Genomic DNA, 57,671 nt, shown 5'->3' with positions numbered 1-57,671 from the left:
TTGACAACGTTGAGTGAATTCCAGACAAACGTCTGGATATCTTTTCTTTAAATTCATCCAACTTGCCCAGACGAGCTATCGCCAGATGGAGCATGGGACGTGGGGACCATGCTTATCTCGATTATTGCTGCATTCGTTCCAGCCTATCCTCCTCCGATAATCGTCACGTTTCTGCTGTCAACGCTCGGTAGGCTGGATATCAGGATTCCCTTTCTTCTCCAGGTACCTGATGTCGATTTGAGTTTCCGTCCGTCCAATGTTTGTCCAGCCGTGCACCAATCGATTCAGACCTTATTCCATAATTTGATTGAGTTATGAGTTACACATGTACCTTATTTTGATTCATAAACATTTCTAAATCGTTTCTGAGTTGAGTAGAGCACGGACATCCAACAGTTATCTTCCTAGTCTGCTCAATTCATTCCATCATCGAACTCTTCGGATATTAATTCTCCGATATACTCCCTATCAATCCAAAAACACTGTTTAGCAATCATTCTCCCATCTGGTAGTGGCACTTTATCTGAACCATCACGGCCCTTAGGTCTAATATGACAAAGGTGATTAGATTTGGCTTTAGGCAGGTTGTTCTTTACGACAGTTCTTGTCTTTTGCTGAGTAGGAGTCAATTCAATTCCATAATTAATTAAGTTCTGTACATCATGGAAAAACACTTTGAGTCTACCTTCTATTTCAGATAACGGCATATTCCATAATTTGATTCCTTTGAAATATAGCTCCCTTAATTCATTTTCTTTTTCATTCTCTTTATATTCAAAGACAACAAACAATAGCTTTGTTTCAAGAAAATACTCGTTCAGCCAACTATTTTCCCACTCATCATTCGCCCATTCTCGAAAATCTACATTCTTAAAAGACATATTCTCCTTAGGAATTCCGTTCGGTTCTAATCTCACAGTTTTCAATTGAATGTTAGCTTTTGCAAATTCATCGATATTATCCAATTTTGTTCCTCGGATGCCAAGAAGACTGCTTACGAACATCTGGAGAAAGTTTTTTGAATTCGAATTCGGTTTAATTCCAACCAATTCTGAAACTTCATCCAAAGATTTACCTTTAAATGGCTCAAACTTTTTATTAAGAATGTCTAACAAGCTCATATTTCTAAGATCGTCAGATGTGGCAATAGGTGTCAAGTCTTCTTTCGAAATAATTTTACGTATTAAGGTAGTCATATAGCTTTGTTTCAATGAATATGCACGTTGCATCGCTTGTACTGGACTATTCGGTTGAATTCTAAGAGAATTGCTAGTGGCCCCTTTGGTACTAGCTGCAAGGTAATTCGTATCTGCTTCCGATAGTTCATGTGCCAATCCTTCTCTGATTTTCTCGTTAATTAATTCCCAATCGTGCTTGATAATTTCAAGATCTTCAGTAGCATATTCGTGCAAGTACGATTTGATAATCCGGTAGTCTGAACGTTTCACCTGAGGCAACCATTCATAAAACATTATTAACAATTCCTTATTTTTTTTCCAAAAGCTAGAGTCCTCAAAAGTCTTATTAGCCTCTTCCATATAATTGATGATATTCAATACTAATCGTTCTTTTGCGGATAGTGTACCGTTTTTATTAGTCTTCACAGGAGTAACTTTGAGCTCAATCCCTAAATTTGCAAAGTCCGCTTCACTAGTGGAATTAACCTTATATTCAAAGAAACTCTCTTCCACAATTTGCCCCAATTGACCTTTTGAACGTTCGTTGCTAATCCTACCACTTTTGTCGATTTCTCCAAATGTGAGACCATCTGCTTGGCTAGCTTTATGCATAAGTTCCACTCTACTATTGTAAATCATCTGCAACATCCCCCAAAATTCTTTACCAGAATTCTACCATACACACAAAAAAACCGATACATTGGTATCGGCTAAATCGAAAAATTCATCTGTATTCCACTAGATTGCTCAATTGCTGTTTTCTCTATTTCTTCAATTCTCTTGCCCATAATTTCAATCAAACTTACAACTAAAGCGTTTCCCATACAGAAATACCTCATGCGATCTGTCATCCCTGCAGTCCAATTATCAGGGAATCCATTCAGTCGTTCACATTCAATTGGAGAAAGCAATCTTTTTCTCCCATTCACTTCAACAATGTGTGTACTCCTATTAATTGAACCTTCACTCGTTAGCATTGTGCGACCGGGTTTGTCCAGCTCATCAAAAGGAGACATTCCTCCTTCTGAGAATTGATATTTATGACCATCAACTGATGTACGTTCAATTTTCTTTGGTCCACGTAAATACTTGAACTTCGCTTCCGCTTCGGGAGTTAGATAAAATTTTTCGTCAATCAACTCTTCATCTAAAAGGATTTCAGACAGAGTGGTTGTTTTTTTAAATTTAGGCACAAGATGTGCAGTATACAGTCGGCCGTCCCTCATAACCCCTGATGTATGGAAATTAAATGAAAAGCTATCTGATATTTCAACGATATCTTTAGGAAGCTCCCCCTCTTCAATCCGATTTTTATACGGCTCTTTCTCAACCGGGAACGGTTTTGCGAAAAATCCTTCTTTAAAAAGGATACAGGATTCATCCAGTTCTCTCTGTATCTTATCAAAGGATAAGTCATTCTTATACGCGAATATGAACACCCGTCTTCGTCTTTGAGCAAAACCATATTCTGCAGCATTTATGACACGCCATTCTACGGTATAATTCAAGTCACGAAATGTAGCTAGCATAACTGCGAAATCACGGCCCCGTTGTTTTGAAGGCGATTTAAGCAATCTATCAACATTCTCCAATAAAACATATTTAGGATTACCATTTTCAAGAGCCCTTTTAATTTCCCAAAATAGGACTCCTTTTTTACCTTGGATTCCTTTTCCTCCTGACAAAGATCTCGCCACTGAATAGTCTTGACATGGAAACCCACCAACAACCATATCCGGCGCAAGTTCCTGGAACGTCCCATCAGGAACGGAGGCAATGTCATCATTGCTATGAATTCCTGTACCAAAATTACGGGTATAGCACTCAAAAGCATCTTGGGCCTTACGAGAAGGTTCCCATTGATTGCCCCAGACCACTTCGAAAAGGTCGGCATTGGCTTGTTCCAATCCCCGACGAAACCCGCCGACTCCAGCGAATAGCTCAATTACTGATAGTTTGTTGCTGTCTGACATTTCCGAACACCCTTTCGGTCTATTTATTCTATTATACACTTTCAATAAAAAAATCCAAGGGGAAAAGATTGCTTATAATAGCAAAATCATTCCTTCTTGGACATTGTTATAAACTTAATTGTCTCTTCAACTTCTTTATTTAGGTCGCCTCTGATTTAATTTTCCCAGCCAGATTTCACACTCCTTCTTTTCAAAAAGGTATAGATATCCTTGTCTCACTCCACATTCATTTCACAATTCTCGTTCTAGTATTCTTGATTACTCTTAGGTGGTTTGAAATGTTTAGGGCGATTATGCAATAAACAGGAATTCCTTCGAAACTTTTATTTCATTTTTTATTGTATGATTCGTTGTGCCCTTTAGAGATTAATTATGTCGGCGTTAACGTAGACTCTATCTCTATAGCGCACTAGCGAATAATCTTTGGGTTTTAACTAAGTCCTAATTTTACTCATGGGCTTTCTAAGTTGATTTTTGACATAATATTAGGCATGGCAATCACCCTTTTTGTTAGGTTTTCCCGTTTAACAGTCAATCAAACTTTAAAGTAAAGCTTTTAGATAGTTCAATTCCTAAGCAAATTTTCTTAATGATATAATTTGGGCACCAAACAACTTTGATGCGATTCATTTTTGTATCGGAGTTGTTTGACAACATGTATCCTTCTCTATCCGTGATGTCATGCTTCAATAGTTATTTGTTGTTTCCCTGTGCTCCACTCAATTTGAAAACAATAACGGCTTGTTTCTGTGTTGTGTAATAAAACATTCCACACAGGACTTAATATACGAAGCGAACAGGAAGTCATTAGGGCTTACGACTGCTATGTTCTTGTTTAACTGCTATTTTGATGTCCTAACTTTGTTTGACCTACCACCTCACGGCTCCTTCTCAAGAATATATCGGGATATCTAACTTTCCAATACACAGCAATATGAAATATATATATATATTGAATCATTCTGATAATTGTGTATAATTGAATTTATTATTCTAGTTGAGATGGAATTTGTTACAGATATTCGTCGAGTCAATTATTTCAAAAAAGAATCATTCGAAGGGAGCCGATTACATCTTCTCAGAGAGAGCAATGGTCTGCTTTTTTTATCAATGTCAAAAGGATTTCAAGGGGGGGATTTGAAAATGAAAGTTTTAGAGTCAATCAGTTCATTTGCAGGAAAATATTTTGCTGTATGGGTTATCATCGCTGCACTCATGGCCTTCCTATTTCCCACACCGTTCCTAGGGTTAGGAGCGTACATTTCCATTTTACTCGGGGTTGTCATGTTTGGAATGGGACTAACGTTAAAAGCGGTGGACTTCAAGATTATCGCGACGAAACCGTTGCCGGTCATTGTGGGTGTTGCTGCTCAGTTTGTGATTATGCCGCTTGTTGCGTTCGCAATTGCGTATGTACTTAAGCTCCCACCAGAATTGGCTGCTGGTTTGGTCCTTCTCGGATGTGTTCCAGGTGGGACTTCTTCCAATGTGATGGTGTATTTAGCGAAAGGGAACTTGGCATTGTCTGTTGCGATGACTTCCCTTTCCACACTTCTTGCACCGGTTGTCACGCCGCTTTTGCTGTTGTGGCTTGCGGGACAGTGGATGCCGGTTGACCCGATGTCGATGTTTAAGTCAATCGTCCAAGTCATCATTGTTCCGATTGTATTAGGTCTGTTAATTCGAAAGTTTTTCCCGAAAGCTGTGGAGAAGAGTGTCTCTGTCGTTCCGCTTATTTCGGTTTTGGCGATCCTAATCATCGTGGCTGCTGTTACATCTGCCAATGCAGGCAATGTCATTTCTTCCGGCTTTGTCGTGTTTGCAGCCGTTTTCCTTCATAACGGCTTTGGATTATTGCTTGGCTATTTGACTGCTTTGATGCTCGGATTAAATGAGTCTGATCGACGAGCTATCTCTATTGAAGTTGGTATGCAGAATTCGGGTCTTGGCGTTGCACTGGCAACTGCACACTTTGGTCCGCTCGCTGCTCTTCCAAGCGTCTGGGGGGCAATCTGGCATAATATTTCTGGCCCGATTCTCGCTACCATTTGGTCGAAAAAGCCTGCAGTTGTCGAGAATTCAGATGATGATCCCGGCGCTATTCCGGTTCAAACGAGTCAGGTTCAATAGCGTGAAACCTCACGTGCAAACTATATCTGTATAACCTAAAGGCGAAGGGACCCTCCCTTCGCCTTTAGGTACGTTTGTGAAAGTGTGCTTTCTTATTTTAATCAAGAACTTCATCAGTCAGATATCCATCCCTTCTTCAAAACGAAGCGGCGGATGCAGCGGACTGGTCGGCTTTCACGCAATCGATTGCGACAACGAGTGCGATGATGAGCTTTTCCAAGTCTTCATTGTAAATCTGCACTTGGTAGCTATCTCCCCATTGGAACCACTTCTTGTCTACGGTGCCCGCCACTTCCCCATCCTTCAGCACGTCAAAGCTCATTTCCCACCAAGTTCCGAGCACTTCGATGCCGGCTGCATCGATCGTATATTTAGGTTTTAGAAAAGAGAACTCCTTCTGGATTGTCACGGTCTCCTGTCCCTGTACCTCTACATAGAACGTCGGCAGGAAGCTGAATGACTTTTTGGTAATCCGTGCCACTTCGTTCGCCTCAAGGTCCTGGATAGTGTAGGTTTTCGGTATTTTCAGGAAGCTGCCCTCTACTTCGTAGACATCGTTACCCTCTAAATCTTTCACGTTGAACTGTCCGTTCATTCTCAACATTTTTTGCTTGATGATGAATTCTTTCATCTCCGTTCCCTCCCTCGTTTTTCTCATCCTGGCAATGCGTTACTATGTTTACGGCTTGAGTGTGAAGAAAGTTTCGTGCCCAATGTTGCCGACTCCTTTGTATCGATTTCCTTCAGTTTCATCCAGTGCAGTTGTCCGCCTGGTTCAGGCTCCTATGAGGAATCTTGCTCGAAACATCAGCAGATTCATACTCATATAGCACACTCGAATTGTCTTAAGAAAAACTTCATAATTCAACTATGCTTTTCTTCAGGGTTGTCCGTTATACTTAACATTATAAGAATAGAATTGTGCGGAATCACTGCAGGATGAAAGGTAGATGCAAGATGAGGAAGTTGTGGACAGTTTTAAAGGGATTTGTCCTTTTCATTGTCGTTCTAGTAATTGCTATGAACGTTACCGGTTGGAACGGACTGGATAGTAATAGTATTGAGTTAGCTGGCACCAACCAAACTGATGAATATGTGAGCCCGTACATCTATATGGTGGATCGGAATACTGGAAAAGCAGTTTATGAGAAGAATGCGGACGAGAAAGCATATCCAGCATCACTTACCAAAATGATGACAACGATCGTCGCGCTTGAGCATATTGACGATCTCTCTGCGAGTGCACCGGTAGATACTGCTACGTATCAGGAAATGGTAGCGCAAAATGCTTCAATGGCGGGGTTCTATGGTAGAGAGAAGGTCACATACCGCGATTTGCTGTATGGCACAATTTTACCTTCCGGCGGTGAAGCTTCTAACTCTTTGGCGATCCATGTGGCAGGGAGTACGAAGCAGTTTGTGAAACTCATGAATGATAAAGCCTCTGAGTTAGGCATGACCCGAACCCATTTTACAAATCCGGAGGGGCTGCATGATGCAAAGCAATATACAACCGCTTCTGATATGGCCAAGCTGCTAGATTACGCACTTGATAACCAAAATTTCAGAGCGATTTTTACTAAAGGGACGTTTCAAACAACATCGACTGCAGATCATCCCCAAGGCATTACTTTATCATCGACCGTCCTTTCTTCCTTAAGTGCAGAAGTACAGGACGGATTCCAGATTCTCGGCGGAAAATCCGGGACTACGTATGAAGCGGGACAATGTTGGGCTACGCTCGGTACTGCTGGAAATGGGGAGTACATTAGCATCGTCATGGGAGCCCCACTGGAAGACATCAGCCATCCCGACCATGCACAGAAAAAAGATACACTCGAACTGTTTGCAAACTTGAGCACAAATCAGTAGTACTAGATGAGTTTATATGTACACCTGTTTACAAAATTGTTTAAAAACCACTTGGAATACGAGTGACCCGAATCGGTTGAAACTATCTACCATGGCAACCTAGATGGACCCTGTTAGTTCTCGTAGCTTAGGTTACCAAACTAGCTATCCACCGATTTCAGGACTCCCTAAAAACTAGAAAACAAAAACTGCCCCAAAAAGTCATTTCTCATGACCTATTGGGGCAGTTTTTAAATCTATTAGTTGTTTTCCTTGTCGCGTACATATTTCATAATTGCTCCGGCACCTGCACGTACGAGCACACCGCCATCACAGTTAATTTCTTGTCCTGTAATATAACGTGACTCTTCAGATGCGAGGAATGATACCAACGCAGCGATGTCTTCAGGTCCGCCTACGTATGGTGTTAAGTTTCCTTCTTCCATGAGTTCCATTAATTCAGTAGAGAACTTTCTACGAGTCGCAGGTGTAACGATCAGACCTGGCAGGACTGTGTTACAGCGAATTCCTTCTTTACCGTGCTGAGTCGCAACAGAGCGAGTGAGTGACATGAGTCCAGCTTTTGAAGCGGAGTATGCTGTACGCTCATAATCGCCTACTTTTCCGTTTGCGGATGCGGTGTTGATGATCGAGCCGCCGCCTACTTTTCTCATTTCAGGGATTGCGTATTTACAGCCCATCATTGGGCCGCGCAAGTTAATGCCCATCACAGCATCCCACATGTCTACGTCCATTTCTGGAATTCCTTTATCGTTCATCGGTCCCCATGCTGCGTTGTTATGCAGGATGTCTAGTCGACCGAATGCTTCTACTGTTTTGTCGATCATTGCTTTTACTTCTTCTTCTTTCGCAACGTCGACTGTAATGGCAATCGCTTTTCCGCCATTTTTGTTAATGTCATCTGCAACTTGCTGTGCACCTTCTGCGTTTACGTCTGCAACGGCAACTGCTGCTCCGTCTTCAGCCAATCTCTGCACGGCACCTAAACCAATTCCTGATGCGCCTCCAGTTACAATCGCTACTTTTCCTTCTAGTTTCTTCATAGCCATTCTTCCTTTCGTTACTACTTGAATTATGCAGAGTTTCGTTCTACTAAATAATTTTAACACTAACTTTAGCACCAAACAATTTGAATGCATTGTAGTTACGGGTAACATGTTATTATTAGAATACTCAGAGTCCCTAAAGACCTGAGTATAGTGATTGTTCGGCAAAACTACAATTATGAGGGGGCAATTATGGGTAGAGTAATTCATTTTGAAATTCATGTGGATGATATGGATCGTGCTAAGAAGTTTTATGGGGATGTATTTGAATGGACGTTTGAAGATTGGAGTGACTACGCCGGTACCCCTTACTTTGGTGTTGTGACTGGAGATGAGGAATCGCCAGGCATCAATGGTGCTCTCATGAAACGTAAAAGTTTACCTCCCGAGCTTAACCAAGCACTAAACGGATATGCGTGTACGATAGGTGTTGGCGATTACGATGTGAGCGAGGAAAAGATCCTTCAGAACGGTGGTAAAGTAGCTTTATCCAAGTATGCTTTACCAGGTATGGCGTGGCAGGGATATTATTTGGATACAGAGGGGAATATCTTTGGGATCCATCAACCTGATAAAAACGCACAATAACCTTTGAATCATTGAAGGCTAGAGGTTTCTGTGTGACATACAGGTCGCAATACTTCTCACTTGTATGTCACTCAGGCTTGTTAAATTCGTATTCAGGAGTTCAGGATGACCCCTGAAAAATTCCCTTGTAAGACTTCTTTTCCATTCTGATTTTCACATAAAAAGGATGCCGTGATTCCTGATCTATTTTTCTCTTGTCTTTCGTATTTTTCAATTTTCACTTCACACCTTATCGTATCCCCAGTAAATACGGGTCTAAAAAATTCAAAATTCATCGTACGAGCCAATACGTTATGATCTCCACCTACTTTTGTTGGTAAAGTTGCGGTTAATAGTCCTTGTATTACACGTCTTCCTTGTTCGTCAGGAGTAACGTGATGAATTCCTTCGTCCCCTGAAATCTCTATAAATAATTCAACATCTCTCTTTGTGAAAGTCCGCTCAAATGTTATGAGGTCTCCTACTTTTAATGACATATTTCTCTTCCTTTCAAAAGATTTTCATAGATTCCTCGAATTACTGCTTCGTAATACGAATCAGGGTGAGGTACTAAATCAGATTTGCTTATCATTTTCTCGTTGAATAACTGCTCGCCATATTCAGAATGCGTAAACCCTAAGCACGGGATATTTTCCAGTTCACTACTCCACACCTTCGAAAAGTCCTGTAAAGCCACTTTGTAAATTCCCGCCACTTCTTCCGGTTGCACGTGGAAATCATTCATCTTGTGCTCTGTGTGATAGACATACACATGCGCCAGCTCATTATCAATCATATCGGAGTTTCTCATGCTGTATGGGATAATACCAAGTGAATGCAAGTCTTCAAACGCGACCGCGATTCCCGTTTCTTCTTGAATCTCTCTCACACCGTCCTCCACACTTTCAGTTGTGAGTAAATGTCCCGCTGCAGTGATGTCGAGTAAGTTCGGATAGTCTTTTTTCATCGGGCTACGTAACTGCAAGTAAAGCATGTCTTGACCATTTTCTCGTGCAACAAACCAACAGTGAAACGTTTCATGCCAGTGACCGAGACGATGTACCTCTTCGCGCGTTGCTGTCCCTATCGGCTTTTGGTGCTCATTGAAGATAGTGAGTATTTCGGTTTCCATGGTTTCGCTCCTTTACTTGTAAAGTCATATGTGGGTTGTACTTAGAATGGGGACAACCTCTTTTCATCCCATTGCTAAATTCATTGATTAGCTATATAATAGAACAAATGTTCTTTCGGATGAATATAGGTAGTACTAGGGGGATAGTGATGAATGACTTTCAAACAGCTTTTACATATGTAACTAATCTCGTATATCAGCCTAATCACTTCACGATTAGAGAAGTTCAAGAAGAGTGTCAAAACTCGGAATACGGAGCTGGCATCTTTCAGTTAGACGGTAAATCCGTTCGATTTAGAGTTGCCAAAATCACTCCTACGAAGATAGGTCAATTTGTAGCACTCTGGGAAAAAGATGAAAACAATAAAAACCGACCTTTTTTATACGATGCGTCTCCTGATTTAGTAGTCATCAATACGTTTACTGAACATCATTTTGGGCAGTTCATCTTTCCGAAAAAAATCCTCGCAAGCAAAAATATACTTAAAACAACTAGGGCAAACGGAAAAATGGCATTTAGAGTTTATCCTAGTTGGGATACGCCCACTAGTCAGCAAGCTGTTGCAACACAAAAATGGCAATTGAACTTTTTTATAGACCTGAGCGACGCACGTGTGGCAACCTCGCAAGAACTGTTAACTTTGTATACACACTAACTTCTTGAACCAAAGTCATAATGCCCCTATTAAAGGGTCATCAAGTGCTGATGCTTAGCGAGGTAGTCTTCTTTCTCTTTATATTCGGGCATGATACTTCCGACACGTCGCCAGAAGGAACGATCGTGGTTCATGTGCGTAATATGGCACAGTTCGTGAATAATGACGTAGTCGATGACCTCTACAGGAGCCATGGCGAGACGGTAGTTGAATGCGAGTTTTTTGTTCGAGTTACAGCTACCCCATTTTCCGAACGACTCGATAATTGAAATCTCTTTTGCAGAGACTTTCAGTTCCTTCTGATAGCTTTTGATGCGCGATTCAATGAGATTTTTGCATTGGTTGAAATAGAACTTCTTCAAATTGTGTTTCAGTTGGTCTTCACTGAGTCCTTGCGTTTCAATGAGTTCCTGAAGTTGGCGTTCTTCTCCTAGATAACAAAACGTCCCTTCAGGCTCGTACTGTCTGGCTAGTGGATCTACCTTTTTAGACTCTCTCTCCTTCACCCTATCGCTAATCCAGCTTCCCCAATTGTGAAGTTCCTGCTGGATGACCTGTTCACTTGTGCCATTCGGAGCTTTCACGGTGATGAATCCGAATGAGTCGATGTGCAAGGAGAGCTTCTTCCCTTTTCCATATTGCACGTTGTAATGGAAGACTTCGTTTTCGATTGTAATTTTCATATGGATTCCTCTTTCACTAACTATAGGTTTCGTTATGGTTTGTGTATAACTGTGAATTGACTTTCTTAAATTCTATCATAGGAATCCGATCCTATCAGAAACCACTCCTCTTTTATCTACACAAAAAGAGAGCTACACTCGGTAGCTCCACCAATTTCTTACATTGCGTGCTTAATGCCTTTTTTGATTAGCCAAGCATTCGCTGGATAACTCGTTAAGAATCCAAGAATCATTGCAATTTGCATCATGAACCAGTAGACAGGACTTGTCGGCTCCGGAGGGCTCTGAAAGAGTACATAATGCACAATCGCCATCCAGCCAAACATGCCGATTTCGAACGCGATCAGTGAGATTGTATCTGCTTTTAACGATTCAATAAGTGCATGCATTTTTCCTTTTTCTTTATTCATGGGATAGATCGATGCAAATTGGAACAGGATGCCGAATAGGTAGGCGAGTACAAATTCAACTATGTAGTGTGCAAACAACATCGAGCCCGCGACGGTAAGTCCGGTCAGTGCAACAATCGGTACACCCACTGCATCTCCGAATGAACAACCTGATGAACAATGCGATGTGGATGTGAAGACTTTTGCTCCTTTTCCTCTCGTGTCCTCTATCTCTGAATCCTTTGCTTGGATACGTCCCCATTTAAAGTACGTAATCAGAGCAACAGGTCCCAAGAACCATCCATTCAATGGCCAGACAACATTCATGATTGCCATGTTTTGAGGATGCCTGATGACATCTATAATCATGATCACACTGCTGAGCAATCCGATTCCAAGTGCTATCCAAGATATGATTTCGAGCATTTTAATCACCTCTACTGATTATATAGCCTGTGTTTTCGTAGATAAAACTGCATAGTTTCTGCATAACTGTCTGGGTTTACTAAAACTAGACTGATTTGATTTCAAAAAAAAAGAGCTACGCTCAGCAGCTCTCAGTTGACTATTATTTTCCCGATAATTCATCTTCCACGACCCATTTGTGGTTCTTCACTTCATCTCCACCCGTTGTCGGCACGTAATCGATCATGTAAACAGTTGTCTGCTCGGCAGATTCGATTTCTGCTTTCGCTCCTTCCATTCCTTTCATATGATCGGCAAGGGTTGTCACTTCAGTTCCTTTTTCCAAAGGAGCGGCCGATGGGTCTTTGAGTTCTTCATGGATGACCCATTTATGGTCCATCACTTTTTCACCGCCATCCGTTGGTGTGTAATTAATGGAATATGCTGTCGTATCATAAGCCCCGACAATTGTTGCAGTCGCCCCCTTCATCCCTTCCATATGATCCGTTTCAATAATCGCTTCAGTTCCGACAGGGAATGTTGGATTTTCCGCTTCTTTTAAGCCTTCAGGTATGCTGCCGTCACTTGAATGATCCATACCTTCCATATCATCGTGGGAAACTTCTTCACTTGTAGCAGGTTGGTCTTCTTTCGTTGTTGTCGCTCCACAGCCTGCCAGTACAACGGCGAATGCAGCACTCACTGCGAGTAGTTGTTTCTTCATAAATAAATCGCTCCTTTTTTTCATTTCTGTAGAGGTGTTCCCGATAATCATCACGAGATAACCAAAATACAGAAACTCCTTAAAATCTCCTTATTTCGTATACGTTTCAGTTGTTTGTGAAGACTGCACATCTTTTGCACAATTGGTGGGTATAGCTATCTTGCATAACAAAATTAGCGAAAGGAGTTTTACTATGAAGAATCGTCACAACCATATAAATCAGCATGCGAACCACTCGGACGCACAGCATTCCGAAGGTGGTCATTCAGGTCATGATCATGACAACCACCATGCTCACATGGTTCAAGATTTTAAGAAGAGGTTTTACGTGTCACTCGTTGTTACGATTCCTATCCTGATACTTTCACCTATGATTCAACAGTTTCTGAGCGTCGACTGGCGATTTACAGGAGATTTGTATATCCTGTTCGCGCTCTCTACATTTGTTTTCTTTTACGGAGGACTTCCGTTTCTAAAGGGTGCGAAAGACGAACTTAAAGACCGTACACCAGCGATGATGACGCTCATTTCTCTCGCAATTACTGTTGCATATGTTTACAGTACGGCTTCTGTATTTGGATTGGCAGAAGATAATTTCTTTTGGGAATTAGCGACGCTCGTGGATATCATGTTACTTGGCCATTGGATTGAAATGCGGTCTATCATGGGGGCTTCAAAGGCCCTTGAAGAACTTGCTAAACTCATGCCCTCTGAAGCTCACCTACTGAACGAGGATGGTTCGACAACGGAAGTAGAAGTATCGGAATTGCAGCCTGGTCAACACGTACTCGTCAAACCTGGGGAGAAAGTTCCAGTAGATGGACGTATTGTGGAAGGTAAATCTTCTGTGGATGAATCTATGCTAACAGGCGAATCTCTTCCAGTTGAAAAATCAGTGGATGAAGAAGCCATTGGCGGATCCATCAATGGAGAGGGCTCTCTTGTGCTATCCGTTACAAAAACGGGTGAAGATACATACCTATCACAAGTGATTACACTTGTAAAAGAAGCACAGGAATCCAAATCACGTGCACAAGATCTTGCAAACCGTGCAGCTAAATGGTTATTTTATGGCGCACTTGCTGCCGGACTCGTCACATTCATCATTTGGCTGGCGCTTGGTTATCCTTTGTTGTTTGCAATGGAGCGCATGGTAACGGTTCTCATTATTGCTTGTCCACACGCACTAGGGCTAGCGGCACCATTAGTCGTTGCCGTTTCCACTTCCATTGCAGCCAAAAGTGGCCTGCTCATCCGTAATCGTCCTGCGTTTGAAGAAGCACGGAAAATCGAAGCGGTAGTTTTCGACAAAACAGGTACCTTGACAAAAGGTGAATTTGGAGTAACAGATATCCTTCCATCCGATGGATATAAAGACGAAGAAGTGATTTCATATGCAGCGGCAGTCGAGTCCCAATCACAACACCCGCTGGCTCAAGGAATCGCAAAAAAAGCAGAGCAATCTGACATCAAAATACCGAAAGTCCATGATTTCCAATCGCTTACAGGAAAAGGATTACAAGGAACGGTCAATGACAAGCATGTACTAGTCGTCAGCCCCGGATATATGAAAGACACACAGCTCTCTTATCGTGAAGACATCTTCAGCAAATGGTCAGCAGAAGGGAAAACTGTTGTCTTCCTACTCGTTAATGATCAGCTCGCTGGAATGATCGCCCTTGCAGATATTGTTCGTGAGACGGCTGTTGAAGCAGTAAGCGAGCTAAAAAAATTGAACGTGAAATCGATTATGTTGACAGGAGATCATACACAAGTCGCGGAATACGTGGGCAAGGAGCTCGGACTTGAAGAAATTTTTGCCGAAGTACTCCCTCATGAAAAATCAGAAAAAATTGTCCACATTCAAGAAAAAGAAGGACTTCGAACTGCGATGACGGGAGATGGTGTCAACGACGCCCCTGCACTCGCAAAAGCAGACCTTGGGATCGCGGTTGGTGCCGGAACTGATGTCGCGATTGAAACGGCAGATGTCGTACTTGTAAAAAGTAATCCACAAGACGTCGTCACCATCATTAAGCTTTCTTCTGCTACGTACCGTAAGATGAAGCAAAACTTATGGTGGGCCGCTGGCTACAATATTGCAGCGATACCTCTTGCGGCAGGTGTCCTCTATCCTTTCGGGATTGTGATGAGCCCTGCAGTCGGTGCTATATTGATGTCTCTCAGTACCGTCATTGTGGCGATTAATGCCCGTTTACTAAAAATTTAATACGAGTAACATAACAGACTATCCAGAAGTTCAGTACACACTGAATTCTGGATAGTTTTTCATGGGGTACGTAATCCGTGCTTTCTGCATAATTTTTCGATACGTTTAACTTATACTGCTCAGTAGAGCAAAAAGGAGCGTCTGCTGTGAACAAGATTTCAACGAAGTTAGCGGCTTCATTTATCATTTCATTTCTCATCATGGATACATTACTCATGGTGTACTTGCATCAGACCATCACGAATGCACGGGTTGACGAAGAACTCGACCGACTTTTGAAAACCGGTAGCAATCATCGCAATGTTTTAGAAGATAATTACACAGAGACGACATTGAATCATATTATTCTCATGGAAAGTGGTGGTGAACGGAACGCCGTAATCCTCGATGATGCGGGAAATGTTCTTCGACATTCATTGAAAAAGGAGGAAATCCTCGCTCCTTATTTGGTCAAAATAAAAGAGGAACGACCGACAGAAGATATGATTATACCGGTCAATTGGAAAGAATCCCCCTATCTCGTCAGTGTCCATCCATATGAGGTTCAAGGGAATTCAGGTTTCCTCGTCATGTTGCAAAGTACAGCGCCTATTCGTCAGCTCGTGGGTCAGCTCAATGTCCACTTCCTGCTCGCTGGTGGCGGAAGTATCGTCATCTTGTTAGTAGTTTACATGTTGTTGTCCAAATGGCTGACGCGTCCACTCATTCGTATGAAAGAAGCCACTGAACAAATAAGCAAAGGGTTCTTCAATGTCGACTTACCAAAGCTTTCGAATGATGAGTTAGGTGAGCTGGCAGCCTCGATTCGTAAATTATCTAATGATTTAAGTCGTGTCAAACGGGAGCGCAACGAGTTCTTAGCGTCTGTTTCACACGAAATGGGGACACCTCTCACGTATTTAATTGGCTATGCAAAAGTGGCTCAACGCACAGAACTAAACAATACAGAGCGATTCAAGTACTTATCGATTATCGAAGAAGAGGCCGAGCGTTTGAAAACACTTGTGAAAAACTTGATGGATCTCGCTCAAATGGATGAAATGACGTTCACTGTGATGAAAACAGAGTTTTCTTCTGCTCAGTTTATGCGTGATATTGTCCAACTTGTACAACCAGCGTTTGATATGAAAGGAATTGTACTCCTACATGAATCCATCGAAGATTTCCCTTTAGTGGCAGATCGAATGCGTCTGGAACAAATTATCCTTAATCTACTGGACAACGCCCTTCATTATTCAGAAAGTGGTACGTCTGTAACCGTTCGTGCCTTTCAGGAAAAAAAGCAAGCCATTTTGCAAGTTGAAGATAACGGATGCGGCATACCAATTGAAAATCAGCAACAGATTTTCGAAAAACTGTATCGTGTCGAGAAATCCCGTTCGCGCTCGTTTGGAGGTGCAGGTCTAGGTCTAGCGATTGTGAAGGAATTGACAGAAGCGCACGGCGGCACAATTGACATTCAAAGTGAACCCGGGAAAGGCAGCACGTTCACGATACGACTATGACTGGAAGTGACGATGAATATGAAAACAATCCTACTAATTGATGACGAACAACGGATGCTCGATCTGCTCGAACTGTTCCTCGCACCACACGGGTATCGTTGTTTACAAGCGACAAACGGTCAAGCAGCTCTCGAACTGTTTCATGAAGAAAACATCCATCTCGTGCTGCTCGATGTCATGATGCCTGAAATAGATGGATGGGAAGTTTGCCGCAGGATCCGGGAAACTTCCGATATACCTGTGATTTTACTAACCGCCCGATCCGACAAGTCCGATGTTGTAAAAGGGCTTGAACAAGGTGCGGATGATTATATTACAAAACCATTTGACGAACGTGAACTTATAGCGAGGGTGCGAGTTGCGCTACGCCGCGTCCCTGAAAAAGACCAGGTTAAGCAGCTCCGTGAAGGGCTCTTTACACTGGACTTGGAGTCGTATTCACTCCTATATAGAGATGAAGAAGTTCGCCTTACCTTAAAAGAATTTTATATCATCGAAGCGATGATGGCCCGACCTAACCGGACGTTTACACGAGAAGACTTGCTCCAATTGGCATGGGAATACGATACCTATACCGAAGTTCGGACAGTCGATTCCCATATCCGAAACTTACGAGACAAGTTACGGAAATCGAATTTCCCGATTGACGACATCCTCCAAACGGTTTGGGGAATCGGCTACAAATGGAAATGAGGAGATTTTAAGATGAAGAAACCATTGTTGGGTATGTTGCTCGGTGGGCTTCTAATTTTAAGCGCATGCTCAAACAAAGACGAATCATTTTCGTATGAGAAAGTAACAAATCCAGAGGTTAATCATATTCACGGTACGGGCTATAGCAATGAGGGTGCTGAATTTTTTATCGCATCACATGCCGGCCTATATGCTTATGGAAAAGATGGTTGGAAAGAATCCAATCGTGAGAAAAACGACTACATGGGCTTCCTACCTACAGAAGACGGCTTTTTTGCAAGTGGTCATCCTGCAGTGAATTCCGATTTAAAGAATCCATTCGGGCTTATGAAAAGCACAGATAAAGGTGCAACGTTCGAGCAACTTGCGTTTTACGGAGAAATCGATTTTCACTATCTGGGCGCGGGATACAATTCAAATGCAGTTTATGTGTTCAATGAAACCCCTACTGCTGACCTAAAAACAGGGTTGAACTATACGCTCGATGAAGGACAATCATGGACGGCTTCAAAAATGGATGGATTTTCAGCAACTACGCTTTCTAACCTAGCGGTACATCCTTCAAGTGAAGAAATACTTGCGATTGGCAGCCAAGAAGGTCTGTTTGTGTCCACAGATTATGGCGCAACGTTCAAGAAATTGAATGACGCAACGAGTGTTACATATGTCACGCTAACTGAATATGGTGGCTATTATTCGACTATCAATAAACAGGAAGAGCCGGTGCTACAGAAATTCACAGTTGGCGAAACTGAAGAGTCCGACATTCCACTCCCCGAAGAAGTACGAAGCCCTGTGCAATTCATCGCAACGAGCCCAGAGAATCCAGAAGAACTAGTTGTGACGACATTCGATAACTCGATTTACAAGACGAGTGATGCTGGAGCAACTTGGAATCAGCTAGCGAATGCCGGAAAGTTGAATACGTCTGACTGAGATTATTAGAGAGGGAGTGGGATATGATGAAAATAATGATGAAGTGGCTTACATTAACCCTCATCAGTTCACTGATTGCAGGCTGTTCAATGGGTGGTGTCACGGAAGAATCCAAAGAGTCCTCTCCAGAGAATGTTATGAATCATGACATGAGTGGGATGGAAGGCATGATGGACGGTCATATGGGTCACAACAATCCTTTGGCATTGAAAGGTTCAAAAGGGGTAAATGAGTTGTCCATCCCTCCCTTGCTCGCAGCGAGTACGTCCGAAAACGTCGACTACACACTCACCGCACAGAAAGGCAAACGCATGCTATTGGAAGGTCAAGAAACGGAAACTTATGGCTACAATGGCGATTTCCTCGGTCCAGTTCTAAAACTCCGAAAAGGAGAATCCGTTCGTATTAAAACCGTGAATGATCTGGATGAAGATACGACGTTTCACTGGCATGGTTTGGATGTACCTGGTGATGTCGATGGTGGACCCCATAATCCCTTGAAACCTGGAGAAGAACGAATTATTCAATTCAAGGTCACACAGGAAGCCGCCACTCTTTGGTTCCATCCACATCCTCATGGAAAAACGGCTGAGCAAGTATACAAAGGACTCGCTGGTCTTCTTTATATCGAAGACGAACATTCGGACAGGTTAAACTTACCTGATGACTATGGTGTCAACGACTTCCCGGTTCTCATGCAGGATCGCGCATTCACCCCAATTGGCGAACTTGACTACGAGGCAGCATATAATTCAGACGGAACGCTTGGTGACCGCTTGCTTGTTAACGGCACGCTCGATCCGAAGCTATCCGTCCCTCAAGGTAAAGTTCGGTTGCGATTGTTGAACGGTTCGAATGCCCGAAATTATACGATATCTCTTAGTTCCGGAGATACGTTCCAGCAAATCGCCACAGATGGTGGGTTACTAAATGATCCGTTAGAAATGGATTCATTGCTGTTGACTCCTGCAGAACGTGCGGAAATCATCATCGACTTTGACCAGTTACAAGATGTGAAAGATCTTGCGCTAGTGGATGATCAGGGAACGATTCTTTTGCCATTTGAAGTCAATGAAAAGAAAACTTCCAACAAACTACCTGCTGATTTAAACTCATTTGCTGTAACGGAAGAAGAAAGAAATTTGCCCGTGACGAAGCGATTAGAATTGTTCGGCATGATGGACATGGTGACAATCAACGGAAAGAAATTCGATAAAGACCGCATTGACATGACCCAAAAAGTCGGCGAAACTGAAGTTTGGGAACTGTCCAACAAACCCGATCCGATGGGTGGTATGATCCACCCGTTCCACATTCACGGTACGCAGTTTAAGGTGTTATCGGTGAATGGTGAAGAGCCGGACGACAACTTAAAAGGCTGGAAAGATACGATTGCGTTACATCCTGGAGATCGTGTGAAGATCGCAATTTCCTTTGCAAACAAAGGGGTGTATATGTACCATTGCCACATTTTAGAGCATGAAGATAACGGCATGATGGGACAAATTGAAGTGAACTAAAAACTTGAAAAATCCGCCCTGCTCAGTTTGAGTGTGGCGGATTTTTTAGTAGCTGTATATAACCTTGTTCATTGCAGCCCACTATTCGAGGACACTTCTAATTCTAGCTCTTCTTCCGCAATGTCAGTGTTCACTCCACCACTTTGTCCTCTTCAACAATAGACGTCACCATTTATTACGATAGAAGTCATGGCGAAAAGTAACGACAGTTCTTGTAGGGACTTGCTGCGACCCTATGAAAGCATTTTTTTCAATAAATGAAATCGCCGTATTCACTAATATATTTCCTCATATGACTGGGAAGCTACTAAAGTTGGTTATGAGTTTTAATCATTACATATAAAACCGTCTCAACCCCAATACAGGATTGAGACGGTTTTAGTATGCTTTGGTCATTATACGTACAAGATTCCACGGAATCCTCTAGCTGCATAATAAGACTCGACCCCATTGTGATAGACGAACACGGTGTCGAAGCGGAAATCGCAAAAAAGTCCGCCTCCAAGTTTACGGATAGTTGACGGTGTTTGAATCCAAGTGGATGTTTTCTTATCGAACGTCTCTATTTGCTGCAACGCTCGGTATTGTTCTTCATCCAATAATTCAATTCCCATTTCTGTTGCCATCCCGACAGCGCTATGTGCTGGTTTGTTCTTTTTTCGTGATTCGAGTGATTCTGGGTCGTAACAAACACTTCTGCGACCTGATGGGCTTTCTGCTGAACAATCGCAGAACATAAACGTATTTGTTTCTTTGTCATAGCCGATAACATCAGGTTCTCCACCGGTTCGTTCCATTTCGTTCAAGGACCACAGTTTTTCCGTATTTGCATCGAGCTTTGCTTGAACCGTCGCCCATTCCAGTTCTGAATGACGGTGCATATTGTCTTCAAAACGAGATTTCAATATGCTAAGTAGTTCTTCACACTGTTCAACCGGTACCTCTTTCTTGGCAATGCTTTCACTTGGATTTGTCATAGTTACTCCCCCTTAATCAGTTCCGTTGTGTTAGTTCAAATGATACCATGCTTTGTTCAATTACGACCTTATTATTTCATCGACGGTGGATTTCTTCATTAACTTGATGGGTGTTAACTTTTTGGACGGGCGTGTCGTCAAAGTTATTTTCACATTTCTTCATTGAAGTCAATTCTCTACAGTATGCTATAATCAGCATACATTTTATAATTTAGTGGCTAGTGAACTAGATTTCTTATCTTCTTTAAGATGATTCGAGGTGATTGATATTCTGAAATTAGTAACTGTTCAACGAGTGATAGATTACATAGAACCGCATATTCAAGATGAACTAACACCTGATCTATTAGCTGACATCGCTGGGTATTCTCCATTTCACTTTAACCGGATTTTCGAAAAGCAAACAGGGTATACGTTGATGGATTACGTAGTGAAGCGTAAATTACAATATGCGTTGTACGATTTAGCTCAAGGGAAAAAGGTCATTGAGATTGCACTAACGTATGGATTTGAGACGCATGCTGGATTCACGAAGGCGTTCAAGAAGTGCTTTGGAAGTCCCCCTCGATTATATCGACAGCATTGTCCTAGCTCACTCCCTCAAAAAATCGATTTGAGTCGCCTGGAACAGAATCAGGTAGGTGGCATTGTGATGCAGCCTAAGCTAGTGCGTAGAAGTCCTTTTACCATCGCCGGGAAAACAGTTGAACGATCCACACGTAATATTTCTTATACACGCGACTCTCCAGCACTTTGGCACCAAAATCTTTTCCCTGACGAATCCATTGAACGCACTTTATACGAGACACTGACTCCTGAAACACACGGGGAGTACTGTCTCAATTTGAGAAGCGATGAACTGCTGGATGGATTCACCTATTTGTTTGCAGTGAATTATGATATGGGCACTTCTGTTCCAGACGGTTGGACTATAATGACAATCCCTTCCTCAACTTATGCCATTTTCCGCACCCCACTCGTTCCCGTAGAAGACTTTGCTAGTTCGATAGCGGGTACCTGGCAGTATATTTTAGATGATTGGCTTCCTCAATCTTCTTATGAAGTCGATGAGACCCGTTATGACTTTGAGTACTACGATGAGCACTGTCATGACTGGGAATATGAAAAAGTCTATATGGAAATTCATCTTCCAATTAAAGAAAGAAAGCAAGGAAGTTAACTATTCTTGCTTTCTTTTTAGTAGAATCCGATACAAAAACAATACAGGTGTTAATAGGATTGCACTTACAATCAGTGCTGTCTTGATGGTATAGCGGGTAGCGACCACTCCGATGATAGGCGCCCCGCCTATTTGACCGATGGCATCTGCTTGGCCTTTTACCGAAAAGAACGTCGCTCGAGTTGAAGAATCCGGAATAATTTTGTTTAGCCAAATGTCTTCTAACGGGTACATGATGGTTCGTGTAACTTGTATAATTACAAAAAAACCTAACAAGGCAATCACAGATGTGGAAGTTGCAAATCCTATCAATGAAAGGATGATTGAAACACTCGCCATGAAAAGGACAAGGTAGATTTGAGTAAGTTTTTGGTAGACCGAACTGCGATTTATTACGTGCAATGCAGCAAAGGAAACAAGAACGACAACAAATTGAATCCCCCCTGTGAGAATCACTAATTTTTCTGGAGTTACCGAAGACATATTCACCACTTCTGATAAGTGTGATACCCATAAGCGATCAAATCCTTCGCTATAGAAACCGACAAACAAGGCAATTAAGAAAAGAATTCTCATGACCGCACTAACTTTGACTTGAATGACGAGTTGTTCTAGGCTCTCCTTCATACTTCCCCAGGCTGTTAGGTGTTTCTTTCTCTTTATCGGTTTGAAATTCTCTTCAGTCATGTTTTTCATCAAATATATAGCTAGACCCACCGTGCAAACCCCACCGATAATTATCGGTAGTCTAACCATGAAATAGCCAATTGCTATACTTAAAGGAATCGCAATAACTTGCGCCATGTTTTCAATTTTTGCGCCACGAACGAATGCTTCTGAAGCACGTTCTTCTCCTATCTCATCTGCAATCCATGCTTGACGTGCTCCGCTAGTGAATGTATACCCAATCCCCCAAACGATCTGTGCCAATATAACTGCTGAAAAGTAAGGAAATAAACCTTCGATTAAAAAGCCGACGCCAATGAGGACATACCCAATGACAATCGAGAGTTTTCGGCTCTTCAAATCCGAAACAACACCTGTTGGAATTTCAAAAAGAAAGACCGTCAGTTCCAAGACTGTACCAACAAGAACCAGTTGTAATGGATCGAGTTTGACTGTATACACTTGGTACAGCAAATTCACCGTCACGATTAAGGTGAAAAATAATTGCGAAAGAAAAGCTGTATTAAGATAGACTTTATATGGATCTCTTGTGAGTGATTTTATAATATTTCCCCTCCTTACTCATGATTATATGAGGGAAGGAACGTCATTTCTTATCCAAATTTGCGATGATTTTTAAAAGTCGTCCATCTTTCTAGCTTGTAATTGAACTTTGTCTGTCTGTTCTTAACAGGAATCCATATTTCACTGTAATACTCTTCTGAATACGGATCTGCATCACTCAGGTATACTTCCATTTCAGGTCCGCCTGAATGCTCGTACTCATTATCAAGAAACATTCAGAGAAAATTCTTTGCCATACGTTTGGCATGGCTCCGTGCACTGGATATACCATCCAAGTTGCTGATGGTATTTGGACTTCATCCCACTCTTTCAGGATGTTATCACTAGTTTTTTCTATTTTAAAAATTTCCTGTAGCCTATACCTTCTGAAGATAGTTCGGTTTTTTCGCTTCAGAAATACGGAGTCCATATTCTGTTGCTGTGCGCAATACTATCCAACATTCTTTGGAGCCCTTAGATCTACTCCCGATTCTTTTCAACTTCAGTTTATCCCTTCCTTATTGGACGTTCCCATTCAATCGTGCTCAGCTGTGACTGTTCTTTTTAGTGACTTCTAGAATTTCTTTATTGAGCTTTTGGATGTCTACAAACGGAGTCGTTTCATTGTCCAGCTTATACTTCTCTTTCAGTTTGATAATCCGCATGACACTTTCGTCAATACGTTGTTCGGAAATTTCGTTGGATGCGACTGCTGCTTTCAGTGCCTCTATAACGGAGATTGCTTCCGCTGGATCATGTGCAATGAGAATAATATCACTTCCGGCTTTGACGGATTGGACAGCAGCCTGGGCAATGCCGTAGTAATTGGTGATTGCTTTCATCGTCATATCATCGGTCATGATGAGTCCATTAAAATTCATCTGTTTGCGCAACAAGTCTGTGATAATGGGTGCTGACATCGAAGCTGGATAGGTTTTATCCAACTGTGGGAGTAGGATATGGGCAATCATGACGACGTCTGCCTCTGCTTCGATTGCTTTTTTGAACGGAATCAGTTCAAGTTGTTTGAGCTGCTGTAATGTTTTGTTCACCTTGGGCAGTTCCAGATGGGAGTCGACGGATGTATCCCCGTGTCCGGGAAAGTGCTTGACGACAGGAATGACGTTTTCTTTCTCAATACCTTTCATCGTTTGGATTCCGTGCGTGCTGACAACGTTTGGGTCCGAACTGAACGAGCGGTCTCCGATGACGGGATTGTTCGGATTGCTATTCACGTCAAGGACAGGTGCAAAATCCATGTTGAAGCCAAATTGTGTGAGTTGCTTTCCGAGTATTCTACCAATACTAAAGGAATGATTTGGAGCATTCCTTTTGCCGATACTTGCATTCGTTGGTAGCTTTGCGACTTGTTTTGGCAAACGGTCGACATGCCCTCCCTCTTGGTCGATGCTTGTGAACAGGGGAAGCAGATTGTTTTGGTTGGCGATTTTCAGGCTGTTGACGAATTGAATGGTTTGATCAGGAGTACCGATGTTGTTTGCATAGAAAATGACGCCACCAATCTGGTAGTCTTCAATAAGCTGCTGAGACGTTTTGTTGATGACCTTACCATCGATTCCTGCAATTATGAGCTGACCGATTTTTTCATCGAGAGTCATGTCTGACAGCATCTTTTCCTCCTTCTTTTCGGCTGTTGACCAAACAGGCATATGATCCAAGGTTGGATTTGGTGTGTCAGCTGTCGGTTTCGTGGTCTGCTCATTTGAAGTAGATTTCCTTCCAGAATTAGTTTTAAGTGTGAAGCTCAGGAGCACGATAGCGGCAATCATTAGAACGGACACTATATAAAATACTTTTTTCATGAGGTTTCCCTTCTTTTCTAAAGGCTGTATTGGATTGGGCGGCTTGAATTTTTGAGACTCCATCTAGTATGGACAAACGCACTACTTGCTAATACGGTTCATGGATGAGACTTAGTGTTTCATCGGTGAATAGGAAAAGCAACCAAACCTGTATAGAGTGCAGGTGGTTGCTTCGTTAAGGAGATGTTATGAATGTAAGATTGGATTCCAAAATACAACTATACTTATTGTGGACTGCTCAGCTGCTGTTTCAAAAGTAGCATTTTGCAACCAATTGTAATTTTTATCATACCGTCAATCACTGCGAACACAAGGAAAGGAACACTGATTAAATATATGCCGAGGATTGAGTTTACGAGTGTTAAGGTGCCTAACAGGAGCATGATTTTTCCTTGAGAAAAGTAAAAACCATAAAAGTGAATTCCGATAACGATCAATATACATAACCAGAGTAATCTTAAGTCCTCAAAGCCGATAAGCAAACCAACAAGTGTGCATAAGATTATAGTGAATAGGATCGAAAAGTTATCCATCCGATTTTGGAATTTGGAATTTTCACCATATGAAAGTTTCTTATTTACATAAGGCAAACCAAATATCAGGAAATACCCAAAAAAATAACCAAATCCCATAATAACGGGCTGTATGAATAAGTCACCACCTAAATACGCTGAAAGAATAATAATAACACCAATATAAGTTAGCCATACTCCTACGGTTCTTTGATTATTATAGTGTCTATTACTTTTTCCTTCTTCCATCTTCCTCCCCCTGTCTTTGAAATTATATTTCCTTCCTCCATTACGGCGGATACAAGTGCTTGCCTGATTAGATTCTTTCAAGTCATTCACTTTATTCATTTTCACTATATATATTCCTTATGAATTAGATAGTATTACTCTATCCCTAAAACTTCTCTATACCAACGTTGTTGAACAACTATAATTTGCGGATATCTAAGAGAAATCCCCAATAACAAATGATCCAATTCACTTATAGAGTTCTCTTTGGATCACTCTTTCCATTTCTTAAATTCTATCTTGCTTTGTAAGAGAAATCATATCATAATTAAACTTTATTTACAGAAAATATAGATAGTTAAAAAGATCGTTACGTACGAAAATAAGAAGATGAGGTGAATTATGTACAGTACTGTGGAAAGAGAGGATTATTTCAAAAATGCCATTAGAAAAATAGAAGAGATTGAATTAGTAGAGGGAATCGTACAACTGGGATCTGGGGTGACTGGGTATAAGGATGCGTATTCTGATATCGACTTAATGGTATGCACTTCAAAAGAAGAGAATACACAGGCAACCAAAGATCAGATACACCAAGCGCTTGCTGACTTTGCCCCTATGTATATAAAGGAGAAAAAGTTCAGCGAAACGATTTTTTTACTAATTATTCTCTTGGAAAACGGATTGGAGTTTAATATTTCAATTGCCCCACGTGACTTGCTACCTGTCCGGTCCCCTCTGTGGAGGGTAGTTGTAGATAAAACTGGAGAGGTATTAAAGAAAATGAACAATGAGAACGAAAAGTTTGAAAGGAATCCCGTAAAATATGATATCTACAGTGACATTGCTTTCGAGTTTTTCTACTGCACAATCGGGCTGGTAAAGGAATTGAAACGTAACAATTTCATCTATGCGCTGAAATTATTAAATACGATGCGGGACTACATTTTACATGTCCAAGCCATGAATGAAAGTAAGAAATGTCACCAATTTAAAGCGTATGAGACCTTGGATTCGAGTTTCATTGAAAGATACCTATCTACTTTTCCTACGATGATGACGATAGAGGCGATTGCAGAATCCGCCCTTCAGGTAAAAGAATTGTTTATGACAGTTATGGAAGACAGTTCTGTGTATCACATGGATGATGCGATACGACATCTTTTGGGATAAAACAGTCGTGTAGGTGTTAATTGCGGTTCTTAAGGTGACCTCCTTCATACAAGTAAAACCGCCTGGATCCTGGTTGGATCACTGGCGGTTTAGCCGAGAGTGCGAGAATTGATCGTTCCTAAAATTATTGACCGTAGAGGGCGAACCACTGTTGCCAAATTGAAAACTTTTGCCCGTCCCATTTCAGTGTGTTAATGATATATCCAAAAGAGTCCGCATGATAAAGCCCACTAATTTGTTGATATGCCTGTATTTCATATACGCCATCCCGATCCAAATCTACTGGATAAAATCCACTAACCCCATCCGCCATCCCAGTAACCGGCTGTTCCAACTTCCCATTTTGATAATAGATTTGCGATAGATACTCTGCACCACGACCACTGATATCTAACAAATAAGATTTACCCGTTGCAGGGCTATGAACGTTAACTTTAAAGAAGTCCATATAGGTGACGGTGTACTGGTTCTGCTCATTATATTGGTCAAAATCAAATAATTTCTTCGCTTCATTGTTTACGAACGAATAGACATAGTCGAATGTAAAAGCTCCCGACCCACCTGAGTCTATGCTAATTAAAATGTCCAAAATGCCATCACCCGTAAAGTCCCCCAGAAATACAGTCGGGTTGTAACCGGAATTTCCATTTTCGTTGAGCGAAACCGTGTGTACCTTGTTCGTTGCCCCATCTTGAACGTGTAACATAATCTGACGTAAATAGGGGCTAGATGGGTCCATTGACTTGACTCCCGTCAAATACACGACATCTACTATTCCATCTCCATTGACATCTCCATATGAACTCGTAAGAATCTCCGGCTGCCTGTGCTGATCTACATGATTCCAATTCATTCTTCCTATCACTCCTACTTAAGTAAACGTTTGACTCAGTATATTCATATGCCTAGAAAAGTGACCCAAGTTTTTGGAGATTAAAGAAATAGAATTTTAAATCCCCGATTTCAAGTTTTCGTTGAATCCGCCTAATCTTACAGATGAATACCATAGTATTTTGCAGTAGTACGACCACGGTTCAAAAAACCCCTAAATTTTTAAGTCAGGGGTTTTCGGGGATATGATTTTATTACACATCAAGCGACCGCTTCAACGTGTGATGAGTGTTGATGGTGGACAAACTATAATTCAATTAGATGTAATAGAGTACACTCTGCTACTTATTAATTCGATACATTTACTACATTAAATCCTTGCTTATTAAAAAATCTAAACTCTTCTCTTATATCCGGGTGCACTGCGTTTATTGTTTGAAAACCCTTGATACCAAAGGGTTTAGAATTACTAAAATAACTCATACTATTGTCAATTTCTATTTCACTTACCAAGAACCATTCTTTTATATTTTTCATAAATAACAAACAAATTGACTTGAGATGAATTTTCTTATATTCTAAGGTTTATTTCATAAGATGAATTTGTTGTTTTTCATAATTATTGTAGGATGGGTATGATGATTGCTACGCAATGAAAAAGTAGATATCATTATCAACCCTATAACAATTTTCTCGAAAAATAAAATGCACTCTAGCATATCCGGTGCCTCTTCTTATTAATTTTAGAAGGGGCCTTTATTTGTATGTTAACGGATGCGCACTACTTAAAGGAGAGAGAAATGCGAAAAGGAAATCCATGGGCATTAATTCCGTTTGTTGTATTTTTAATTTTGTTTATAGGCTCAGGAATTGTATTAGATGATTTTTATGCATTTCCTGTAATAGTTGCCATTTCAATTGCAAGCGCTGTTGCCCTTTTCATGAACCGTAAAGAAACGATCACAAAAAAAATTGAAATCTTTACGACCGGCGCTGGGAATTCGAACGTTATGTTAATGGTGATTATTTTCTTACTCGCCGGCGCGTTCTCGGAAACCGCAAAAGGAATGGGCGCTATTGAAGCTACTGTAAACTTCGCACTATCCATTTTGCCACAAAACTTATTAGTGGTTGGCTTGTTCATAATTGCATGTTTTATATCTTTAGCAATGGGTACTTCAGTTGGAACGATTGTTGCCCTCGCCCCAATAGGTTTAGCGATTGGCGAGCAAACAGGACTTTCCATACCGCTATTAATGGCAACGGTTATTGGTGGGGCTATGTTTGGCGATAATTTATCATTTATTTCGGATACAACCATCGCATCGGTACGCTCACAAGGGGCAAAAATGAATGACAAATTTAAAGTTAACTTTTTCATCGTGTTACCAGCAGCCATTGTCACATGTGTTATTTTAGCCTTTTTGACGTTGAATTCCACAGCCCAAGTGACACATGCTAGCTTTGATTGGTACAAATTGATTCCTTATTTATTCGTCATTGTTTTTTCTTTGATAGGAATAAATGTCTTTACGGTATTAGCAAGTGGAATCATTCTCGCTGGAACTATCGGCTTACTTGATGGTAGTTATGAGGTGATGACAGTTATCGGTGCAATTGGTGACGGTATGAGCAATATGTTTGAAATGGCGTTTTTAGCGATGTTAATTGCCGGTATGGTCGAGATCATTAAGCATAATGGTGGCATTGATTTTCTCGTACATATTGCAACGCGTAAAATTAAGTCGCAAAAGGATGCCAAATTTGCAATAGCAGGTTTAGTTGGTTTAACTGATCTTTCAACTGCCAATAATACGATTGCGATTATGATTGCTGGTCCATTGTCCAAAAAAATTGCCGATCAATACGATATCGAGCCACGTAATTCAGCAAGCATCATCGATATTTTTTCATGTGTCGTTCAAGGTATAATTCCGTACGGTGCACAATTTTTAGCAGCTGCCAGTATCGCTGGCATTTCCCCGATTTTAATCATGCAATACTCGTATTACTCCATTTTAGTGGGGGTCTGCGGAGTCATTGCCATCCTCATCGGGTATCCGAAAACTAAAAATAATCCTATTCAAAAATCGTAAATGTACAATTCACATTTGCGATTTTCCACATTACTTACACTGGAAGCAAAACCAATTCCTGCAATTCAAAAAGCCGTGCTGAAAAGCCAACAAGAATCGTTTTTTCAGCACGGCAATATTTTAATTAATCATACTGATTCCAACCACGCAACAGCCTCACAATGTGTCGAATGAGGGAACATGTCCACTGGCTGTATTTCTTGTGTTTTGTAGCCACCATCTTCTAAAATTCTAAGATCGCGAGCTAATGTTGCCGGGTTGCAGGAGACATAAACGACCCGACCTGGTTTGTGCGTAAGAATCGTCTGGAGCAACTTTTCGTCGCAGCCTTTTCGTGGTGGATCGACTACTAAGACATCGAACGTTTTTCCTTCGCTGTACCATTTCGGAATGACATCCTCTGAGGCACCTGTTTCGAAATGTGCATTGTCAATTCCGTTTAGCGCAGCATTCCGTTTTGCATCTTCGATAGCTTGTGGCACGATTTCGACGCCGTATACTTCTTTTGCCTGCTTCGCAAGGAAGAGCGATATTGTACCAATGCCACAGTAAGCATCGATCACAGTTTCAGTTCCTGTTAGCTGTGCATAGTTGAGCGCTTGGTTGTATAACGTTTCGGTTTGCACAGGATTTACTTGATAGAACGAGCGTGCAGAGATTTCAAAGTCTACCCCGCCGATTGAGTCGATGATGACGTCTTTGCCGTATAGATTTAAGGTTTCATTGCCAAAAATGACGTTTGTCTTTTGTGAATTAACGTTTTGCATGATGGATGTGACGCCTGGGACAACGCGCTTGATGGCTTGGATGACTTGGTCAGCTTCCGGGAATTTGCGTCGTGCTGTGACGAGTACGACCATAAGTTCTCCAGTCGCGCGGGCTTTCCTGACGACTAAGTGGCGTAGGAAGCCTTTGTGTTTGTGTTCATCATACGCGTCGATTCCAAGAATTTGAAGTTCGCGTTTCAGCATGGCCATGAGTTCGTCGGCTTCCTCACTTTGGATGATGCAGACGTCGGTATCGACGATGTGGTGCGTTTTCGAGCGATAAAATCCGGAGACGACTTGGCCATTACGTTCGCTAAAAGGAATCTGGGATTTGTTTCGATAGCGCCATGGGTCTTCCATTCCGAGTACAGGATGCACCGGGACGTCTGGAAGTTTTGCAATACGGTCGATTGCGTCGCGGACGGTTTTCTGTTTCTGCTTCAATTGTGCTTCGTATGTTAGATGCTGGATTTGACATCCACCGCATTCCGGGTATACGTGACATGGTCCTTCAATTCGTTCAGGTGAAGGCGTGACGATGTTAAGTAACTTTGCGAATCCGTAGTTTTTCAGTGTTTTTCCTACTTTAACTTCGACTTCTTCTCCTGGCAGTGCGCCGGGGATGAAAAGCGGATAGCCTTGGACTTTTCCGACGCCTGAGCCGTCGTGTGTGAGATCTTCTATGTGAACGACGAGTCGGTCGTTTTGGTGTACTGCATAGGTCATGTGTTCGTGCCCTCCAGTTTTCGGTCTGTACTGTAGTTTACCATAGGTCGAGGCGAGTTGCTTGGGTTGATTTTGTGGAAGATGAGGAAGGATTGGTCTCTTGATTGAGCGGATTTGAGGCTTGCTTGATCACTTTTTTGATTGCTTGAGCGGATTCGTTGGTTGCTTGATCACTTTTCGGATTGCTTGAGCGGAACCACGGCTTGGTTGATCACTTTCTGAGTGACTTGATCAGATTACGTACACACTTGAGCGGAATTCAGGAAGCCTTGATCAGAATAGAGCATTTAACCAATACTTTCCACTTACAAAAAAAGAGCTGCCATCGCAGCCCCTTTTCTTATTTCTTCTTTTCCTCTTTGACCTTTTTTATGACCCAACCGTCCATTGGTGCAACGATAAAAGCGATGATGATTAATCCGATTAGTACAATGAATGGTGCATAAAACATGATGAAGTGTTCCAAACAATCGCCCCCTTATGCATGATAATCACCTTTGCCACGCACGTAGTCTTTATCAAACAAGAATAGGCGCATGACTAGAATCAGTGATGGAATGAGTAGGCAGAGTCCAAGTATGAATACGACGACGAGCGAGATTGCCATTGCTGGATTTGTGAAACTGTCGTAAATCGTCAAGTACGGATAGAGCAAGTATGGATAATGTGATGCCCCGTATCCATAGAAAGCAAATGCGAATTGACCAGCGAGCAATGTGAACGCCCAACCATATTGGCGCTTTGTATAGAGCAAAAATACTGTCCCCACAAACAGTAGGAAGGAAATTAGGAACATTGGCCAGAAGTTTTGGATGTTGCTGTAGTGTTCTGGCTGATACTTTTTAAGTTCATAAATGATTCCTCCTGCAGCAATCATCGTTGGGAATGACCAAGTGAGTGCATACCTTCGCAGTAAACTTGCTGCTTCTAGGTCACGTGCCTTGTTGGCATACCAAGTGAGAAATACTGCTGAAATATATAGCGTCGCTGAAATACTGAGCACAACGATGGACCAAGTCAGTGGGCTCGTGAACAGTTTCCAATAGTCGAGTACTGGATTGCCGTCAACGAGTTCGATGAATCCACCTTCGGAAATCGTCAACACAATGGACAGCGAGGCTGGAATAAGCAAACCTGCTAAGCCATACATGAAGGAATACCCCTTGTGCCCGCGGGATCCGTATGTTTCAAATGCGTAATAGGACCCACGAATAGCTAGCAGTATCAAACCAAAACTAACTGGAACGAGTAACGTTGTCCCGTAGTAGAACGCTGTCTTCGGAAAGAACCCGATGATGCCGACAAAGAAAAACACGAGAAAGACGTTCGTGATCTCCCATACTGGGGACAAATAACGCTGAATGACTTTCGTAAGGACGCGCTGTTTTCCAGTGATCAGACTGTATGCATTGAAAAATCCTGCACCGAAATCGATTGCTCCGACCATAATGTAGCCAAACAGAAACGTCCATAATACGGTGATTCCGAGTATCTCAAGGTTCATCGTACATCACGTCCTTTCATTGCATGACGGTCTTCCAGTTCTTTCTCTACTGGATTACGACGGAACATTCGGCGAAGCACAACCACACTTCCGACACCAAGTACGAGATAGAGCAAGCAGAACAGGATGAGCATCATGTCCACTTGACCACTTGTCGTTGCGGCTTCTGACACTTTCATGATATCTCGCAAAATCCACGGTTGCCGACCTACTTCTGCAAACCACCAACCAAATTCAATCGCGAGAATCGAAAGTGGTCCTCCAAGAACAATGAGCCAGCGGAACCATTTCGATGCGATGAACTTCCATTCTCTCCACTTCCCTAGCAGGAATATGGCAGACAAAAGTGCCATCCACATGCCAATGAAGACCATTAAGTTGAATAAGTAGTGAATGTAAAGTGGCGGCACTTCATCTTCCGGGAACTGATCAAGTCCAGTTACTTCTGCAAACGGATTGTTTGCTGCGAGAATCGAAAGTCCGTATGGAATTTTAAGTGCGTATTTGACTTCATTGTCCTCTGTAAGAACTCCCATTAAAATGAGCTCCGCTTTGTCTGTGGTTTCAAAATGCCATTCGGCTGCAGCTAACTTTTCTGGCTGATACTCCGCTAAATACTTGCCGGAAAAATCCCCGATAATTGCGGCACCAATCGAAAAGATGAACCCAAGTTTCATGGTTAGAAAAAGAGCTTTTTTGTGATATACATGGTCAGATCCCCGAAGTAATCGGAATGCTGCGATTGCCGCTAACACGAATGCTGCCGTCATGAATGCGGTCACAACAACGTGTGCTACTTTTGTTGGCATCGCCGGGTTGAACATTGCTAGCAACGGGCTGATGTTGACGAGTTCACCGTTGACGATGTCAAAACCACGTGGTGCGTTCATAAATGCATTGACAATTGTTATGAAAACAGCTGAGAACGCTGCACCGAGTGCTACTGGAATAAGTAGGAGCAAATGTTTTTTCTGGTTTTCGAATCGATCCCACGTGTATAAATATATGCCAAGGAAGATCGCTTCGAAAAAGAACGCGAACGTCTCCATAAATAGCGGTAACGCGATGACATTGCCGGCTAATTCCATGAAATTCGGCCATAATAACGATAGCTGTAACCCTATGGCAGTACCGGTTACGACACCGACAGCTACGGTAATTACGAATCCGCGTGCCCACCTTCTGGCGAGTAAAATATAATGCTCGTCATTTTTCCGAATTCCGACCCACTGAGCTATCATAATCATGAGTGGTACACCGACTCCAATGGTGGCATAAATGATATGGAAAGATAAGGTCGTTTCGGTTAAGACGCGTGAGAAAAATACAGCTTCTTCATTTCCCATGTGCGTTGCCTCCTTCACTGATTAAGTATCCCGCTAATTATTGGTTTTTATCCAAATAATCTTCCAACAATCGAGAGAAGCATTACGCCCGCGACGCCAAACGCTAACCACATGAGAACTTTTTCCTGCTTTTTGTACATCGGGACACATCCTTTCAATAAGTTTATTTTGAGTGATTCAACATGACGTACTAAGTACTTTCCCCACTTTGGATTAAAATACGCATAATTGGGTAAATAAAAGTGATAGTGTTGTGACAGCTTGTTACTTGAATACTTGAATTATTGTCAATTGTAGTGTATACTAGTACAATTAAGCGAGGTGAACGCAATGAAACTTAAACGGAAAGTACTTGCCTATATAACCAAAGGCGAAGAAGAAGACCGCCAACTTCTTGTGTTCAAGCATAGGGACTTCCCTGAAGCTGGACTCCAAGTTCCAGGTGGCACGATCGAGAGGGACGAACTACTGATCGATGCTTTATATCGTGAGATTGAGGAAGAATCCGGAATTCAACGCGATGAACTTGTATTATGTGGTAAACTTCATAAAACGAACTTTTTCCCAAAAGATAAAGATGAAGTACTCGAACGAAACGTTTTCCATTTCGACTATGTCGGAGATCACGAACGTGAATGGGATTATAAGGTGCATGGTGATGGCAAGGATGAAGGACTGGTGTTCCAATTCAAATGGATTCCTGTTGAAGATCTCCCAAAGCTTGCATCAAAGCAAGACCAGGCATTGGAGTTTATCGAATAAGATTGGGTGGTTGGCAACGAGCCTTGAGCTCGTTGCTTTTTTTGTGGAGTGTAGAGTGAATGAAGAGGCTTGCGGATGATTGGTATATTCTTGGAAACGAGCGGGTTGTCTCGAGGAACGAGCGGGTCAATCGCGGAAACGAGCGGGTTCTCTCCAGGAAACGGGCGGGTCAATCGCGGGATCGGGCGGGTTCTTTCACGGAACGGGCGGGTCAACCGTGGAAACGAGCGGGTCAATCGCGGAAACGGGCGGGTTCTCTCCTGGAACGGGCGGGTCAATCGCGGGATCGGGTGGGTTCTCTTCTGGAACGAGCGGGTCAATCGTGGAAACGAGCGGGTTCTTTCACGGAACGGGCGGGTCAATCGCGGAAACGGGCGGGTTCTTTCACGAAACGGGCAGGTCAACCGTGGAAACGAGCGGGTTCTTTCGCGGAACGGGCGGGTCAACCGCGGAAACGAGCGGGTTCTCTCCTGGAACGAGCGGGTCAACCTTGGAAACGGGCGGGTCAACCGTGGAAACGAGCGGGTTCTCTCCTGGAACGGGCGGGTCAACCGCGGAAACGAGCGGGTTCTCTCCTGGAACGAGCGGGTCGCACTCCAGAACGGGCGATTCCACTCCCGAAACGAGCAGGTTGGGTTCGTAATAGGATTTCACCCCACAAAAAAAACCCCGCACAGATCAGCGGAGTTTCAGTGGATTACCATGTACGATCTTGTTCGCGAAGCTTATCGAAGGGAACGTACATTTCGATGTGGCATGAAAGGTTTTCGAAGACAGCGGGTGCTTTCCCGCCATATTCCCCGTCCAAATTCACGAGGACTTCTTCTTCAGACGTCACTTTCACCGTCTGGGCTTTGCAAGAAATCACGAGAGGATCGTTTAAGTGCTCGCCTCGTACTGCAAGCGTCACGACGCGAATAAATTCTGCAATGTTACACTTTTTCAAGATAAGCAGCGTGAATTTCCCGTCGTTGATGCTCGATTGAGGTGCGAGTTTTTCAAAGCCCCCCACAGAATTCGTCAAGCCTACTAAAAAAAGCATGGCTTCATCGTCAAACACCTGATCATCATATTCGATCTTCACACGACTTGCATGAATGGATGGAAGCATTTCAATCCCTTTCAAGTAGTACGCGAGTTGACCGAGCATTGTCTTCAAACGACTTGGGACTTCATACGTCAGTTCCGTCATTCGACCGCCACCTGCAATGTTGATAAAGAATCGATCGTTCATCTTACCAACATCCACTGGAATTTTCTTGTCTTCTAAAATGATATCAAGTGCTTTGTGGATATCGCGTGGTATACGAAGTGCACGGGCGAAATCATTTGTCGTTCCCATGGGGATGAGACCAATCGGTGGACGCTCGTCGAACTCTGAAACACCCGCAACGACTTCGTTCAACGTTCCGTCTCCTCCAGCAGCAATGATTAAGTCAAAACCGCGGTCAACAGCCGCAGCCGCAGCTACGGTTGCATCGCCTTCACACGTTGTTGCGTGTGCAGATGCTTCGTAACCAGCCTGTTCAAGCCGCATGAGCACATCCGCTAAATTTTTGCGGAAGACTTCCCGTCCCGCAGTCGGATTATAAATTATACGAGCACGCTTCATACATCGTTTCCCTCTTTCTGTTCACTCAGCTCCAGGTGCACGAGCTTTTATTGAGCCTCTTGGACCACTGGCAAGAATGTAGTGCGAATGTCTTCGTAAACCGTCAGCCAATACTCCGGTTTCGTTGAATATTCAGCATGAATTTGTTCATACACCAATCGTTGCTTTTCTTCAAAATCTGGTGCATCTTTAGCAGGTATTTGTTGTTTCAATTCCATCACATGTTTTTGAATCGTTGACGCACGTGGACCCCATTTAGCAGCCACTTTGCCGTCTGCATCGAGTAGTAGATAGATAGGAATCGAGCGTCCCCCGTTTGTCAAATGGCGGTCAATGAGTTCTGTATCTTCATCCCGGTACACTGCTCGAACGTCTAAATCGGCTGCTTCAGCAATTCTTCGTAAAACTGGGTTGTTCATCATCGCGTCTCCACACCAATCCTCGGTAATCACGAGAATTCGTGGCTTCACTTCTTTTAAACGGGTGATGAATTCATCGTCTTTTGGCACATCAAACTTTTCATAAATTGAAAAACTGCTATCTTTCAGCTGCTTCATACGTTCCATATACTCATTCAGTGAAATCGCTCGTTCAAAATACTCCAATTCAGTAGCCAACGACCCTCACACTCCTTTTAGTGATGTAGCTGATCTAATATAAGTTCAGTTAAAACAGAAATGCAAAACAATCTTTTCCTAAGTGTACCTCTATCTACACATGGAAATCAATTTCCTTGCAATACTCACGAAAACGCCCTGTGTGGATAGCTTAAGCCAGTTCACAGGACGTTGTCGGATGTTCTACTTATCGCTTGCTGATTTCATCCAACAAGAGTTTGTTAACGAGCGGCGGGTTTGCCTGCCCTTTCGTTGCTTTCATCACTTGACCGACTAGGAATCCTACAGCACGGTCTTTTCCGTTCTTATAGTCCTCAATCGATTGCTCATTTGCATCCAAGATCTCACCGATCACTTTACGCAACGTGCCTTCGTCGGAAATTTGGACAAGTCCTTTTTCCTTTACGATTACTGCGGCATCGCCACCGTTTTCAGCAAGTTCTTTAAATACTTTCTTCGCGATTTTCGATGAAATCGTTCCATCTGAAATGAGTTTCACGAGGCTCGCAAGTCCTGCAGGAGTAATTGGTGTTTCTTTCAATTCTTTGCCTTCAGCATTTAAGTATTCTGATACTCCACCCATGAGCCAGTTCGATGCTAATTTAGCATCAGCTCCAGCTTTAACAGTTTCATCGAAGAAATCGGACATTTCTTTCGTCAAAGTCAACACGTGTGCATCGTATGCAGGTAAGTCAAGCTCATTTACATAACGATTTTTACGTGCATCGGGAAGTTCTGGAATTTCTGCACGCACGCGCTCAATCCAATCTTCGTCGATAACGATTTCCGGAAGATCTGGATCATTGATGAAGCGGTAGTCGTTCGCGCTTCCTTTAATACGCATCAGTACAGTTTGTCCTGTAGCTTCGTCATAACGACGTGTTTGCTGGACGATTTTCTCTCCTGAAAGCAACAATTTCTCTTGTCTCTCTACTTCGTTCGCAATTCCGCGACGCACAAAGTTGAACGAGTTCAAGTTTTTAAGCTCTGTTTTTGTACCAAATTCTTCTTGTCCAAATGGACGAAGTGAAATGTTGGCGTCACAACGGAGTGAGCCTTCTTCCATCCGTACGTCTGATACGCCTGTGTATTGAATAATTGCTTTCAATTTTTCAAGGAAAGCATACGCTTCGTTCGGAGTACGAATGTCCGCCTCAGTAACGATTTCGATGAGTGGTGTTCCTTGACGGTTTAGGTCAACGAGAGAATAACCGTTTTCAGAGTGCGTCAGTTTCCCTGCGTCTTCTTCCAAGTGTACACGCTCAATGCGGATTTTCTTTTTATAGCCATCTACTTCAATTTCAATCCAGCCGTTTGCGCCAACTGGGCGATCGTCTTGTGAAACTTGGTAGGCTTTTGGATTATCCGGATAGAAGTAGTGCTTGCGGTCGAAGTTCATGACACGTGCAACGTCACAGTTCAGTGCCATGGATGCTTTCATCCCGAAGTCGATTGCTTGTTTGTTCATCGTTGGCAAAGTGCCTGGATACGCAAGGTCAGTCGGGTGAATGTTCATGTTCGGTGCTGCGCCGAAGTGGGCAGGTGCCGGTGAAAAGATTTTCGTATCTGTTTTTAATTCTACGTGGACTTCAAGTCCGACAATCGTTTCGAAGTTCATAATCAGTTCCCCTCCCCAGCAGGCGGTGTCTGTTTGTGGAATTCTGTCGCTTGCTCATATGCATGCGCCACTTTATAGAGCATCGCTTCTTCGAAATGGTTTCCGATGATTTGCAAGCCGACTGGTAAGCCTTCTGCAAAGCCACACGGAACCGAGATTGCTGGAATACCAGCAAGGTTTACAGGTGTAGTTAGTAAGTCGTTTGCGTACAACGTAAGCGGATCTTTAATGGTCTCGCCAAGTTTGTATGCGTTCGTTGCACTCGTTGGTCCAACGATGACATCATATTCTTTAAAGACATTTTGGAAATCTTGAGCGATCAATGTACGCACTTTCTGCGCGCGCTCGTATAAGTCTTCGTGATGACCGGCACTCAGTGCATATGTTCCGTACAAGACACGTTTAAGGACTTCTTCTCCGAAGCCTTCAGAACGTGAACGCAAATAGATCTCGTTCAAGTTTTTAGCATCTGCCGGGTGGTAACCATAGCGAATACCGTCAAAACGAGCAAGGTTCGATGATGCTTCTGCAGAGGAGATCACGTAGTATGTTGGTGCTGCATAACGTGAGTAGTGCAAGTCCACTTCATCGACATGAGCTCCTAGAGATTCAAGAACACCAATCGCTTTTTGAACTGCTTCGCGAACTTCTGGCTGAACGCCTTCGCCTAAATAGCGTGCTGGAACTGCTATCTTCAAGCCTTTAATGTCTCCCGTTAATGCGTTACGGAAATCTGGAACTGGCTTTTCAGATGCTGAAGCATCACGGTAGTCAGCTCCCGCAATTGCGCTAAGTAGCATTGCGTTATCTTCAACCGTTGTTGTAATGGGTCCGATTTGGTCCAAAGAGGATCCGAATGCAACAAGACCCGAACGTGATACTCGACCGTATGTAGGTTTCATACCCACGACACCACAAAATGCGGCTGGCTGACGGACAGATCCACCTGTATCTGAACCAAGGGAGAAAAGAACTTCTCCAGCAGCGACTGCCGCTGCAGAACCGCCTGAGGATCCACCCGGTACACGGTCCAAGTTCCAAGGATTACGAGTAATTTGGAACGCAGAGTGCTCTGTTGTTGAGCCCATTGCGAATTCGTCCATGTTGAGCTTTCCGACTACTACCATCCCGCTATCCTTCACACGTTCTGTAGCTGTACCTTCATAGACAGGTACGAAGTTTTCCAACATTTTACTTGCACATGTTGTTTTAATGCCTTGCGTGATGATGTTATCTTTAATACCAATTGGCATGCCGAATAGGCTACCGCGCTTTTCATCAGGAAGGTTGTCCAACTGTTCGGCAGCAGCAAGGGCTTCTGGTCCAGTCACAGTTAGGAAGGCCTGAATGGTTTTATCTTTTTCTTCAATCGTTTGCAGTGTAGCTTCAGTTAGTTCTTTAACCGATAGTTCACGACTATGTAAAAGAGACTGAAGTTCAGACGCAGTTTTGTTTACTACCATAAGTCAATTCCTCCTCTATACAGGTCAATCTAGGATGTTCGGTACTTTAATAAGACCATCTTCGTGGTCTTCTACACTCTTCAACATCTCATCACGATCGAGGATGTCTTCAGGTGTGTCTTCGCGCAACACATTCACAATTGCTAGCGGATGTGTCATCGGTTCCACATTAGTCGTATCGAGTTCTTTTAGTCGATCGGAAAACTCGAGTAGTGTGTCCAAACGAGTCGCGAACTTCTCTGCTTCAGCGTCTGGCATATCAATCCGTGCGAAATTCGCATAATACTGGATATCCTCTTTAGTAAAATTGGACATGGTCTCTCCTCCTGGCTTTTGTACAATACGATTAATCATAACACCTTAGACAGATGATGAAAAGTTCCTATTATTAATATGAGTAGATGTGAACAGTTGGTTCCTTTTCCCCCGGCTTTTTCATAATTAATGACTCAGGGCCGTTATTGGAGGTAATGCTCACTTCGACTTCAATATCAGGATAGTATTTCAGCACTAATGACGTCATATATTGCGTCAACGCAACGACTTCATTTTTACCATAAAACTGGATTGGAACATTGATTTTGAGCGATTTGAGATTGTTGTCGCTGTAAAACGCCGTTCCTACAATACTAACAAAACCAGGGAAATAGTCGTTCACGTCTTCCTTCAACTTTTCAAATGTCAGATTCGCGTCGCGATAATTATTGTCGTTCGATGTCGCGGGAAGTAGGACGAAATCTTCGTTCACTTCTTTCCAGCCCGATGGTGAATCTTTACCTTTATCAACAACTGTGGTCGCAAAGTATGTCCCAGGTACAATTGAACTGCGGGGTTCCTGTTTGTATAGACCAATCATAATCGGTACATCACCGACACCCTCGATTTTGCGCATCCGCTTAACGATAGTTTCTGCCATTTTAATCCCTTGCTGTTGAATCATCTTGTCTGAAATTTTTGATTCCGTCGCATCTCGCTGATAGAAAACGGAGTTCATAGCAAGACCGATTGAAATGCCCGCTAACCCCACTTTTTTATCACCCGTTTTCACGTAGTAGTTCTGCTCGACGATATGCGCCAAATAGACTGGCGCTTTCTCGCTAATGTCTTGAGGGGTCATCTTATCGTTGATAGGCGGGTTCAATCCTTCATCAAACTTAGAGCTTCTTGATAGCCAACGGATTGCAGTTTTTTCATCGATGAATTGTCCTTCTTGGAAAAAGTGATCTTTTGGATCGAACTTTTTTGACGATAATCGAAGGAGCCCCTCCTCAACCTCGCCAATATCATACTTACTATATACTTGGTTAACAATTAATCCTCGACTTGCACTCTTTTTAAACGGCAGTAACGTTCGGTAGTATTGCTCATTCAGCTGTACTTCAGGAATGAGTACTGTCTCTTGTTCGATGTCTTCGTTTTCTTGAATGACTTCATCTTCTTCCGGTCCGATTGACGGGATACACCCGCCAAGGAACAGAACAGAAGCGATTACCGGTATTGTGAATAACCTTTTCATCTAATTGTTTACTCCTTTACTTCCAGCACTTCAATGAGCTTCGATTCGTCCCATACGTCAATGCCGAGCTCTTCCGCTTTCGCAAGCTTAGATCCTGCGTCTTCTCCTGCGATCACGAGGTCAGTCTTTTTGCTGACACTCCCGCTCACTTCACCGCCAAGCGCTTCAATCTTTTCTTTCGCTTCGCCACGTGTCAAAATCGATAGCTTTCCTGTTAAGACAACCTTTTTGCCAACGAACGGACCCTCATCAGGGATTTCTTGCTGGGTGCGTCCTTTGTATTGCATGTTGACGCCGTAGTCTTTTAATTTCTGGATGACTTCTAGCACGTCGTCATTGGAAAAGTACGTTTCAATCGCATCGGTTACTTTTTCTCCGATTTCATGGATTGCAAGCAACTGTTCCTGTTCTGCAGCCATTAATACATCTAATGAGCCGAATTCACGGGAAAGTAAAGTTGCTGCTTTTTCCCCGACATGTCGAATACCAAATCCGAATAGAAGTTTTTCTAATGAATTTTCTTTTGAAGCAGCAATGGCCGATACAAGATTGGATGCTGATTTCTCCCCCATCCGTTCAAGTTCTAGCAACTGTTCTTCTGTTAATCCGTACAAATCCGAAAAATCTTTGACGAGCTCTGCTGTATAAAGCTGATCGACAACACGTTCCCCAATACCTTCTATGTTCATCGCATTACGAGAGACAAAGTGAATAAGCGCTTCTTTTAACTGCGCTGGACATTGAGGATTCACGCAGCGTAACGCGACTTCCCCTTCAATGCGTACGAGTTCTGAATCGCAAACCGGACAGTTTTCCGGCATGTCAAACGGCTCTTCACTCCCCGTCCGTCTATCGACAAGTGGTGCTATGACTTCTGGAATGATATCGCCTGCTTTTCGAATCGTTACGTAATCTCCAATTCGGATGTCTTTTTCATGGATCAAGTCTTCGTTATGAAGCGACGCACGCCCGACTGTCGTTCCTGCAACACGTACAGGTTCCAAAATCGCAGTTGGTGTAACTGTTCCTGTTCGACCGACACTCAGTTCGATGTCGAGCAGTTTGGTCACGACTTCTTCTGCTGGAAACTTATAAGCAGTTGCCCAACGCGGACTTTTCGCGGTGTAGCCCAGCTGTTCCTGGTCTTCAAAACGATCGACTTTAATGACAATGCCGTCTATTTCATAATCGAGGTCGGCGCGTTTGTCTCCCCAGCTATTGACGTATTCGATGACTTCTTCAATTGACTCGCATCGCTTGCGTTCATGATTCGTCACAAGCTCAAGTTTGTCGAGATAGTCGAGTGCTTCTGAGTGTGTTGCCTGACCATATGCTTCACCGTCTCCACCAATCCCGTATAAGAAGACTGCAAGATTCCGGCTCCCCGCAATCTTTGGATCGAGTTGACGCAACGAGCCAGCAGCCGCATTTCGAGGATTCGCAAATGGTTCATCGCCTGCTTCGTCACGGGCTTCGTTAAGACGTACAAACGACTTTTTTGGCATATAGGCTTCACCGCGTACTTCGATCTTGATCGGCTCACTTAGTTTTAGTGGAATAGAACGAATCGTTTTCAAGTTGGCCGTGATGTCTTCTCCGACAGATCCGTCACCACGAGTAGCACCTTGAACAAATCGACCGTTTTCATATTTCAATGAGACTGCAAGTCCATCTATTTTCAACTCACAAATATAGGACACCTTATCGCCGACCGCATCTCGGACTCGGCGGTCAAATTCGCGAATGTCTTCTTCGTTAAACACATTAGACAAACTGAGCATTGGATAGTCGTGTTCGACTTTAGCAAAGCCTTCAAGCACACTTCCACCTACTCGCTGGGTAGGAGAATCCGGATAAATCAAATCGGGATTCTCCGCCTCAATTGCAAGCAGTTCCTGCATCAGTTTGTCATACTCCGCGTCTGAAGCAACCGGTTTGTCGAGCACATAATACGCTCGTCCATACTCGGTGAGCAGCTTATTCAATTCCAACACGCGTTGTTCGAGCTCGTTGCGATTGTTCACATTGCGTTCCTCCTCTTACACTTTTTCAATCGGTGCAAATTTCGCAAGCAATCGTTTAATGCCGACTTCTGGGAAGGCGATGTCGAGTTCAACGTCATCCGCTGAACCTTTGACACTAACAACCGTACCTGTACCCCATTTTTTGTGAGCGGCTTTGTCACCTGCTGACCATCCTAGCTTTTCCCCACCCGTCGTTTCGTAGACAGGCTTTTTCACAGCAGGACGCTTTGGTTCGTCGAAGCGAGATCCGCCAACAGAGAACCCACCCGAAGCGTTCTCTAGTTCGATCACTTCATCAGAGATTTCGCTGATAAAACGAGATGGATTATTGTAACTGAATTTACCGTATAGCATTCGGCTCGAGGCTGAAGACATAAATAATTTTTGTTCTGCACGCGTAATTGCTACATATGCAAGACGTCTTTCTTCTTCCATTTCCTCGTCATTTCCAATCGAACGGGCATGCGGGAAAATATTTTCTTCCATACCAATAACAAATACGACTGGGAACTCAAGACCTTTTGCAGAGTGTGTCGTCATTAAGACGATTTTTTCTGTCGATTGGTTCTCTTCTTTATCGAGAGAGTCGATATCTGCAATCAGTGCCAGATCCGTTAAGAATGCTACTAGTGATTTGTCGCCTTCGTCATCTTCTGCACGTTTTTCAAATGCTTCTGTGACGGATAAAAACTCATCGATATTCTCAAGACGGCTTTCCGATTCAATCGTTTTTTCGCGTTCAAGCATCGCTCGGTATCCGGTTTTATCCAACACTTGCTCGGTCAGTTCTTTGACAGACAAAAACTCTTGCATCTGTGTGAAGTTTTGAATCAGGTCCCGGAACTTTGCGGATTCAACAGCTGCTTTTTTCGTCAGACCCATGAAGTCCAACTCTTGCATTGCATCGAAAATGGACCGATCGTTTTCAATCGCGAATGTTGCCATACGTTCAAACGAAGTCGCACCAATACTGCGTTTCGGTTCGTTGATGATTCGTGCAAGTGCGAGGTCATCGTCGTTATTCGCGATAAGTCGCAAGTATGCGAGTAAGTCTTTGATTTCTTTCCGATCGTAGAACTTCGTACCGCCGACAATTGTATATTCTAGATTCGACTTCACTAAGTATTCCTCAATCATCCGAGATTGTGCGTTTGTCCGGTACAAGACCGCAAACTGATCGAGTGAATAGCCCTCTTCTTGCTGTAACTCAATGATTTTGCGGACAACATATTGGGACTCATCTTTCTCGTCGGTTGCTTTATAAACGGTGATAGAATCCCCTTGATCGTTCTCTGTCCGAAGTCGTTTATCGTAACGGCTTTCGTTATTTTTAATGACGTCGTTTGCTGCTTGTAAAATGTTTTGAGTCGAGCGATAGTTCTGTTCCAGTAAAATGACTTCAGCGTCTTTATAGTCTTTTTCAAACGACAAAATGTTGCCGATATCGGCGCCACGCCATTTGTAGATCGACTGGTCGGAATCACCAACGACACAAATATTACGGAATTTCTCCGCTAACATTTGAACGAGTCGATATTGCGCGTGGTTAGTATCCTGATATTCGTCGACATGGATGTACTGGAACTTGTCTTGATAAAACTCAAGCACATCTGGAACTTGCTCGAATAATCTCAATGTCAGCATGATCAAATCGTCAAAATCGAGAGACTGATTTTTACGCAGTTTTTTCGTATAGCCATCGAAAACGTCTGCGATGACCCGGTCGTATGGATTCGATTCGTTTACGCCTGCCCGGTATTCTTTTGCATCGATGCATTCGTTTTTCGCAGAACTGATAATGTTGAGTAACGTTCTTGGATCATATTGCTTTGGGTCTAAGTTTTGTTCTTTCAGGACTGATTTAATGGCAGATAGCTGATCGGAGGAGTCCAAAATGGAGAAGGTTTTGGAAAAGCCAATCCGGTCGATGTTGCGACGCAAAATCCGCACGCACATCGAGTGGAATGTGGAGACCCACATCCGATCACCTGATCCTTCACCGAGTAACCCATCGATTCGGTTCCGCATTTCCCGTGATGCTTTGTTTGTAAAGGTAATCGCAAGAATTTTAGATGGATAAACGTTTTTTTCAATGACCAAATAAGCAATCCGGTGAGTAAGTACGCGTGTTTTACCGGATCCTGCACCCGCCATAATGAGCAAAGGACCTTCTGTTTTCTTCACGGCTTGCGCCTGTTCAGGATTCATGCCCGTCAGTAAATCTTGTGCGAGTTCTTTCATAATTTATAACCGCCTTTTAGGAACGTTTGTTCTTTTAGTATACACGAAATCACTTCGGACTGGTAACTCCTTTTACCGCATCCACTGTTGCAAGTGCTTTCTTCAAATCATCATAGATGACGTTGCCAATCACGACTGTATGAGCAATTGCCGCCATTTCAGCTGCTTGTTCTGCAGTACGGATACCGCCGCCATAGACAAGCCGGGTTTCATCCAACACAGACGCAGCAGCACTGACGATTTTCGGATCACCGTACATTCCGCTATATTCCAAGTAAAAAATCGGTAGCTTGAATAAATGCTCCGCCATCCGTGCGTATCCGACGACATCGTCTTGTGTAGGAATTTCGGTTGCACCGGTCAATTGGGCTGCTTTACAATCCGGGTTCATAATACAATAGCCTTCTGTTGCAACCTCTTCCCATTTCATCATGTGACCGAATTCCTTCAATGCCTCCAGATGGATGCCGTTCATCCACTTCACGTCTTTTGCATTCAATACAGTCGGTATGAAGTAATAGTCAAATCCAAATGTAACTGCATCTACGTCAGAAACTTCGAGTGCAAGTGGCACTGCATAACGACGCAATCGTGAAAGTAGATCGAGTACACCTTCTAGAGTGATATTGTCGGTTCCTCCGATGATTAATCCATCCGTTCCTGACTCTGCGAGTTGCTCAAGCGCTTCGCCTGAAATTTCTTTTGCGGGATCTAATTTAAAGGCATGACGCCAAGTTCTAACATCCATTTTCAGTCACCTGCTTTTTCGTAATTACGTTCCTTACAGTATAGCAAAAAATACGCTCTGGTTCTCGTTGACACTCGTACAAATGAAAAAACCGGACAGCCTGTAGCTGTTACCGGTTTATCAAGCTAGTTATCTTCAGATTGTGACTCTTGTTTTTCGTTTAAACGGTCGACAATTAAGTTGTATCCACCTGTACCGTAATCGACACATCGACGTATTCTGGAGATGGTTGCGGTACTCGCACCTGTTTCACTTTGAATTTTGTCATACGTATGCTTTTTTTTCAGCATGACTGCCACGTCAAGACGTTGTGCAAGAGATTGAACTTCTCCAATTGTGCACAGATCATCGAAGAACGCATAGCATTCATCCAAATCTTTCAACTCTAATATTGCGCGAAACAACTGATCGGTCTGTTCGCCTTTTATTTTTTCTAGCATAGGAAACTACCTCCATCCTTAAGGGGTATAGGTCGTCGTGTTACCAATCTCTTGTTCATGAACGATATGGATCCACGTCTGACCCGGTACTAATTTTGCAGGTACCCCGTTCTGTACAGGTGTAATCACGCCATCGATTTGTTCCCACTCGAGTGTAAGCGCGACGCCATTCTGAAACAAAATAGCAGGTCCTCCTTTTGTTAGATCCAACGATTGTCTTCCTTCTGCGTCAATTGTTGTATAAGGGGCTTCCATGACGAAGATATTCGCAGGTGTGACTTTTTTGTCGTCTGCTTTGTCTGTCGTAATGATCCCATTGACGGAACGTTCATACGTTTTAGTTTCTGGGTCAAATGTATAGGTACTTGTGAAATTCGGGTCTGGGTGACCGACAACAATTGTCGATGCAATCTCTCCTAGTTTAGCACTATCAGCATCCGGATGGAACGAAAGCGTTGGGACTTCCCTAATTTCAGTGTCTATTGATAAATCCTCCATGGCTTGTTCAATATGCTCTTTTGAAATGTATGAGTTATGTGGCGCTTTCCGTTCATTGGACCGTACAAAATAGGATCCGTCATACTGCATTCCATTGATGTTATCCACAATACCTGCGTTCAACAACGCATGCGCATCTGGACTGTACCCATGTGCGATGTAAAACGCATCAAGTCCTTGTGCAATTTCAATGAAATAATCACGAGCGCTTCGGATTGGTCCGATTTCTTCAGGGAGTTGGCTTTGATAGAGCGCAAGCAGACGGGTGATATTCCCTTCTGCAAACACTTCATAAACGACATCCGCCTGACTTAACCCGGATTGCGGACGCGCAAGTGGGTGATTATTGACAGTCGCAAGAATTGGCCGTAGATCTGCTGATTCTACTGCCATTCCCGAAAACGGAGCGGTTGGTTGAGCGACAGTCTCTACAGTCTCTAATGATTCTCCTGCTTCGACTTCTGTTTGTGGCAGCTCATCTTTATCCTTTGAACAGCCAACGAGTAAAACCTGTCCAACGAGTAATGTCGTAAAAAGTACTTTCGTTACATTCATAGTGGCTCTCCTATCGTTCTGTCATGGGTATTAGAACTTTATCTCTCATTACATCTAAAACGCCAAGCTGTGTTACCCGTACATATGGCAAATGGGTGGACTGTAGGAAAAGTAAGCTGTAAACAGCGTCTCCTTTTTCGTAACCTCTGTCTCGTAAAGCTTGTTTGAATACACGTTCATGTTCTCGCAACGTTTCGATGGGTTGATCGGACAGACTCCCTCCTATTGATAGTGGCAATTCGCAAACAATCCCATCATTTTCAGCAAGAACGATTCCTCCACCTAGCTTTTTCAGATGGCGGAACGCAAGAAGCATTTCGTTCTTGTCCTTCCCGATTAAAATAATGTCTCCCGTGTTGGAATACGAAGAAGCGAGACCTTGCACGGAGCGTGCGAATCCTTTAATGATCGTATTCACTCGCCACTTCCCATTACGGTCAATGAGCGCAAGGAACGACTCATCATGATCTCCTTCCAATTGCTCAGCAGACAAATTGACAGTTGTCACATACGGCTTCGTAATGACATCATTCAGCATATCGATCCCGGTTGGTTCCGTTGCAGTTAACTCTTCTAACGCGAGATCGAATTCAGGTGCGAAATCCGGGAATATTGACCAGTCTGCTTTGTTGAATTTGATACACGCTTGTCCATCACGCTTCAACCAGATCCCTTTAGATAACACGTCCGAAGGGTTTGGTTTTCCGATGTCGGATAAAAAGTTCAGTGTTGCAAATCGCCCCGGTGCTATTACACTATGTAATTCGTCGATATCGTAGTACCTTGCGATGTTATATGACGCCATTTGGTAAGCATCAATCGGATCCACTCCGACTTCTAGTGCAATACGAATGCATTTATCCATCACACCATCCTCGTGGAACAGTGGCGGGGAGCCGTCCGTCGTCATCATAAGGTGATCGAACACATCGAGTCCTTTTTCGAGAATGCCTTCGAGCAACGGTTTCAAATCTGGTCGAATGGAAGATTCGCGGAGTGTCACGGCATAGCCTTGCAGCAACCGCAACTCCACTTCATCCGCTGTCATCGATTCATGATCCCCATTCACACCAAGCAGTCTCATTCGAGCAAGTGTGCGTTCAGATGCCCCTGGCAAATGCCCTTCGACTTTAATACCGAGCTGTTTCGCTTTTTGGAGCGACGCGGTCATGACAGGATCGCCTTTTAACAAACGTGGCCATCCTGTTAGCTCGCCACCCATAAGCACGTCGTCGCGCTTTAGCCATTCAGCAACTTTTTCTGGGGCAAAGATTTCGGCTTCGTTCTGCAAATCCGTTTGCGAATCCATGCGTGCCCACCAGTAGAATGAAAACGGTAAATCTTTCAATTGGTCGAGTAACGTGAATGCTTGCTGTGGGTCAATCGACATGAGCAACATTAAGTTGTCTGATAAAAACGTTGTTGTCCCATGTTGCGCAGCAAATTGAGCGAACGTTTCTGGGTTATACAATTGAAATGGATGCACGTGCGGTTCTATGTATCCCGGGACAATCCATTTTCCAGTCGCGTCGAACAGTTCAGCGCCTTCTGCCATTGTTGGCATACGCTCACCTGTGTAGAGAATCCGACCGTGTTTGACCCAGATCGTACCAGTTTTCCATTGTTTTAAGACAGAATGTAAGTACGTTGCATTCGTGATGATTAAATCCGGTGCTTCTTTTCCGTCAATAACGGCAAGTTGAGAAGCAATTTCTTCCGCATTCCACATTCAGATCGTCTCCTTTATCATCATTGCTACATTTATCCTACCATAGCTTGGAAAGTGTGAATAGATAGTGAATGAAGGAACTCACGCTGTCCGTAGCGAAAAATTAGAGTTAAGAACTTTTAGGAGTGTGATTTCATTGACTGAACGTTTAACATTTGATGCAGATACGGCAACCGAATACGATCGAGGAATCCGACGGACATTGCCGACCTATGATGGGCTCGTCCGGCTTTCAAATACAGCTCTTCGCATGCGTGCAGGAGAGAATGCCAAAGTTCTGGTGATTGGGGCAGGTGGGGGCAACGAATTACTGGAGTTTGCAGAACACAATCCGACGTGGACGTTTACTGCGGTGGACCCCTCTGAACCGATGCTGAAAGAAGCACGTGCAAAAGTGGAAGGTCAATTTGGAACGAATCGCGTGGACTATGTCGTGGGAAGTACAGAGGATGTGTCTGAAGAGAATATATTTGGCGCAGCGTCGTGTTTGCTCGTGTTGCATTTCATAGATAGCGTCGAGGAGAAATTAACGTTACTTCAGGAGGTTCGGTTGAGAATGAAAACCGGTGCACCATTTGTGATTGCCTCTATGGCAGGTGATCGGAATAATCCGACCTTCGATGAATTATTCGGTCTATGGCGGCAGAGTTGGGTTGATCGATCTTCGATGTCAGAAGCACAAGTTTTGGAGATGGAGAAAACGGTGCGTGCGTTGTCGTTTGTTCCTGGCGATGAGATAGAAGGACTATTGCGGGAAGCTGGATTCGGCCACATCACACAATTTTTCCAAACGACATTTTTTAGCGGCTGGATGTGTGTAGCGGTTTGAGGCAAGAGATGATTGCAGGAGAGTAAGTTGAGGTTTAGGAGCACTTTCTTGTAGAGGTACGCACTTTCTGTGGTTTATGAGCACTTTTCATGCTTTATGAGCAATTACCTGATTTTATGAGCACTTTTCATGCTTTATGAGCACTTTTCTGGTTTTATGATCACTTTTCATGCTTTATGAGCAATTACCTGGTTTTATGATCACTTTTCATGCTTTATGAGCACTTCTCTGGTTTTATGATCACTTTTCATGCTTTATGAGCACTTTCCTGATTTTATGATCACTTTTCATGCTTTATGAGCACTTTCCTGATTTTATGATCACTTTTCATGCTTTATGAGCATTTCTCTGGTTTTATGATCACTTTCCATGCTTTATGATCACTTTCTATGATTTATGAGCAATTTCACAGAGTTATCATGACTCCCTATAATTTATGAGCACTTCTAACACTTTGCACCCATGAATCTCCTTGTTATAACGAATCCAACGTTCACATCCCAAGCATTCCTCGCGAATAAAATTCTTCTTTTCCGGTTAGGCTAAGCACACTATATGCGTGACCGAAAAGGAGTGGATTGGGATGACAGAAAGCAAGAAACCGGAGATGCCGCCGTTTATGAAATCAATATCTGAAACACTGCCCTCCTCTTTTGACGTCTTGCACGTGCCCCTTACACTCGATGACGCGCAGGTCCATCTCCTCTATATGAAAACTGTTGTGGATGGCTTAAGCCTGCAACAATCTATCATTAAACCCTTTTATGAACTGGACGATGAACAAAAATTTGGTGCTTACATACAAAGTCTCCCGAATCGATTGGATCCTCCTCCACCCGATGAATTACTTATCATGCTCACTTCAGGGTTTGTACTCGTCTATGCGGATTCCACCTACAGTATTCTCGAAATAAGAAAGTTAGGAAATACATTACAAGGACCTACAATTGCTGAAACAACCATTCACGGTCCCCAACTCTCACTCAGTGAAGATTTAGAAACGAATGTTAGCATCGTCAGGCAACATTACCATCAGCCCAATCTTTATGTAGAAACCCAACAATTAAATGATAAAAGCAATATGTCAATAGCGCTTCTTTATGACGAAAAAGAAGTGAACGTGGATGTACTTCGTCGAGTTAAAGAGAAGCTGGATAACTTGGACGAGCCTCTCATCCAATCAGCAGGTGAACTTGCTGTTCGGCTAACTAGTAGACGTTTCACACTATTTCCTACTTCAATTCTTACGGAACGTCCTGATCGAATCGTTTATAACTTAACAGGCGGGAAGATCATATTACTCGTTGACAACTCTCCCTATGCCATTGTATTACCTGTAATCTTTTTCGATTTCATGGTTTCGATGGAGGAAAACTATCATACGTATTTGATTTCTCTTTACAACACATTGCTCGGTTGGTTTGGACTACTTAATTGTTTACTACTGCCCAGTATGTATGTAGCGTTCACCGCCTATTCACCGGAGGTATTACGTACCGAACTTACCTTGACCATGGCAGGAAGTAGAATCGGTGTTCCATATCCTTCCTTCATGGAAGTCATCATCATGCTATTCTTTGTAGAACTACTCACAGAGGCCAGTGTGCGGCTTCCTAGATCCATAAACGCAGCTGCTACGACAGTAGGTGGCTTGATTTTAGGAACCGCTGCAACAGAAGCCTCGCTCGCCTCCAATGTTCTCATCATGATCATTGCGATCGTTGCGATTTCTACATTTGTTATTCCTATGAATGAACTTGGATTCGCAGTCAGAATTGGGCGATTGGTACTGATTCTACTTACTACATTATTTGGGTTAGTTGGACTTATTTCCGGTTCGCTTTTACTCATTATCCACCTTACAAACCAAGACAGCTTTGGCGAACCCTATTTAAGAATCGGATGGCGCAGTAAGCGGAGTGAAAAGATGGTGAATAGCGAGTGAGTCGTTTTTTATATTATTTAATCTTCACAAGTATGATGGCAATTATTACGACACCAGTTCCACGTATTTTGCTGGGGCAATCTGCTGACGGCGCTATCGGCTCTATGTTGATAGGGACTGCGGCTGGAATTCTGTTTACCTACATCACTGTAAAGTTTTTCATTCAATTTCCAGGAAGGGACCTGATTGAGCTTTTACAGGCGTATACCTCTTCCTGGGTACGTATTCCAGTGACGATTTACTTCGCACTCATTTGGTTTGTTGCAGGGGTTATTACTCTCGTCATGACCGTATTTTTACTTATTACGTTCCTAACTCCAGAAATGTCTATCTATACAATTACCTTATCCATATTAGTTACTGTATTCTTTGGTGTTTTACTCAAATCTAAAAGTGTTTTGTTTACCTTAGAAATCGTTTTTATTCTTATGATTCCAATAGGAGTTATCATGTTTCTTAAGCTCTATTCCAGCAGTGAGTTGGACTGGGACCAAGTCAGTTTATCAATCATGTACATTAATCAAATGCCCAAATACCTCTCTTTGGTTGCAACTTTCTTCACGTTTTTGGGGTGTAGCAATCTCATTATCTTTAACCGGTACTTTAAGGAGAAACAGAAGGTCTCAACCCTCTCCCTCGTAGCTATTGGTGCATTTGGAGTGCTCATGTTGGTTACATCCTATTTCATTCCTATTGGTCTTTCCGGTTTCGACCAAATTGATCAATTCATCTTTCCATGGACTTCTTCTGCAGACGCCGTACGTATGAAATTCGGAATCGTAGAACGTGTCGTATTCATTTTCATGTTTCTTTTCGTGACAATAGCCTTTGTCAGCATCATTATTCATTGGCACGTTTCTTACAAATTAATTTTAAGTGTTTACCGATTGAAATCATTACAGGTTAAGCAACAGAATTTCACACCATTTTTGGTTGTACTGGTTTTTTCAATAATTGGCCTATGGTTAACTGTACAGCTCACACAATATGAGCTCTATCAATACACAAAATATTACTATTACACAATCCCAATATTTGTAGCCGTTTTCTTTTTTACTATGTTGGCTATTAAGAGAGGGGCCTCTCAATGAGTACAAAATGGCTAAAGATTATTTTTCTTTCCATTCTTTTAATCACTCTCACATCCTCAATTTCTGGATGCGCATACAAAGGTGTGGATAAGCGTTCATTCGTAGTTGGTATCGGTGTCGATCCCCCGAAAGATCCTGGTAATAAGTTTAGAGTTACTCTAAAAATTGCGAAACCCATTGCTTCTTTAAAATCCTCTACAGAAAATGAATATGCTTATTTGGTGCATGAGAGCGAATCCATAGCCCAAACCATTCGTTTTCTGGAAACACAAGACGATAAAGTGATGGATTTCAGTCAAACAAAAATCCTTGCACTAAGCGAAGACGTGCTGCACGGAGATTTATTTTCATTAATGGATTACTTCGTTCGAAGAGGCGACCTTCAACTCGTTCTCTATGTGTTAGTAGCCAAACCCAACGCGGAAGATGTGTTAAGAGTGCAGCCACCACTTGAGTCTGCTGGAGAAAATGCACTTTATAATTACTTTGATAGAACAGGGATTGAGAGCCCATTTGTTACGACGACTTTTTTGTTTGAATTCCGTCGTGACTACGATACAAAAGGACAGAGCTCCGTACTTCCGATTGTGGAAGCAAATGAAGAAGGAGACAAGTTCACGGTGAACCACTCCATTGTTTTAAAGAATAGTGTAGAACCAGTCACACTAACACCAACAGACACGAAATTATACAATTCGCTCATGCGAGAAGCAGCAGGTTATGGATATACAATTGATAATGAAGGCTATAAATTTACGCTTTCTATGGATCGCGTAAAAATGAAATTGAAAATTCATGTTAAGGATGGTGAGAAACCTCGAGCTATAGTTTCGATTAAAGCCGTAGGGGTTATTAGCGAATCCAACAAGTTATTAAAACTTAAAGAACTTGATTATTACAGCAAATTGTCCGGTGAACAGTTTAGTGAACAAGTGAAGGATTTATTTATTCATCTCCAGGAGAAGAATGTAGATCCCTTTGGTTTTGGTTTAAAATACCGGGCTACACGTCTAAACACTAAAGATACATTAGACAATTGGAAAGAAATTTACCCAGAGCTTGAATTTGATGTCAAAGTAGACATGCAGCTAAAATCAGTAGGTGCAATGGAATAAAAAAAGGTTCCGGCGTATATACCGGAACCTTTTTCATTGTTGTAAATACTATTATGCTAATCCGATTCTCTTGAAGATCAGGTCGATCTTCTGTAAATGATAGTTGTAGTCAAAACACTCATCAATTTCTTCATCACTTAAATGGCTCGTAATTGTTGAGTTGCCTTTGACTAACTCTTTAAACGAACGTTGCTCATCCCAAGACTGTGCAGTCAAAGGTTGCACCGTATCATAAGCAGATTCCCGAGACATCCCTTTATCAATCAAAGACAACAACACGCGTTGCGAGTAAATCAAGCCGTGCGTGCGATCCATGTTACGTTTCATATTTTCAGGATAAACCGTTAAGTTCTTCATGATATTTCCAAAACGATTCAACATATAATTTAATGCAATTGTCGCATCCGGCAAGATGACTCGTTCTGCGGATGAATGAGAAATATCCCGCTCGTGCCATAGTGGTACATTTTCATAAGCAGTCATCATATATCCTCGAATGAGACGTGAGAGTCCCGCCATATTTTCCGATCCAATTGGATTGCGTTTGTGAGGCATTGCCGAAGAACCTTTTTGTCCTTTGGCAAAGAACTCCTCGACTTCACGAGTTTCAGACTTTTGAAGACCACGTACTTCAACAGCAAACTTTTCAATCGATGTCGCAATCAATGCCAATGTCGAAAGGTACTGCGCATGACGATCACGCTGTAGCGTTTGTGTGGAAACAGGTGCTGGAGTCAGCCCTAACTTCTCACATACATACTGTTCTACAAATGGATCGACGTTCGCATAGGTACCCACTGCCCCAGAAATTTTACCAGCCTGAACAGATGCTGCTGCCGCGTCGAATCGCTCCAGGTTACGCTTCATCTCTTCATGCCATAGTGCAAGTTTCAGTCCGAATGTTGTTGGCTCCGCATGCACACCATGTGTACGCCCCATCATTACCGTGTATTTATGAGCTTTTGCTTTTTCAACAAGAATATCGATGAATCTCACAAGATCTGCTCGTAAAATCTGATTGGCTTGAAGCAATAGATAGGAAAGTGCAGTATCTACAACATCAGTTGATGTAAGTCCATAATGGACCCATTTACGTTCCTCACCAAGCGTTTCAGAAACCGCACGCGTGAAGGCTACAACGTCATGACGTGTTTCTTTTTCAATTTCAAGAATTCGCTCCACAGAAAAGCCTGCGTTCTGTCGGATTTTCTCTACATCTTCTTTAGGAACATCTCCAAGTTCAGCCCATGCTTCACTCGCTAAAATCTCAACTTCCAGCCACGCATTGTATTTATTTTCATCCGTCCATATTGCTCCCATTTCAGGGCGTGTATAGCGTTCGATCATCGTCTAGTTCCTCCTTGGATCCCTCAGCTCATTCACTATCTGCCAGTACACCTTTCAACTGGATCATCTGCCGAATCGGCACATACTTGCCGTCACGTTCTTCGAATAGCGGTTCTTCCTTACGTCCAGCAGGTACATAACCTGCTGCTTTCATACGGTCTATACAATCTGAGATCGTTTCATGCTCTTCAACTTGAAACCATACTGTTTTTCGTTGGCTCATTTAAACAACTTCCCTCTTTTAACAGACTTGACCCAGAATCCTCCTCGAATTGTCTTCGGTTCATAGGAGATAATAAAGGCTTTCGGATCAAGTTCAGCAATCGTAGTATAAAGTTTGAGCTCATATTTACGTGGGGTCAATATCTGCATGGCAGAACGATTCCCCCCTAATCCATGTGCTGCCCAATCTGTTACACCATACCCTTTAGAGCGTAATATCGATGCCAGCTCTTTATTAAGCTCATCTGTAATAACATTAACGGTGATATAGCCAAGTGCCATTTTCTCTTCAATTTTTGTTCCAACCACTACACCCGAACCAAAACCGAGTGCGTAGGCAACTAAGTTCTGTATTTGATCTAGACTGTCTAATACAAGCCCAAGTCCCACTACGTAAACTACCACTTCAATCATACTAACGAGGGCTGCAAAATAGCGATATCCTTTTAACGTTAAAATCATTCGCATGGTAGAAAAAGTTACATAAACAATATTAATCACAAAGATAATCAAAACCATTACCCAAGGATTCATGTGGCACCCCTCCATTCTACATGTTACATGGTACAGGGGAAACGTTGTGATTACAAGTGAATTCCATGCAATCTTATGTTTAACCAATTGCTGAGTACGGTAGTTAAGTTGTGTTTATTTATTTAAAACTTGAAGTAAAATTACTGTGACCTGAAACTGTTCTTGATGGATGCTCATAAACACTGGATTCCGCTCATAAACTCCGCATTGTGATCATAAACACTGGATTATGCTCATAAACTTCGGATTGTGATCATAAACTCAGATTTCCGCTCATAAACTCCTTATTGTGATCATAAACACTGGATTCTGCTCATAAACTTCGGATTGTGATCATAAACTCGGATTTTCGCTCATAAACTCCTAATTCTGATCATAAACACTGGATTCTGCTCATAAACTTTAGATTGTGATCATAAACCCTGGTTTTCACTAATATCTCTCAGTACCTAATCGTATTTCCACCGACGTAACCCAACATCTACAATAAGTTTCTCCCAAAAGGACACCAGCCAGTCAACCAGCCTTTAACACTTAGATTAGAATTAACTACAACAAAAAAGCGAGCCAAGGAATGAACTCCTTGGCTCGCTTTACAATTTGCCCGGCAACGTCCTACTCTCACAGGGGGAAGCCCCCTACTACCATCGGCGCTGAAGAACTTAACTTCCGTGTTCGGTATGGGAACGGGTGTGACCTCTTCGCCATCATTACCAGACAAATTGAGCTTGTT

General features: G+C 42.8%; 52 protein-coding genes and 1 rRNA gene. 18 read left to right on the top strand and 35 right to left on the bottom strand.

What is annotated here, in order from left to right:
* Positions 1–413: 413 nt before the first annotated feature.
* Together M3197_RS13665 and dcm are read right to left on the bottom strand one after the other, a co-directional pair.
* Positions 414–1,817, bottom strand: a complete 1,404-nt coding sequence (locus M3197_RS13665) for a Sau3AI family type II restriction endonuclease (RefSeq protein ID WP_251662140.1) — start codon at positions 1,815–1,817, stop codon at positions 414–416.
* Positions 1,818–1,888: 71 nt separating this feature from the next.
* The gene (gene dcm, locus M3197_RS13660; RefSeq protein WP_251662139.1) at positions 1,889–3,151 is read right to left on the bottom strand and encodes a DNA (cytosine-5-)-methyltransferase; all 1,263 of its coding nucleotides are present in this window, start codon (positions 3,149–3,151) and stop codon (positions 1,889–1,891) included.
* Between the two features lie 1,143 nt (positions 3,152–4,294).
* On the opposite strand from dcm, the gene M3197_RS13655 reads away from it, so the two are divergent.
* Positions 4,295–5,281 (top strand): bile acid:sodium symporter family protein, encoded by a 987-nt coding sequence (locus M3197_RS13655; RefSeq protein ID WP_251662138.1) that lies wholly within the window; start codon positions 4,295–4,297, stop codon positions 5,279–5,281.
* A 136-nt stretch (positions 5,282–5,417) separates the two neighbouring features.
* Here the strand turns inward: M3197_RS13655 and M3197_RS13650 are convergent, their stop codons facing one another.
* On the bottom strand, positions 5,418–5,912 hold the full coding sequence (locus M3197_RS13650; RefSeq protein WP_251662255.1) for an LURP-one-related/scramblase family protein: 495 nt from the start codon (positions 5,910–5,912) through the stop codon (positions 5,418–5,420).
* A gap of 326 nt (positions 5,913–6,238) precedes the next feature.
* Here M3197_RS13650 and M3197_RS13645 point away from each other — a divergent pair, with 326 nt between their 5' ends.
* Positions 6,239–7,153 (top strand): D-alanyl-D-alanine carboxypeptidase family protein, encoded by a 915-nt coding sequence (locus tag M3197_RS13645; RefSeq protein WP_251662137.1) that lies wholly within the window; start codon positions 6,239–6,241, stop codon positions 7,151–7,153.
* Positions 7,154–7,392: 239 nt separating this feature from the next.
* Here the strand turns inward: M3197_RS13645 and M3197_RS13640 are convergent, their stop codons facing one another.
* Positions 7,393–8,196 (bottom strand): SDR family NAD(P)-dependent oxidoreductase, encoded by an 804-nt coding sequence (locus tag M3197_RS13640; RefSeq protein ID WP_251662136.1) that lies wholly within the window; start codon positions 8,194–8,196, stop codon positions 7,393–7,395.
* A 195-nt stretch (positions 8,197–8,391) separates the two neighbouring features.
* Here M3197_RS13640 and M3197_RS13635 point away from each other — a divergent pair, with 195 nt between their 5' ends.
* Positions 8,392–8,787 (top strand): VOC family protein, encoded by a 396-nt coding sequence (locus tag M3197_RS13635; protein ID WP_251662135.1) that lies wholly within the window; start codon positions 8,392–8,394, stop codon positions 8,785–8,787.
* 92 nt (positions 8,788–8,879) lie between these two features.
* Here the strand turns inward: M3197_RS13635 and M3197_RS13630 are convergent, their stop codons facing one another.
* Entirely contained in the window at positions 8,880–9,263 is a 384-nt protein-coding gene (locus tag M3197_RS13630; RefSeq protein ID WP_251662134.1) for an FAS1-like dehydratase domain-containing protein, read from the bottom strand.
* Positions 9,254–9,898 carry an NUDIX hydrolase gene (locus tag M3197_RS13625; protein ID WP_251662133.1) on the bottom strand — a complete coding sequence of 215 codons (645 nt, stop codon included), beginning with the start codon at positions 9,896–9,898 and terminating at the stop codon, positions 9,254–9,256. Before M3197_RS13625 ends, M3197_RS13630 begins: the two co-directional genes overlap by 10 nt.
* 149 nt (positions 9,899–10,047) lie before the next feature.
* Here M3197_RS13625 and M3197_RS13620 point away from each other — a divergent pair, with 149 nt between their 5' ends.
* Positions 10,048–10,554, top strand: coding sequence for a MepB family protein (locus M3197_RS13620; protein ID WP_251662132.1), 507 nt, complete (start codon positions 10,048–10,050; stop codon positions 10,552–10,554).
* A gap of 29 nt (positions 10,555–10,583) precedes the next feature.
* Here the strand turns inward: M3197_RS13620 and M3197_RS13615 are convergent, their stop codons facing one another.
* The 3 genes from M3197_RS13615 to M3197_RS13605 all read right to left on the bottom strand — a co-directional run bounded on the left by M3197_RS13615 (position 10,584) and on the right by M3197_RS13605 (position 12,755).
* Complete coding sequence (locus tag M3197_RS13615) at positions 10,584–11,237, bottom strand: M48 family metallopeptidase (protein WP_251662131.1); 654 nt, start codon at positions 11,235–11,237, stop codon at positions 10,584–10,586.
* Between the two features lie 158 nt (positions 11,238–11,395).
* The gene (locus M3197_RS13610) at positions 11,396–12,052 is read right to left on the bottom strand and encodes a DUF4396 domain-containing protein (RefSeq protein WP_251662130.1); all 657 of its coding nucleotides are present in this window, start codon (positions 12,050–12,052) and stop codon (positions 11,396–11,398) included.
* 142 nt (positions 12,053–12,194) lie between these two features.
* The gene (locus tag M3197_RS13605) at positions 12,195–12,755 is read right to left on the bottom strand and encodes a YdhK family protein (RefSeq protein WP_251662129.1); all 561 of its coding nucleotides are present in this window, start codon (positions 12,753–12,755) and stop codon (positions 12,195–12,197) included.
* Between the two features lie 193 nt (positions 12,756–12,948).
* Between M3197_RS13605 and M3197_RS13600 the strand changes: the two genes are divergently transcribed.
* From M3197_RS13600 to M3197_RS13580, 5 genes are all read left to right on the top strand, one after another.
* Positions 12,949–14,985: a heavy metal translocating P-type ATPase gene (locus M3197_RS13600; RefSeq protein ID WP_251662128.1), complete on the top strand. Its 2,037-nt coding sequence runs from the start codon at positions 12,949–12,951 to the stop codon at positions 14,983–14,985.
* A 146-nt stretch (positions 14,986–15,131) separates the two neighbouring features.
* Positions 15,132–16,490, top strand: a complete 1,359-nt coding sequence (locus M3197_RS13595; protein ID WP_251662127.1) for a sensor histidine kinase — start codon at positions 15,132–15,134, stop codon at positions 16,488–16,490.
* An 18-nt stretch (positions 16,491–16,508) separates the two neighbouring features.
* The gene (locus M3197_RS13590) at positions 16,509–17,183 is read left to right on the top strand and encodes a response regulator transcription factor (protein WP_251662254.1); all 675 of its coding nucleotides are present in this window, start codon (positions 16,509–16,511) and stop codon (positions 17,181–17,183) included.
* A 12-nt stretch (positions 17,184–17,195) separates the two neighbouring features.
* A complete protein-coding gene (locus M3197_RS13585) occupies positions 17,196–18,119 on the top strand; it encodes a F510_1955 family glycosylhydrolase (RefSeq protein ID WP_251662126.1) in 924 nt (307 codons plus the stop codon).
* Between the two features lie 26 nt (positions 18,120–18,145).
* Positions 18,146–19,639, top strand: a complete 1,494-nt coding sequence (locus M3197_RS13580) for a multicopper oxidase family protein (RefSeq protein WP_251662125.1) — start codon at positions 18,146–18,148, stop codon at positions 19,637–19,639.
* Positions 19,640–20,034: 395 nt separating this feature from the next.
* On the opposite strand, the gene M3197_RS13575 is transcribed toward M3197_RS13580, so the two are convergent.
* Complete coding sequence (locus M3197_RS13575) at positions 20,035–20,616, bottom strand: DUF4256 domain-containing protein (protein ID WP_251662124.1); 582 nt, start codon at positions 20,614–20,616, stop codon at positions 20,035–20,037.
* 295 nt (positions 20,617–20,911) lie between these two features.
* Here M3197_RS13575 and M3197_RS13570 point away from each other — a divergent pair, with 295 nt between their 5' ends.
* Entirely contained in the window at positions 20,912–21,796 is an 885-nt protein-coding gene (locus M3197_RS13570; RefSeq protein ID WP_251662123.1) for an AraC family transcriptional regulator, read from the top strand.
* Here M3197_RS13570 and M3197_RS13565 read toward each other — a convergent pair whose 3' ends face one another.
* The 4 genes from M3197_RS13565 to M3197_RS13550 form a co-directional block, all read right to left on the bottom strand.
* On the bottom strand, positions 21,797–23,026 hold the full coding sequence (locus M3197_RS13565) for an MFS transporter (RefSeq protein ID WP_349774139.1): 1,230 nt from the start codon (positions 23,024–23,026) through the stop codon (positions 21,797–21,799).
* 50 nt (positions 23,027–23,076) lie between these two features.
* Positions 23,077–23,220 (bottom strand): hypothetical protein, encoded by a 144-nt coding sequence (locus tag M3197_RS13560; protein ID WP_251662121.1) that lies wholly within the window; start codon positions 23,218–23,220, stop codon positions 23,077–23,079.
* A 351-nt stretch (positions 23,221–23,571) separates the two neighbouring features.
* Entirely contained in the window at positions 23,572–24,849 is a 1,278-nt protein-coding gene (gene nagZ, locus M3197_RS13555; RefSeq protein WP_251662120.1) for a beta-N-acetylhexosaminidase, read from the bottom strand.
* Between the two features lie 224 nt (positions 24,850–25,073).
* Entirely contained in the window at positions 25,074–25,610 is a 537-nt protein-coding gene (locus tag M3197_RS13550) for a DUF6609 family protein (RefSeq protein ID WP_251662119.1), read from the bottom strand.
* Between the two features lie 381 nt (positions 25,611–25,991).
* Between M3197_RS13550 and M3197_RS13545 the strand changes: the two genes are divergently transcribed.
* Positions 25,992–26,762, top strand: a complete 771-nt coding sequence (locus M3197_RS13545; protein ID WP_251662118.1) for an aminoglycoside 6-adenylyltransferase — start codon at positions 25,992–25,994, stop codon at positions 26,760–26,762.
* Between the two features lie 124 nt (positions 26,763–26,886).
* On the opposite strand, the gene M3197_RS13540 is transcribed toward M3197_RS13545, so the two are convergent.
* Complete coding sequence (locus M3197_RS13540) at positions 26,887–27,615, bottom strand: FG-GAP repeat domain-containing protein (protein WP_251662117.1); 729 nt, start codon at positions 27,613–27,615, stop codon at positions 26,887–26,889.
* A gap of 778 nt (positions 27,616–28,393) precedes the next feature.
* Here M3197_RS13540 and M3197_RS13535 point away from each other — a divergent pair.
* The gene (locus M3197_RS13535) at positions 28,394–29,689 is read left to right on the top strand and encodes a Na+/H+ antiporter NhaC family protein (protein ID WP_251662116.1); all 1,296 of its coding nucleotides are present in this window, start codon (positions 28,394–28,396) and stop codon (positions 29,687–29,689) included.
* Positions 29,690–29,817: 128 nt separating this feature from the next.
* Here M3197_RS13535 and rlmD read toward each other — a convergent pair whose 3' ends face one another.
* From rlmD to M3197_RS13520, 4 genes are all read right to left on the bottom strand, one after another.
* The gene (rlmD, locus tag M3197_RS13530; RefSeq protein ID WP_251662115.1) at positions 29,818–31,182 is read right to left on the bottom strand and encodes a 23S rRNA (uracil(1939)-C(5))-methyltransferase RlmD; all 1,365 of its coding nucleotides are present in this window, start codon (positions 31,180–31,182) and stop codon (positions 29,818–29,820) included.
* 340 nt (positions 31,183–31,522) lie between these two features.
* Positions 31,523–31,648: a cytochrome bd oxidase small subunit CydS family protein gene (cydS, locus tag M3197_RS17380; protein WP_285851373.1), complete on the bottom strand. Its 126-nt coding sequence runs from the start codon at positions 31,646–31,648 to the stop codon at positions 31,523–31,525.
* A gap of 12 nt (positions 31,649–31,660) precedes the next feature.
* Positions 31,661–32,686 carry a cytochrome d ubiquinol oxidase subunit II gene (locus tag M3197_RS13525; RefSeq protein WP_251662114.1) on the bottom strand — a complete coding sequence of 342 codons (1,026 nt, stop codon included), beginning with the start codon at positions 32,684–32,686 and terminating at the stop codon, positions 31,661–31,663.
* Positions 32,683–34,032 carry a cytochrome ubiquinol oxidase subunit I gene (locus tag M3197_RS13520; protein ID WP_251662113.1) on the bottom strand — a complete coding sequence of 450 codons (1,350 nt, stop codon included), beginning with the start codon at positions 34,030–34,032 and terminating at the stop codon, positions 32,683–32,685. Before M3197_RS13520 ends, M3197_RS13525 begins: the two co-directional genes overlap by 4 nt.
* A 330-nt stretch (positions 34,033–34,362) precedes the next feature.
* Between M3197_RS13520 and M3197_RS13515 the strand changes: the two genes are divergently transcribed.
* Positions 34,363–34,794, top strand: coding sequence for an NUDIX hydrolase (locus M3197_RS13515; RefSeq protein ID WP_025785338.1), 432 nt, complete (start codon positions 34,363–34,365; stop codon positions 34,792–34,794).
* Between the two features lie 79 nt (positions 34,795–34,873).
* Positions 34,874–35,437 (top strand): hypothetical protein, encoded by a 564-nt coding sequence (locus M3197_RS13510; RefSeq protein ID WP_251662112.1) that lies wholly within the window; start codon positions 34,874–34,876, stop codon positions 35,435–35,437.
* 54 nt (positions 35,438–35,491) lie between these two features.
* Here M3197_RS13510 and M3197_RS13505 read toward each other — a convergent pair whose 3' ends face one another.
* The 12 genes from M3197_RS13505 to M3197_RS13450 form a co-directional block, all read right to left on the bottom strand.
* A complete protein-coding gene (locus M3197_RS13505; RefSeq protein WP_251662111.1) occupies positions 35,492–36,406 on the bottom strand; it encodes a diacylglycerol kinase in 915 nt (304 codons plus the stop codon).
* A 47-nt stretch (positions 36,407–36,453) separates the two neighbouring features.
* Positions 36,454–37,023 carry a thioredoxin family protein gene (locus M3197_RS13500; protein WP_251662110.1) on the bottom strand — a complete coding sequence of 190 codons (570 nt, stop codon included), beginning with the start codon at positions 37,021–37,023 and terminating at the stop codon, positions 36,454–36,456.
* Positions 37,024–37,210: 187 nt separating this feature from the next.
* Positions 37,211–38,641: an Asp-tRNA(Asn)/Glu-tRNA(Gln) amidotransferase subunit GatB gene (gatB, locus tag M3197_RS13495; RefSeq protein ID WP_251662109.1), complete on the bottom strand. Its 1,431-nt coding sequence runs from the start codon at positions 38,639–38,641 to the stop codon at positions 37,211–37,213.
* A gap of 2 nt (positions 38,642–38,643) precedes the next feature.
* Positions 38,644–40,104, bottom strand: a complete 1,461-nt coding sequence (gene gatA, locus M3197_RS13490) for an Asp-tRNA(Asn)/Glu-tRNA(Gln) amidotransferase subunit GatA (protein WP_251662108.1) — start codon at positions 40,102–40,104, stop codon at positions 38,644–38,646.
* Between the two features lie 24 nt (positions 40,105–40,128).
* Positions 40,129–40,419 carry an Asp-tRNA(Asn)/Glu-tRNA(Gln) amidotransferase subunit GatC gene (gene gatC / locus M3197_RS13485; protein WP_251662107.1) on the bottom strand — a complete coding sequence of 97 codons (291 nt, stop codon included), beginning with the start codon at positions 40,417–40,419 and terminating at the stop codon, positions 40,129–40,131.
* Between the two features lie 73 nt (positions 40,420–40,492).
* Entirely contained in the window at positions 40,493–41,620 is a 1,128-nt protein-coding gene (locus tag M3197_RS13480) for a CamS family sex pheromone protein (protein WP_251662106.1), read from the bottom strand.
* An 8-nt stretch (positions 41,621–41,628) separates the two neighbouring features.
* Positions 41,629–43,644, bottom strand: a complete 2,016-nt coding sequence (gene ligA, locus M3197_RS13475; RefSeq protein WP_251662105.1) for an NAD-dependent DNA ligase LigA — start codon at positions 43,642–43,644, stop codon at positions 41,629–41,631.
* A 15-nt stretch (positions 43,645–43,659) separates the two neighbouring features.
* On the bottom strand, positions 43,660–45,885 hold the full coding sequence (gene pcrA / locus M3197_RS13470; protein ID WP_251662104.1) for a DNA helicase PcrA: 2,226 nt from the start codon (positions 45,883–45,885) through the stop codon (positions 43,660–43,662).
* A gap of 49 nt (positions 45,886–45,934) precedes the next feature.
* Complete coding sequence (gene pcrB, locus M3197_RS13465; RefSeq protein ID WP_251662103.1) at positions 45,935–46,633, bottom strand: heptaprenylglyceryl phosphate synthase; 699 nt, start codon at positions 46,631–46,633, stop codon at positions 45,935–45,937.
* A 125-nt stretch (positions 46,634–46,758) separates the two neighbouring features.
* Positions 46,759–47,073 (bottom strand): YerC/YecD family TrpR-related protein, encoded by a 315-nt coding sequence (locus M3197_RS13460; RefSeq protein WP_251662102.1) that lies wholly within the window; start codon positions 47,071–47,073, stop codon positions 46,759–46,761.
* 18 nt (positions 47,074–47,091) lie between these two features.
* Positions 47,092–48,126, bottom strand: coding sequence for a DUF3048 domain-containing protein (locus tag M3197_RS13455; RefSeq protein ID WP_251662101.1), 1,035 nt, complete (start codon positions 48,124–48,126; stop codon positions 47,092–47,094).
* A 10-nt stretch (positions 48,127–48,136) separates the two neighbouring features.
* Positions 48,137–49,855 carry an adenine deaminase C-terminal domain-containing protein gene (locus tag M3197_RS13450; protein WP_251662100.1) on the bottom strand — a complete coding sequence of 573 codons (1,719 nt, stop codon included), beginning with the start codon at positions 49,853–49,855 and terminating at the stop codon, positions 48,137–48,139.
* Between the two features lie 136 nt (positions 49,856–49,991).
* Here M3197_RS13450 and M3197_RS13445 point away from each other — a divergent pair, with 136 nt between their 5' ends.
* The 4 genes from M3197_RS13445 (at position 49,992) to M3197_RS13430 (ending at position 54,835) form a co-directional block, all read left to right on the top strand.
* Positions 49,992–50,684 carry a class I SAM-dependent methyltransferase gene (locus M3197_RS13445; RefSeq protein ID WP_251662099.1) on the top strand — a complete coding sequence of 231 codons (693 nt, stop codon included), beginning with the start codon at positions 49,992–49,994 and terminating at the stop codon, positions 50,682–50,684.
* Positions 50,685–51,267: 583 nt separating this feature from the next.
* Entirely contained in the window at positions 51,268–52,629 is a 1,362-nt protein-coding gene (locus tag M3197_RS13440) for a spore germination protein (RefSeq protein ID WP_251662098.1), read from the top strand.
* Entirely contained in the window at positions 52,626–53,720 is a 1,095-nt protein-coding gene (locus tag M3197_RS13435; protein ID WP_251662097.1) for a GerAB/ArcD/ProY family transporter, read from the top strand. The genes M3197_RS13440 and M3197_RS13435 overlap by 4 nt, the downstream gene beginning before the upstream one ends.
* The gene (locus M3197_RS13430; protein ID WP_251662096.1) at positions 53,717–54,835 is read left to right on the top strand and encodes a Ger(x)C family spore germination protein; all 1,119 of its coding nucleotides are present in this window, start codon (positions 53,717–53,719) and stop codon (positions 54,833–54,835) included. Before M3197_RS13435 ends, M3197_RS13430 begins: the two co-directional genes overlap by 4 nt.
* Before the next feature lie 51 nt (positions 54,836–54,886).
* On the opposite strand, the gene purB is transcribed toward M3197_RS13430, so the two are convergent.
* The 4 genes from purB to rrf form a co-directional block, all read right to left on the bottom strand.
* On the bottom strand, positions 54,887–56,182 hold the full coding sequence (purB, locus tag M3197_RS13425; protein WP_251662095.1) for an adenylosuccinate lyase: 1,296 nt from the start codon (positions 56,180–56,182) through the stop codon (positions 54,887–54,889).
* A gap of 28 nt (positions 56,183–56,210) precedes the next feature.
* Positions 56,211–56,405 carry an NETI motif-containing protein gene (locus M3197_RS13420; protein ID WP_025785320.1) on the bottom strand — a complete coding sequence of 65 codons (195 nt, stop codon included), beginning with the start codon at positions 56,403–56,405 and terminating at the stop codon, positions 56,211–56,213.
* Entirely contained in the window at positions 56,402–56,938 is a 537-nt protein-coding gene (locus tag M3197_RS13415; protein ID WP_251662094.1) for a DUF2179 domain-containing protein, read from the bottom strand. The genes M3197_RS13420 and M3197_RS13415 overlap by 4 nt, the downstream gene beginning before the upstream one ends.
* 602 nt (positions 56,939–57,540) lie before the next feature.
* Positions 57,541–57,656, bottom strand: a 5S ribosomal RNA gene (rrf, locus tag M3197_RS13410).
* Positions 57,657–57,671: the final 15 nt, after the last annotated feature.

This window comes from Sporosarcina aquimarina (genome assembly GCF_023715615.1).
Taxonomy (GTDB): domain Bacteria; phylum Bacillota; class Bacilli; order Bacillales_A; family Planococcaceae; genus Sporosarcina; species Sporosarcina aquimarina_A.
Note: the sequence above shows the minus strand (reverse complement) of the source record. Positions and strands in the feature narration are given on the sequence as shown.

What these genes read in the sequence shown, in the direction of transcription:
- M3197_RS13665 (WP_251662140.1), bottom strand. Translation starts at nt 1,817, where the DNA reads ATGATTTACAATAGTAGAGTGGAACTTATGCATAAAGCTAGCCAAGCA.
- dcm (WP_251662139.1), bottom strand. Translation starts at nt 3,151, where the DNA reads ATGTCAGACAGCAACAAACTATCAGTAATTGAGCTATTCGCTGGAGTC.
- M3197_RS13655 (WP_251662138.1), top strand. Translation starts at nt 4,295, where the DNA reads ATGAAAGTTTTAGAGTCAATCAGTTCATTTGCAGGAAAATATTTTGCT.
- M3197_RS13650 (WP_251662255.1), bottom strand. Translation starts at nt 5,912, where the DNA reads ATGAAAGAATTCATCATCAAGCAAAAAATGTTGAGAATGAACGGACAG.
- M3197_RS13645 (WP_251662137.1), top strand. Translation starts at nt 6,239, where the DNA reads ATGAGGAAGTTGTGGACAGTTTTAAAGGGATTTGTCCTTTTCATTGTC.
- M3197_RS13640 (WP_251662136.1), bottom strand. Translation starts at nt 8,196, where the DNA reads ATGAAGAAACTAGAAGGAAAAGTAGCGATTGTAACTGGAGGCGCATCA.
- M3197_RS13635 (WP_251662135.1), top strand. Translation starts at nt 8,392, where the DNA reads ATGGGTAGAGTAATTCATTTTGAAATTCATGTGGATGATATGGATCGT.
- M3197_RS13630 (WP_251662134.1), bottom strand. Translation starts at nt 9,263, where the DNA reads ATGTCATTAAAAGTAGGAGACCTCATAACATTTGAGCGGACTTTCACA.
- M3197_RS13625 (WP_251662133.1), bottom strand. Translation starts at nt 9,898, where the DNA reads ATGGAAACCGAAATACTCACTATCTTCAATGAGCACCAAAAGCCGATA.
- M3197_RS13620 (WP_251662132.1), top strand. Translation starts at nt 10,048, where the DNA reads ATGAATGACTTTCAAACAGCTTTTACATATGTAACTAATCTCGTATAT.
- M3197_RS13615 (WP_251662131.1), bottom strand. Translation starts at nt 11,237, where the DNA reads ATGAAAATTACAATCGAAAACGAAGTCTTCCATTACAACGTGCAATAT.
- M3197_RS13610 (WP_251662130.1), bottom strand. Translation starts at nt 12,052, where the DNA reads ATGCTCGAAATCATATCTTGGATAGCACTTGGAATCGGATTGCTCAGC.
- M3197_RS13605 (WP_251662129.1), bottom strand. Translation starts at nt 12,755, where the DNA reads ATGAAGAAACAACTACTCGCAGTGAGTGCTGCATTCGCCGTTGTACTG.
- M3197_RS13600 (WP_251662128.1), top strand. Translation starts at nt 12,949, where the DNA reads ATGAAGAATCGTCACAACCATATAAATCAGCATGCGAACCACTCGGAC.
- M3197_RS13590 (WP_251662254.1), top strand. Translation starts at nt 16,509, where the DNA reads ATGAAAACAATCCTACTAATTGATGACGAACAACGGATGCTCGATCTG.
- M3197_RS13585 (WP_251662126.1), top strand. Translation starts at nt 17,196, where the DNA reads ATGAAGAAACCATTGTTGGGTATGTTGCTCGGTGGGCTTCTAATTTTA.
- M3197_RS13580 (WP_251662125.1), top strand. Translation starts at nt 18,146, where the DNA reads ATGAAAATAATGATGAAGTGGCTTACATTAACCCTCATCAGTTCACTG.
- M3197_RS13575 (WP_251662124.1), bottom strand. Translation starts at nt 20,616, where the DNA reads ATGACAAATCCAAGTGAAAGCATTGCCAAGAAAGAGGTACCGGTTGAA.
- M3197_RS13560 (WP_251662121.1), bottom strand. Translation starts at nt 23,220, where the DNA reads ATGGAAGTATACCTGAGTGATGCAGATCCGTATTCAGAAGAGTATTAC.
- nagZ (WP_251662120.1), bottom strand. Translation starts at nt 24,849, where the DNA reads ATGAAAAAAGTATTTTATATAGTGTCCGTTCTAATGATTGCCGCTATC.
- M3197_RS13550 (WP_251662119.1), bottom strand. Translation starts at nt 25,610, where the DNA reads ATGGAAGAAGGAAAAAGTAATAGACACTATAATAATCAAAGAACCGTA.
- M3197_RS13545 (WP_251662118.1), top strand. Translation starts at nt 25,992, where the DNA reads ATGTACAGTACTGTGGAAAGAGAGGATTATTTCAAAAATGCCATTAGA.
- M3197_RS13540 (WP_251662117.1), bottom strand. Translation starts at nt 27,615, where the DNA reads ATGAATTGGAATCATGTAGATCAGCACAGGCAGCCGGAGATTCTTACG.
- M3197_RS13535 (WP_251662116.1), top strand. Translation starts at nt 28,394, where the DNA reads ATGCGAAAAGGAAATCCATGGGCATTAATTCCGTTTGTTGTATTTTTA.
- rlmD (WP_251662115.1), bottom strand. Translation starts at nt 31,182, where the DNA reads ATGACCTATGCAGTACACCAAAACGACCGACTCGTCGTTCACATAGAA.
- M3197_RS13525 (WP_251662114.1), bottom strand. Translation starts at nt 32,686, where the DNA reads ATGAACCTTGAGATACTCGGAATCACCGTATTATGGACGTTTCTGTTT.
- M3197_RS13520 (WP_251662113.1), bottom strand. Translation starts at nt 34,032, where the DNA reads ATGGGAAATGAAGAAGCTGTATTTTTCTCACGCGTCTTAACCGAAACG.
- M3197_RS13515 (WP_025785338.1), top strand. Translation starts at nt 34,363, where the DNA reads ATGAAACTTAAACGGAAAGTACTTGCCTATATAACCAAAGGCGAAGAA.
- M3197_RS13505 (WP_251662111.1), bottom strand. Translation starts at nt 36,406, where the DNA reads ATGAAGCGTGCTCGTATAATTTATAATCCGACTGCGGGACGGGAAGTC.
- gatB (WP_251662109.1), bottom strand. Translation starts at nt 38,641, where the DNA reads ATGAACTTCGAAACGATTGTCGGACTTGAAGTCCACGTAGAATTAAAA.
- gatA (WP_251662108.1), bottom strand. Translation starts at nt 40,104, where the DNA reads ATGGTAGTAAACAAAACTGCGTCTGAACTTCAGTCTCTTTTACATAGT.
- gatC (WP_251662107.1), bottom strand. Translation starts at nt 40,419, where the DNA reads ATGTCCAATTTTACTAAAGAGGATATCCAGTATTATGCGAATTTCGCA.
- M3197_RS13480 (WP_251662106.1), bottom strand. Translation starts at nt 41,620, where the DNA reads ATGAAAAGGTTATTCACAATACCGGTAATCGCTTCTGTTCTGTTCCTT.
- pcrA (WP_251662104.1), bottom strand. Translation starts at nt 45,885, where the DNA reads ATGAAAGAACTCGCACAAGATTTACTGACGGGCATGAATCCTGAACAG.
- pcrB (WP_251662103.1), bottom strand. Translation starts at nt 46,633, where the DNA reads ATGGATGTTAGAACTTGGCGTCATGCCTTTAAATTAGATCCCGCAAAA.
- M3197_RS13460 (WP_251662102.1), bottom strand. Translation starts at nt 47,073, where the DNA reads ATGCTAGAAAAAATAAAAGGCGAACAGACCGATCAGTTGTTTCGCGCA.
- M3197_RS13455 (WP_251662101.1), bottom strand. Translation starts at nt 48,126, where the DNA reads ATGAATGTAACGAAAGTACTTTTTACGACATTACTCGTTGGACAGGTT.
- M3197_RS13450 (WP_251662100.1), bottom strand. Translation starts at nt 49,855, where the DNA reads ATGTGGAATGCGGAAGAAATTGCTTCTCAACTTGCCGTTATTGACGGA.
- M3197_RS13440 (WP_251662098.1), top strand. Translation starts at nt 51,268, where the DNA reads ATGACAGAAAGCAAGAAACCGGAGATGCCGCCGTTTATGAAATCAATA.
- M3197_RS13430 (WP_251662096.1), top strand. Translation starts at nt 53,717, where the DNA reads ATGAGTACAAAATGGCTAAAGATTATTTTTCTTTCCATTCTTTTAATC.
- purB (WP_251662095.1), bottom strand. Translation starts at nt 56,182, where the DNA reads ATGATCGAACGCTATACACGCCCTGAAATGGGAGCAATATGGACGGAT.
- M3197_RS13420 (WP_025785320.1), bottom strand. Translation starts at nt 56,405, where the DNA reads ATGAGCCAACGAAAAACAGTATGGTTTCAAGTTGAAGAGCATGAAACG.
- M3197_RS13415 (WP_251662094.1), bottom strand. Translation starts at nt 56,938, where the DNA reads ATGAATCCTTGGGTAATGGTTTTGATTATCTTTGTGATTAATATTGTT.